Source organism: Collinsella aerofaciens, assembly GCF_009876115.1.
Lineage (GTDB): Bacteria > Actinomycetota > Coriobacteriia > Coriobacteriales > Coriobacteriaceae > Collinsella > Collinsella aerofaciens_N.
This window is the reverse complement of record NZ_WWSY01000005.1, coordinates 1-57671: the sequence shown is the minus strand read 5'-3', so window position 1 is coordinate 57671 and position 57671 is coordinate 1. Positions and strand designations below refer to the sequence as shown.

Annotated in this window: 46 protein-coding genes and 1 pseudogene (1 of these 47 running past the window's edge); 13 read left to right on the top strand and 34 right to left on the bottom strand. The window is 60.3% G+C overall.

The window, feature by feature from the left end; all coding sequences use genetic code 11:
* From GT571_RS04260 to GT571_RS04230, 7 genes are all read right to left on the bottom strand, one after another.
* Window positions 1-388, bottom strand: partial view of an HAD family hydrolase gene (locus GT571_RS04260; protein ID WP_161155693.1) — the start only. It extends 434 nt beyond the left edge of the window; only the first 388 of its 822 coding nucleotides appear in the window; it begins with the start codon at window positions 386-388; its stop codon lies off the left edge, out of view.
* Between the two features lie 210 nt (window positions 389-598).
* The gene (locus tag GT571_RS04255) at window positions 599-1879 is read right to left on the bottom strand and encodes an MFS transporter (protein ID WP_161155691.1); all 1281 of its coding nucleotides are present in this window, start codon (window positions 1877-1879) and stop codon (window positions 599-601) included.
* 265 nt (window positions 1880-2144) lie between these two features.
* Entirely contained in the window at window positions 2145-3449 is a 1305-nt protein-coding gene (gene mobB, locus GT571_RS10260; RefSeq protein WP_161155689.1) for a molybdopterin-guanine dinucleotide biosynthesis protein B, read from the bottom strand.
* Between the two features lie 4 nt (window positions 3450-3453).
* Complete coding sequence (moaA, locus tag GT571_RS04245; RefSeq protein ID WP_338400641.1) at window positions 3454-4509, bottom strand: GTP 3',8-cyclase MoaA; 1056 nt, start codon at window positions 4507-4509, stop codon at window positions 3454-3456.
* Window positions 4510-4743: 234 nt separating this feature from the next.
* Entirely contained in the window at window positions 4744-5781 is a 1038-nt protein-coding gene (locus tag GT571_RS04240; RefSeq protein ID WP_161155687.1) for a hypothetical protein, read from the bottom strand.
* 215 nt (window positions 5782-5996) lie between these two features.
* A complete protein-coding gene (locus GT571_RS04235) occupies window positions 5997-7895 on the bottom strand; it encodes an ABC transporter ATP-binding protein (RefSeq protein ID WP_161155685.1) in 1899 nt (632 codons plus the stop codon).
* A complete protein-coding gene (locus tag GT571_RS04230; RefSeq protein WP_422110310.1) occupies window positions 7888-9708 on the bottom strand; it encodes an ABC transporter ATP-binding protein in 1821 nt (606 codons plus the stop codon). Before GT571_RS04230 ends, GT571_RS04235 begins: the two co-directional genes overlap by 8 nt.
* 260 nt (window positions 9709-9968) lie before the next feature.
* Between GT571_RS04230 and GT571_RS04225 the strand changes: the two genes are divergently transcribed.
* From GT571_RS04225 to GT571_RS04215, 3 genes are all read left to right on the top strand, one after another.
* Window positions 9969-11315, top strand: coding sequence for an MATE family efflux transporter (locus GT571_RS04225; protein ID WP_161155683.1), 1347 nt, complete (start codon window positions 9969-9971; stop codon window positions 11313-11315).
* Window positions 11316-11369: 54 nt separating this feature from the next.
* On the top strand, window positions 11370-12209 hold the full coding sequence (locus tag GT571_RS04220) for a MerR family transcriptional regulator (protein WP_161155681.1): 840 nt from the start codon (window positions 11370-11372) through the stop codon (window positions 12207-12209).
* A 108-nt stretch (window positions 12210-12317) separates the two neighbouring features.
* Window positions 12318-13490, top strand: coding sequence for a hypothetical protein (locus GT571_RS04215; RefSeq protein ID WP_161155679.1), 1173 nt, complete (start codon window positions 12318-12320; stop codon window positions 13488-13490).
* A 427-nt stretch (window positions 13491-13917) separates the two neighbouring features.
* Here the strand turns inward: GT571_RS04215 and ligA are convergent, their stop codons facing one another.
* From ligA to GT571_RS04175, 8 genes are all read right to left on the bottom strand, one after another.
* The gene (gene ligA, locus GT571_RS04210; RefSeq protein WP_161155677.1) at window positions 13918-16146 is read right to left on the bottom strand and encodes an NAD-dependent DNA ligase LigA; all 2229 of its coding nucleotides are present in this window, start codon (window positions 16144-16146) and stop codon (window positions 13918-13920) included.
* A 248-nt stretch (window positions 16147-16394) separates the two neighbouring features.
* The gene (locus GT571_RS04205) at window positions 16395-17855 is read right to left on the bottom strand and encodes a S1C family serine protease (RefSeq protein ID WP_161155676.1); all 1461 of its coding nucleotides are present in this window, start codon (window positions 17853-17855) and stop codon (window positions 16395-16397) included.
* A gap of 172 nt (window positions 17856-18027) precedes the next feature.
* Window positions 18028-18651: a hypothetical protein gene (locus tag GT571_RS04200; RefSeq protein ID WP_089573198.1), complete on the bottom strand. Its 624-nt coding sequence runs from the start codon at window positions 18649-18651 to the stop codon at window positions 18028-18030.
* A gap of 20 nt (window positions 18652-18671) precedes the next feature.
* Entirely contained in the window at window positions 18672-19025 is a 354-nt protein-coding gene (locus GT571_RS04195) for a hypothetical protein (RefSeq protein ID WP_117855322.1), read from the bottom strand.
* Window positions 19015-20142 carry a hypothetical protein gene (locus GT571_RS04190; RefSeq protein WP_161155674.1) on the bottom strand — a complete coding sequence of 376 codons (1128 nt, stop codon included), beginning with the start codon at window positions 20140-20142 and terminating at the stop codon, window positions 19015-19017. The genes GT571_RS04195 and GT571_RS04190 overlap by 11 nt, the downstream gene beginning before the upstream one ends.
* 184 nt (window positions 20143-20326) lie before the next feature.
* Window positions 20327-20989, bottom strand: coding sequence for a response regulator transcription factor (locus GT571_RS04185; RefSeq protein WP_006234733.1), 663 nt, complete (start codon window positions 20987-20989; stop codon window positions 20327-20329).
* A gap of 50 nt (window positions 20990-21039) precedes the next feature.
* Window positions 21040-22377, bottom strand: a complete 1338-nt coding sequence (locus GT571_RS04180; protein WP_161155672.1) for a glutamine synthetase family protein — start codon at window positions 22375-22377, stop codon at window positions 21040-21042.
* Window positions 22378-22511: 134 nt separating this feature from the next.
* Entirely contained in the window at window positions 22512-23534 is a 1023-nt protein-coding gene (locus GT571_RS04175) for a LacI family DNA-binding transcriptional regulator (RefSeq protein ID WP_158569849.1), read from the bottom strand.
* A 235-nt stretch (window positions 23535-23769) separates the two neighbouring features.
* On the opposite strand from GT571_RS04175, the gene GT571_RS04170 reads away from it, so the two are divergent.
* Together GT571_RS04170 and eda are read left to right on the top strand one after the other, a co-directional pair.
* Window positions 23770-24804, top strand: a complete 1035-nt coding sequence (locus tag GT571_RS04170) for a sugar kinase (protein WP_161155670.1) — start codon at window positions 23770-23772, stop codon at window positions 24802-24804.
* Window positions 24805-25058: 254 nt separating this feature from the next.
* The gene (eda, locus tag GT571_RS04165; RefSeq protein WP_089573205.1) at window positions 25059-25700 is read left to right on the top strand and encodes a bifunctional 4-hydroxy-2-oxoglutarate aldolase/2-dehydro-3-deoxy-phosphogluconate aldolase; all 642 of its coding nucleotides are present in this window, start codon (window positions 25059-25061) and stop codon (window positions 25698-25700) included.
* A 393-nt stretch (window positions 25701-26093) separates the two neighbouring features.
* On the opposite strand, the gene GT571_RS04160 is transcribed toward eda, so the two are convergent.
* Entirely contained in the window at window positions 26094-26786 is a 693-nt protein-coding gene (locus GT571_RS04160; RefSeq protein WP_204987196.1) for a GntR family transcriptional regulator, read from the bottom strand.
* A 469-nt stretch (window positions 26787-27255) separates the two neighbouring features.
* Here GT571_RS04160 and GT571_RS04150 point away from each other — a divergent pair, with 469 nt between their 5' ends.
* Both GT571_RS04150 and GT571_RS04145 read left to right on the top strand, forming a co-directional pair.
* Window positions 27256-28065, top strand: coding sequence for a gluconate 5-dehydrogenase (locus tag GT571_RS04150; RefSeq protein ID WP_055252267.1), 810 nt, complete (start codon window positions 27256-27258; stop codon window positions 28063-28065).
* A 206-nt stretch (window positions 28066-28271) separates the two neighbouring features.
* Window positions 28272-28913 (top strand): RpiB/LacA/LacB family sugar-phosphate isomerase, encoded by a 642-nt coding sequence (locus GT571_RS04145; protein WP_161155664.1) that lies wholly within the window; start codon window positions 28272-28274, stop codon window positions 28911-28913.
* Window positions 28914-29051: 138 nt separating this feature from the next.
* On the opposite strand, the gene GT571_RS04140 is transcribed toward GT571_RS04145, so the two are convergent.
* The 18 genes from GT571_RS04140 to aspS all read right to left on the bottom strand — a co-directional run bounded on the left by GT571_RS04140 (window position 29052) and on the right by aspS (window position 53446).
* A complete protein-coding gene (locus tag GT571_RS04140) occupies window positions 29052-31001 on the bottom strand; it encodes an NAD(P)/FAD-dependent oxidoreductase (protein ID WP_161155662.1) in 1950 nt (649 codons plus the stop codon).
* A 198-nt stretch (window positions 31002-31199) separates the two neighbouring features.
* Window positions 31200-32417: an FAD-dependent oxidoreductase gene (locus GT571_RS04135; protein WP_161155660.1), complete on the bottom strand. Its 1218-nt coding sequence runs from the start codon at window positions 32415-32417 to the stop codon at window positions 31200-31202.
* A 51-nt stretch (window positions 32418-32468) separates the two neighbouring features.
* Window positions 32469-33386 (bottom strand): sugar phosphate isomerase/epimerase family protein, encoded by a 918-nt coding sequence (locus GT571_RS04130; RefSeq protein WP_161155658.1) that lies wholly within the window; start codon window positions 33384-33386, stop codon window positions 32469-32471.
* Between the two features lie 2 nt (window positions 33387-33388).
* Complete coding sequence (locus GT571_RS04125; protein WP_055252262.1) at window positions 33389-34624, bottom strand: glycoside hydrolase family 88/105 protein; 1236 nt, start codon at window positions 34622-34624, stop codon at window positions 33389-33391.
* Window positions 34625-34731: 107 nt separating this feature from the next.
* On the bottom strand, window positions 34732-35400 hold the full coding sequence (locus GT571_RS04120; RefSeq protein WP_240136112.1) for an SGNH/GDSL hydrolase family protein: 669 nt from the start codon (window positions 35398-35400) through the stop codon (window positions 34732-34734).
* Between the two features lie 68 nt (window positions 35401-35468).
* Entirely contained in the window at window positions 35469-37634 is a 2166-nt protein-coding gene (locus GT571_RS04115; protein ID WP_161155654.1) for a pectinesterase family protein, read from the bottom strand.
* A gap of 131 nt (window positions 37635-37765) precedes the next feature.
* Window positions 37766-39361, bottom strand: coding sequence for a glycoside hydrolase family 28 protein (locus tag GT571_RS04110; protein ID WP_161155652.1), 1596 nt, complete (start codon window positions 39359-39361; stop codon window positions 37766-37768).
* Between the two features lie 114 nt (window positions 39362-39475).
* Window positions 39476-41035 (bottom strand): MFS transporter, encoded by a 1560-nt coding sequence (locus GT571_RS04105; RefSeq protein ID WP_157758022.1) that lies wholly within the window; start codon window positions 41033-41035, stop codon window positions 39476-39478.
* A gap of 379 nt (window positions 41036-41414) precedes the next feature.
* On the bottom strand, window positions 41415-42899 hold the full coding sequence (locus GT571_RS04100) for a UxaA family hydrolase (protein WP_161155650.1): 1485 nt from the start codon (window positions 42897-42899) through the stop codon (window positions 41415-41417).
* Window positions 42900-42977: 78 nt separating this feature from the next.
* On the bottom strand, window positions 42978-44492 hold the full coding sequence (locus GT571_RS04095) for a tagaturonate reductase (protein WP_161155648.1): 1515 nt from the start codon (window positions 44490-44492) through the stop codon (window positions 42978-42980).
* Between the two features lie 96 nt (window positions 44493-44588).
* Window positions 44589-46016: a glucuronate isomerase gene (gene uxaC, locus GT571_RS04090; RefSeq protein WP_161155646.1), complete on the bottom strand. Its 1428-nt coding sequence runs from the start codon at window positions 46014-46016 to the stop codon at window positions 44589-44591.
* 459 nt (window positions 46017-46475) lie between these two features.
* Window positions 46476-47555: a substrate-binding domain-containing protein gene (locus GT571_RS04085; protein ID WP_161155644.1), complete on the bottom strand. Its 1080-nt coding sequence runs from the start codon at window positions 47553-47555 to the stop codon at window positions 46476-46478.
* Between the two features lie 144 nt (window positions 47556-47699).
* A complete protein-coding gene (locus tag GT571_RS04080; protein ID WP_161155642.1) occupies window positions 47700-47900 on the bottom strand; it encodes a hypothetical protein in 201 nt (66 codons plus the stop codon).
* Window positions 47901-48075: 175 nt separating this feature from the next.
* Complete coding sequence (gene feoB, locus GT571_RS04075; RefSeq protein ID WP_161155640.1) at window positions 48076-50403, bottom strand: ferrous iron transporter B; 2328 nt, start codon at window positions 50401-50403, stop codon at window positions 48076-48078.
* A gap of 123 nt (window positions 50404-50526) precedes the next feature.
* On the bottom strand, window positions 50527-50748 hold the full coding sequence (locus GT571_RS04070; RefSeq protein ID WP_006234774.1) for a FeoA family protein: 222 nt from the start codon (window positions 50746-50748) through the stop codon (window positions 50527-50529).
* Between the two features lie 40 nt (window positions 50749-50788).
* Window positions 50789-51031: a FeoA family protein gene (locus tag GT571_RS04065; RefSeq protein WP_022094360.1), complete on the bottom strand. Its 243-nt coding sequence runs from the start codon at window positions 51029-51031 to the stop codon at window positions 50789-50791.
* Between the two features lie 235 nt (window positions 51032-51266).
* Complete coding sequence (locus GT571_RS04060) at window positions 51267-51515, bottom strand: HPr family phosphocarrier protein (RefSeq protein WP_158564421.1); 249 nt, start codon at window positions 51513-51515, stop codon at window positions 51267-51269.
* A 143-nt stretch (window positions 51516-51658) separates the two neighbouring features.
* On the bottom strand, window positions 51659-53446 hold the full coding sequence (gene aspS / locus GT571_RS04055) for an aspartate--tRNA ligase (protein WP_117583379.1): 1788 nt from the start codon (window positions 53444-53446) through the stop codon (window positions 51659-51661).
* 256 nt (window positions 53447-53702) lie between these two features.
* Here aspS and serB point away from each other — a divergent pair, with 256 nt between their 5' ends.
* The 6 genes and pseudogenes from serB to GT571_RS09990 form a co-directional block, all read left to right on the top strand.
* Entirely contained in the window at window positions 53703-54338 is a 636-nt protein-coding gene (gene serB, locus GT571_RS04050) for a phosphoserine phosphatase SerB (RefSeq protein ID WP_117563673.1), read from the top strand.
* Window positions 54339-54452: 114 nt separating this feature from the next.
* Complete coding sequence (larB, locus tag GT571_RS04045) at window positions 54453-55235, top strand: nickel pincer cofactor biosynthesis protein LarB (protein ID WP_117790217.1); 783 nt, start codon at window positions 54453-54455, stop codon at window positions 55233-55235.
* A gap of 10 nt (window positions 55236-55245) precedes the next feature.
* The gene (larC, locus tag GT571_RS04040; protein WP_161155638.1) at window positions 55246-56163 is read left to right on the top strand and encodes a nickel pincer cofactor biosynthesis protein LarC; all 918 of its coding nucleotides are present in this window, start codon (window positions 55246-55248) and stop codon (window positions 56161-56163) included.
* 2 nt (window positions 56164-56165) lie between these two features.
* Window positions 56166-56705 (top strand): TetR/AcrR family transcriptional regulator, encoded by a 540-nt coding sequence (locus GT571_RS04035; protein WP_118335452.1) that lies wholly within the window; start codon window positions 56166-56168, stop codon window positions 56703-56705.
* A gap of 267 nt (window positions 56706-56972) precedes the next feature.
* Window positions 56973-57464 (top strand): helix-turn-helix domain-containing protein, encoded by a 492-nt coding sequence (locus GT571_RS04030; RefSeq protein WP_161155636.1) that lies wholly within the window; start codon window positions 56973-56975, stop codon window positions 57462-57464.
* A gap of 20 nt (window positions 57465-57484) precedes the next feature.
* Window positions 57485-57671 (top strand): annotated as a pseudogene (locus GT571_RS09990) (hypothetical protein); the annotation flags it as partial.

Genomic DNA, 57671 nt, shown 5'->3' with positions numbered 1-57671 from the left:
CGACGCACGCGTTGCTCTCGGGCACGTAGAACACGCCGTCTCGGGGGCAGACGGGCGTTGCCGGAAGGTCCGCCATGTGCTTGCAGATGCGCGCGATGGTCTCGCCCGACAGCGGATAGCTCAGCTCGTTGATGTCGTGCGCGCGGTCGATGACCTCGGCACCACCGCAGCCCACGAGCACGTCCACCAAGCCTTCGATGCCCCAGAGCTCGTACATGGCCTCGGTCGCGTGGGCGTCGCGCCCGGTGCACAGGCCAAAGAGCACGCCGCGCTCGCGCAGGGCGCGGATCGCCGCCACAGTGCGCGGGGACACCGTGTGCCGGCTCGTGAGCAGCGTACCGTCGATATCGCAGAACACGGCTTTGATGTGGCTGAAGGTGGTGTCCATGGGGGCCTTTCTGGGTTGTGCGGCGGTGTGGGGTGTATTCGCAAACGGCGTACATGGTATACCAAGGCACAGGCGCGGCCCGTAGACGCCGCAACCACCACAAAGGTGCCTGGCCCCTTTGTGGTGGAAGTGACGTTTGCGGGCCAAACCATCACAACATTCGATGTTTTTCGGCAAAATCGCGATTTTCATCGAATGTTGTGATGGTTTTTACTGCCTTGCGGCACGATCCAAGTGCCAGCGGCCAAGCAGCAGCAACGCCGCAGGAACCGCCGTCACGACCATGCCCGCCCCCACGAGTGTCCGTTGTACGCCAAACGTCGCCGCCAGCCACGGGGCAATCGCCAGCGGGGCCACGCCGGCGAACATATTGCCAAAGCCCATGACCGAGTTGACGCGACCGAGCTGCTCGAGCGGTGCCGTCGTCTGCACAATGGTGTTGTGGAGCGGGTTGACGACACCCCAAGCTATGCCCAAGGCGATCTGGCCAACGAGGGCCACGCCCACGTACGGCGTCCCCACATAGAGCAGGCTTCCCAGGCCCACGGACATGAGCGCCACGAGAAGCGTTTTAAGGTTGACCAGGTGCGGCGGCAAGCGGAGCGCGAGCACGGCACCCAGCACCGCGCCCACGCCCGAGACCGACGAGAGCCAGCCCATCCACTCAACGCCGACGCGTAGGACATCGCGATAGAAAAACGACTCCAGCGGATCGAAGGCTCCGTAGCCAAAGTTCGAAAGAAAAATGATGCAGAAAAGTAGCGCGAGGACGCTGTTGGTGAAGACCGTCTTGATGCTAGCCGCGAAGGTGACACGGGAAGATGTGCTGGGGCTGGAGCTTTGTCCCGCACGCTCCCCTTCCTCTGCCGAATCGGCATCCGCATCCCCGGCGACATGGCTGGTCTGCGGCCTAAAGCCCCAGCCGACGACGAACGCCAGCACGGTAAAGAGCATCATGAGCACGAACACCGCGCGCGACGATGCAGCAGCTGCGACAAAGCCGCCCAACGTGGGCCCGACGATGATACTCACGTTTGAAAACATGGCGATGGCGGAGTTGATGTCTTTGAGCTCGACAGGATCGTCGGTGAGGTAGGCCGGATAGGACGTGGCGATAGGCTGGGCGAATCCCATCGTAAAGCCTAGGAACACCGCGCCGAGCAGGACAATACCGGTCGCACTACCAAAGGCGATGATTGCCGTGCCAGTTGCGAGAGCGCCGATGATGCTCAGCAAGAAATGGCGGCGCGGACCCCAGGCGTCGAGTACCGCGCCACCCGCAAAGGATCCCAGGATCACGAAAACGTTCATGAACAGGACGGCCAGCGACGTCGCGACGACCGAAGCACCGTCCGCATAGGTGAGTGTTCCGATAACGCCGATAAAGTAGCTGGTCTGAAAACCGGTGTAGATGAGAAAGCGCATCGCCACCAGGCGCTTGGCCTGCACGGAAAGCGATGATTGAGGCTTTGAGAAAAGAGAGACGAGCATGGAGACTCCTTGTTTCATACGAATGCGGACGGCGGGCATTCGCCACCGTCTATCGAATCAATCAATCCGCATGAAACATTAAGGACGCATCGAGCCCCTTCTCTCCGTTTTCCGTCCGTCATGAACTACTTGGTAGATTGTAAGGCATGTCCCAATAATCTACCAAAGCAAAAACCACCACAAAGGTGCCTGGCCCCTTTGTGGTGGAAATGACGTTTGCCCAGATAAAACCTGCTAAAACAAACCTGTCCCTTTTTGGCAGGTTTTAGGCCAGATGGTCTTGGATAAGATCACAGATGGCTCGGGCGTCGTTGATGTTGATGGCTCGGGTCGCAAAGCCGGCGTCGAAGGCCTGACGCGCCAAGGCCTCATTACAGGCAAGGGCCAACGTGCGGCCGTCGACCAGGTCGAGCGAGCTCTTGCCGCGAAGACGGTCGACACCGGAGCGCGCGACCACGATGTTGTCGAAGCCCTCGGTCTTGTAACCCTCGATGATCACCACGTCGACATCGTTGTAGCGCGACAGCAGCTCACGCGCGGGCATCTCGTCCTCCTCGCGTGTGTCGGCGTACTCCGCCCAGCGCGTGGCGCAGATGAGGCCCACGTGCTTGGATCCGGCCTGGTGATGGCGCCATGTATCCTTAGCGGGCACATCGATATCAAAGCCATGATGCCCATGATGCTTGAGCGAACCCACGCGCAGGTCGCGGCGGGTGAGCTCGGCAATGACCTTCTCGACGAGCGTGGTCTTGCCCGAGTTTTGGTAGCCGATAAACGCAATCGCGGGGACGGCCGGTGTCGGAGCTGCGGGCGCGACGGCAACGGGTGCGCTCGCGGGTGTGGCACCGTCTGCGGCAGCAGCCTCAACAGCAGCAGCCTGACGCTCGACACGATCCCACACGCCCGAGCGGCCGCCTTCCTTGTGCAGAAGACGCACGTCGACGATCTCCATGCCGCGATCGACGGCCTTGCACATGTCATAGATCGTAAGACATGCAGCGCTCGCGCCGGTCAGAGCCTCCATCTCGATACCCGTCTTGCCCGTCACGCCCGCCGTAACCAGCACGTGAAAGCCAACCTGCCCGTCCGCGCGCGCCGGCGCCCAGCCCTCGGGCACGTCCTCGGCAGGCATCCCCGCCGGAGCGATGGGCGCAATGTCGCACTTACTCTTGGTAATGAGCAACGGATGGCACATGGGGATGATGTCACTCGTGCGCTTGATGGCCATAATGCCCGCCACGCGCGCGCAGGCAAGCACGTCGCCCTTTTTGGCGCGGTCCTGCAGCACCATGGCTTGCGTCTCGGGGTGCATGAGGATGGTGCCCTCGGCGATGGCGATGCGATGGGTCTCGGCCTTGTCGGACACGTCGACCATGCGAACCTCGCCCTTGGCGTCCACGTGCGTCAGCTCGTCGCGACGGGCGTCGCGGGCGGGCTCGGTGGCAGCACTGGCAGACGGCTGCGCGGACGCGTCGGCGTTACCAGCATTAGCCGCGACTGAGGCTTTGTGGGCAGACATCGCGGCCCTGCGAGCGGCCTTGGTGGCATCGGCGTACCTGCTCTTGGCCATATGATCATCCTCCGATTTGGGACATAAATCGTTGCGTGCCCTCAATTATCGCGTGTTCCTGCGGTTTGTGGGCCACGGCATCGCGCCAAATCGAAAGTACCTGCATATCATCACCACGGCGCAACGCCTCACGCACCGAATACTCGGCATCGCTGAACAGGCACGGACGCACGTTGCCATCGGCCGTCAGGCGCAAACGGTTGCAATTCGCACAAAAATGGTTGGACATGGCGCTGATGAAGCCGACCGTTCCCGCCGCACCCGGAAAGTGCCAGTAGCGCGCAGGGCCCGCGCCGGCAGGAGCGTCGTTGATGTCGAGCGGCTCGAGCTCGCCCAGTCCCGTCGCGGCGGCCCCGGCATTGATGCGCGCCCGCAGCTCGTCGCTCGGAACGGTGTCGCTCGCATCCCACAGCGCCGGATTGAGCGCGGGCGCATGCGGGTCCACAGCGCAATGCGAGCTCGTGTGTTCATCGCCGATGGGCATGTATTCGATAAAGCGCAGGTGGATGGGGCGGTCGAGCGTGAGCCGCGCGAGGGCCGCCACATCTTGGTTGAGCCGGCGCACAACAACGCAGTTCACCTTAACGGGCTCAAAGCCCCAAGCCAGCGCCGCGTCGATGCCAGCCATGGTCTGCTCGAGTCGACCCAGGCGCGTGATCTTTCCAAAGAGCGTAGGGTCAAGCGTGTCGAGCGAGACGTTGACGCGGTTAAGGCCGGCGTCCTTGAGCTGCGGTGCCAGCTTGGGCAGCAGGGCGCCGTTGGTGGTAAGTGAGATGTCCTCGATCTGCGGGATCTCGCGGATATCGCGAATGAGCGGGATGATACGCCGGCTGACCAGCGGCTCGCCACCCGTCAGGCGTACGCGACGAATGCCCTCCCCCGCCACCAAGCGCACAAAGCGGGCGATTTCCTCGGCGCTGAGCAGCTCGTCGTGCGCGCGGGGCGCCACGCCATCGGCTGGCATGCAGTAAATGCAGCGGAAATTGCACTTGTCGGTAACGGCAATGCGCAGGTAGTTGATATCGCGGCCAAAGCCGTCATGTTGCACGTGCCCGTCCACGCAGCCTCCCCTCACGCGGCGTTTTATTCTTCGGAAAACATAATACCGCACGGGAGAATCATGCCGACACCCGTACGACAGGACAGGTCGTTTCGAGCAAAACGGACTTTCCAAGCCCATCCTCAGCACGCAAACCATCACAACATTCGATGCTTTTCCCGTTTTTGGCAAAAAACGTCGAATGTTGTGATGGTCTGCCTGCCCGCAGCGCCCCGTAGAAGGACCAAAACGTCCCTAAAGGACGCCGTCCCAGTGCCGAATCACGAATTCTCGCAGGTCGTTCTGCCGCTTTTGGAACGCTTCGCTTCGGTCGCACTTAAGACCCATAGCGAGCGCGATGGCGTTCATCGCCCGGTGCAATTGCAGCTGGTGGGCAAACTGAGTCCCGGTGAGGACGATCATCCTAAAGCCCAGCGCGCTCAGCACGGTCATACGCTCCGCATCCGACGCGCTGCGCTGTTTATCAAGATGGTCCGAACCGTTGTATTCAATCCCCGTACCGCTCGCAGGCGCATATACGTCGATCTCGAAATACCCGGCCTTTGCGAGATACTTGAACTCGTTGGGAACATCAACCCTATGGTTGAGCTCAACCTTGGCGTATCCCAGCCCGCCCTGGGAACGTTTTGCTACGACCATGATTGCGGTGGCCGTCTCCATGGGCGACCGCGCGCCATCGTGCACGCGCTTGAGCACGGCGGCCGCGCGTATAGCCCCCTGACGAGATCGGTTCTCATTGCAATAGGCAATCAAGTCGGCAACGGTATACCTCTGCCCCATCTCGACATAATCGTCCGTCGACAGATGATTCAAATGGTATCGGGCACAGATTTCGTAGCCATATTCCAGCTGTTCGGGCTCGCTCATCCACGAACCCGCCTGGACAAAGCACATGGCCTCATCAACCACCAGAAGGCCCTCTGCCACCTCGATAAGATGGCCTGGAGGTACCGGTGCCCCAAACACGTGGCACCTAAATCCAGCCGGCGTCGAGCGCTCAAAATCGAAGTTGACGAGCGTGTCGATATGATCGAGCTCTTCTCGTGGAATACCAAGCGAAACCAGATGGTCGGTAACAATCCCGGCTGCCGTTGAAGCCCTCAGCCCCTTGGCATCGAGTCCCAATTTGGGCAGACTCGCGGTCGGCTCCGCCTCGTTAGCAGGCGAATCCTCATCGTATAGGCTGCTTGCTCGCGAGAGCGGCTCGGACGGGCGCGCCACGTTGTGGTACAGCCAAGCGGTCTTATGGGACAGGACGATTGGCAGGTCCATGAGCCCTCCAATGGAGTCGGATAACCAACCTTATTCCCCTGCCCACGGGTCCGCACACCTTCGTGCGCAAGAAAGCGATTCCACCCGATCGAGTGGTAGAAAAACCATCACAACATTCGATGCTTTTCCCGATTTTGGCAAAAAACGCCGAATGTTGTGATGGTTTAAGGCGAGGTGAGGAGCACGGAGGGGTCAAAGCATCGTGCTCGAACGGGTTAATCCAACTCTTTTAAGCCATGCGCCAGCTGCCAGTACTCGCCGTGCTGAGCGAGCAGCTCTTCGTGCGTGCCGCGCTCGATGATGCGGCCGTGTTCGAGGACCATGATGGCATCGGCGTCGCGGACGGTGGACAGGCGGTGCGCGATCATAAACGTGGTGCGGCCACGCATGATGCGGTCCATGCCGCGCTCGATGAGCTTTTCGGTGCGCGTGTCGATAGAGCTCGTGGCCTCGTCCAGGATGAGCACCGGCGGGTCGGCGACGGCCACACGCGCGATGGCGAGCAGCTGGCGCTGGCCCTGCGACAGGTTGGCGCCGTCGGCCGTGACCGGCGTGTCGTACCCTCTAGGCAGGCGGCGGATAAACGAGTCGGCGCAGGCTGCCTCGGCAGCGGCGCGCACCTCTTCGTCAGTCGCGTCGAGCTTGCCAAAGCGGATGTTCTGCGCAATGGTGCCGCTAAACAGGTGCGTGTCTTGCAGCACAATGCCGAGCGACCCGCGCAGACTGGACTTGGCAATGTGCTTGACGTCGATGCCGTCGTACGTGATCTCGCCGTCATCGACCTCGTAGAAGCGGTTGATGAGGTTGGTGATGGTGGTCTTTCCGGCGCCCGTGGAGCCCACAAAGGCGATCTTTTGCCCCGGCTTGGCAAACAGGTTGAGATCCGTAAGCACACGGGTGCCCGGCACGTAGGAAAAGTCCACGGCATGGAAGCGCACGTCGCCGGCAAGTGGGACCAAGCCGCACGTGAGCTCGGTGCCGTCGGCAGCCACCGCACGGCCCGACTCATCAACGGCAGCCACATCATGCAGGTGCCCGTACGCGCCCACGCCCTGGCCCTCGGGAATCTTCCATGCCCACGCGGCGTCGCCCGTCTGCACCAGCTCCACGCAGCCCTCGTCCACCTCGGGCTCAAGATCCATGGCGGCAAACAGGCGCTCGGCACCGGCCAGCGCGTTGAGCAAAAAGTTGCCCAGCTGCGTAAACTGGTTGATGGGCATGGCGGCCTGGCGTACAAAGACCAGGTAACTTGCAAGCGCGCCCACGTCGGCGAGCCCCTTGATGCAGAGCATGCCGCCCGCCACGGCGACGATGGCGTAGTTGGCATAGCCGATCACCACGGTCATGGGCACCATCGAGTTGGCGTAGGCCTGCGCGGCACCACCGGTGCGGCGCAGCTCTTGGTTGCGCGCGTCAAAACCAGCCACGTTGGCTTGCTCGTGATTAAAGACCTTGATGACCTTTTGACCCGAGACCATCTCTTCGATATATCCGTCCAGGTCGCCAAGCGATGCCTGCTGGGCGGCAAAGAAACGCTTAGAGCGCGTGCCCGAGTAGCGCGCATACAGCACAATGGCCGCATCGCACACGAGCGTGATAATCGTGAGCTGCCAGTTGAGGATGATGAGCATGGCCGTGGTGCCGACCACCTGGATGATCGCCTGAATCACGTTGGCAAAGCTGTTGTTGAGCGCCTCGGAGACGGTGTCGACGTCGTTGGTAAAGAAGCTCATGATGTCACCCGAGCGCGTGCTGTCGAAGTAGCTCAGCGGCAGCGTCTGAATGTGGGCAAACAGGTCGCGGCGGATATCGGACACCACGCGCTGGGCCGCGCGCACCATAATCTGCGAGTAGCCCAGAGCCGAGAGCACGCCCGCGGCGTAGATGGCAGCGGTAAAGATAACCTGCTTAGCGAGCAGTTCCTCGCCGCCCGTTGCCAAACCGTTGACGATGGGGCGCACCATGTAGGTACCGGCAAGGCTTGCGATGGCCGCAACAGAGGCAAGCACACCCACTGCGAGCAGCGAGAACTTGGCGTGACCCATGTAGGAGAGCAGGCGGCGGAGCGTCTGCGTCAGATTGGCGGGACGGGCCTGAGCGGATGTCTTAGGCATGGCGCTCACCCCCTTCCGTGGCTTGAATTGATTCGTTGGGGCCGGCGGAAGACGGATCATTTACGCCATCCACGACGCCAGCATCCCCTGCAAATTCCATCTGCGAGGCGTAAATCTCCTGGTAGATGTTGTCGCCCGCCAGCAGTTCCTCGTGCGTGCCCACGCCGTGGACACGACCGTCGTCCAACACAATAATGCGGTCGGCATCCATGACGCTCGCAATGCGCTGTGCGATGACAATCACCGTCGTGTTGGGAATCCGAGCTATATGCTCGCGGATCTTGGCGTCGGTCGCCATATCGACCGCGCTGGTCGAATCGTCAAAGATGAGCACACGCGGATGTTTGAGCAACGTACGCGCGATGCACAGACGCTGTTTTTGTCCGCCCGAGACGCCGGCACCGCCCTGGCCCAGGTAGCCGTCGAGTCCGCCGATGCGATCCAGGAACTCGTCCACGCATGCCGCCCGGCAGGCACGCAGCAGCTCCTCGTCGGTGGCATCGGGCGCGCCCCACTGCAGGTTCTCGCGCACGGTACCCGTAAACAGCACGTTCTTTTGCAGCACGATACCCACGGCGTCGCGCAGGGCAACCAGGTCGTAATTGCGCACATCGCGCCCGCCCACGAGCACGGCGCCTTCAGTGGCATCGTACAGGCGCGCGATCAGCTGCACAAGCGAACTCTTGCCCGAGCCCGTACCGCCGAGCACGCCCACCGTGGAGCCTGCCTCAATGCAAAGGTCGATATGCTCGAGCACATCCTCGGCAGCATCCGCGCGGTACTTAAACGACACGTCGCGAAACTCGATGCTTCCGTCGGCCACCCCGTGCACGGCAGCGGCAGCGTCGGGCGCCTGGATAAGCGAACGCTCGTCGAGCACCCGCGAGATGCGTTCCACGCTGGCAAGTGCGCGGGTGAGCAGCAAAAACACGTTGGAAATCATCATGAGCGAGTTCATGATCAGCAGCACATAGCTCATAAAGCCCGTGAGCGAGCCCACGCCCAAGCGACCTTCGATGATCATGCGGCCGCCAATCCACAAGATCGAGAGCGCAGCCACGTACATCGAAAGCTGGAACACCGGCAGGTTGAGCACGGCGTTGCCAAAGGTCTTCGTCGCGGTGCGCGCAAGCTCGGTATTGACGGCATCGAACTTGGCCTCCTCGTGCTCGGCACGCACGTACGCCTTGACGGCGCGCACGGCGGTGAGGTCCTCCTGCACCACACCGTTGAGATGGTCCATCGAGGTCTGCAGCTGGCGGTAAAGCGGACTGACGCGATAGGTGATAACGCCCAGTACGATCGCCAACACCGGCAGGATGATCGCGAATACCGTAGCAAGCGGACGCGACAGCACCAGCGCATAGACCAAGCCGACGATGAGCGTCACGGGGCCGCGCACCATGGGGCGAAAGCCGTTGCCGATGGCGTTTTGGATGACGGTGATATCGGTGGTCATGCGCGTGACGAGCGAGCTGGCATCGTAGTTGTCCAGATTGCCAAAGGCGAGCGTCTGAATCTTGCGATACTCCGCCTCGCGCAGGTTAGCGCCCAGCCCCGAGGCAACGCGGGCAGACGTGCGCGCATAGCCCAAGCCAAGTACCAGCGAAAATGCAGCGCATATCAACATATACGTGCCCTGCAACAGCATATAGTTGATGTCGCCCGCGGGCACGCCCACGTCGATGATATTTGCCATGATGACCGGGATAAACAGCTCGAGCGCCGTCTCGGCTGTCACAAAGAGCACGCCGAGCATGGCATCGCGGCGGTATGCCCCCAGATAGGAAAACAAAATCTTGAGATTGCGCACGCAGGTTCATCCCCCATCAAACGTTGTTCGCAAACCCACGTATTATGGCGCGCCGTGCGGCGGTGTCAAGTGATGCGAAATCGATTTCTGCAAGGCTAGTGCAGACGCCATGCTCACAGGACGCGCCCCTGTATTCAATTGGAAATGAACGCGAGCGCGACTTTTTTCGCCCCGCTGCCAACATAAACCTTGACTCTACAATCGTTGTAGGGTTTTCACTACACTGGTAGCAAAACGAACCCAGCCAGAAAGCCCCGCCCATGGAACACGACCTCACACGCGGCAATGTCCTCAAGACCATCGCGGTCTTTGCCCTGCCCTATATGCTCTCGTACTTTTTGCAGATGCTCTACGGTATGGCCGACCTGTACATGATGGGGCAGTTTAGCGGCGCCGCCGGCATCACCGCCGTGGGCAACGGCGCGCAGACGCTCTATATCATTACCGTGACGCTCGTGGGCCTGGCCATGGGAACGACGGTCATCGTCGGCCACGCCGTGGGCTCGCGTCGGTTTGACCGCGCCGAGACCGCCATCGGCAACACCATCACGCTCTTTATGGGCGTCTCGGTGGTGCTGGCCGCTGTCTTGCTCGCACTGTGCCCGCAGATCGTGGCACTCATTGGCACGCCAGCCGAAGCGGTCGAAGGCACTGCCGCCTACCTGCGCATCTGCTTTGTCGGCATTCCGTTTATCGCCGCATACAACATCCTCTCGGCCATCTTTCGCGGGCTGGGCGATTCGCGCTCGCCCATGTACGTGATTGGCGTGGCGTGCATCATAAACATCGCGCTCGACTTTCTGTTTATCGGCCACATGGGGCTCGGCCCCGTGGGCGCGGCGCTCGGCACGGTGACCGCCCAGACGGCAAGCGTTGCCCTCGCGCTCGTGTGGCTCAAGAGCCGCCGCACGCATATTCACCTCAAGCGCAGCGACCTGCGCCCCCAGCCCGAGGTGCTCGGCAGCATCCTTAAGATCGGCGTGCCCGTGGCCGTACAGGACGGCTGCATCCAGGTGGCGTTTATGTTTATCACCGTCATCGCCAACCACCGCGGCCTGGTCGACGCCGCCGCCGTGGGCCTGGTCGAGAAGATGATCAGCTTTTTGTTCATTGTGCCGAGCTCCATGGGCGCCACCGTCAGCGCGCTCACGGCGCAAAACGCCGGCGCAGGCAAGGGCGACCGCGCGCGTCAGGTGCTCAAGGATGCCATGACCATCTCGGTGGTGTACGGCTGCCTGATCACGGTGCTGATGTGGCTGGTGGCACCGGCGTTTATCGGCTTTTTTGCCAAGGACCCCGCGGTGGTCGCCGCCGGTACCGGCTATATGCACAGTTATATTTTCGATGCAATCTTTGCCGGCATCCACATTTGCTTTAGCGGCTTTTTCGCTGCATACGGCAAGAGCTACATCGGCTTTGCGCACAACGTGCTGGCCGTGGCGCTCATTCGCGTGCCCGGTGCATGGCTGCTGTCGAACGCCTATTCCGATACGTTGTTTCCCATGGGAATCGCCTCGCCGTGCGGATCGATTTTGTCGGCGGTCATCTGCGTGATTGCATTTACCGTGCTCAACCGCCGCGGAACTTTTGACAAGTTGGCAGCGTAGCGGGGCAACGCGAGCCTGGCGCCCCTCCCCGACCCCATTGAAAGGAGCGTTCCTATGGCCGACTCACCAACTGAACATACCGAGGGCCCGCTCCGCATTGGCGAGGTGGCGCGCCTGTTTAACCTGAGCGTTGGGACGCTACGTCATTACGAGCAGATGGGCTTGCTGGACCCGGCGCACATCGATCCGGCGAGTGGATACCGCTACTACGGATCGCGACAGCTCTCCACCCTCAATACCATCAGCCACCTGCGCGTTCTCAACCTGCCGCTCGCGCAGATCCGTGAGTTTGTGACCACGCGCGATGTGGACCTCATGCAGCGGCAGCTGGCTCAGCAGCAGGAGCTCATCGAGCGCAAGCGCCGCGAGCTGGAGCGCGTGTCGTGCAAGATCGATAACCGGCTTGCCCTGCTGCACGATGCCTTGAACACCGAGCTCGATAGCATTTGCACAATCGATGCCCCCGAGCTTCGCTGCGCCGTGTTGCGCGAACGCGTCAACCCTACCGACGCCTATGCGCTGGAGTGGCAGATTCGTCAACTGCAGAAGGGCCAGCACGAGACCTTTGTCTTCCTGGGCAACTTGGGCGTTGGGATCAGCGCCGAGCGCCTGGCCGCCGGCGACTTTGATGGTTACGACGAGGTCTTTCTACTGCTCGATGACACCGATGACTACGTGGGCGACGTCGAGACGCGGCCTGCCGCGCGCTGCCTGACCATAAGCTTCCGCGGCACACACGGGCAAGCGGGCCCGCGCTATAAGCAGCTGCTCGGCTATATGCGCGAACACGGGCTGTCCCCCGCTGGCCCCTCACGCGAGATCGCCCTCATCGACGACATCATCAGCGACGACCCGGGAGCGTATGTGACGAGGATCGCGATACCGGTCCGCTAATCACTACCATTTATCGAGCAATTCCATCCATTTACCTTAATCTGAATTAGATTGTATTTTGTAGCAAATAAAATGACAGCATATTGCCCCCCATAGGCAGGAGACATTATGCCCAGAGTTCAATCACGTCGCTCGTTTCTTCTCGGCCTAGCCTCGATCATCGGCTTATCCGCGTCGCGCCCAACAAGAGTATTCGCTGCCGACTCAAACTCATCCGTCGCTTTTACATCAGACCTAGCACAAGACTACGCGCTTTCCCTGTTGCCCATCGTCGACGGATCCGCGAACTTAGAGATCGAGCAAATCGTTCCCGTATGCCAACAAATCGGCCTTATCTGTGGCTATGAAATCAGTGTCACAAGGGAAGGAAGCCCTTACGGTTATTTAATACTTGACGCATCATATCCTGGGCTTCTGAAGGAGATAACCCTCGGCGATACCATTCTTCCGATTTCAGCTTCTCTATCAAACGCCATTTCAACTTATTCCGGCCAACAGGCCACAAACCCAACCGTACTAATTTCGTACAACGATATTGAATATGGAACTTTGGTGCCAGGAACTAGAGACTGTGTAACCAACTATAACAATATACGGTCTGTCCCGATTGTCACCGAAAAGGGTATAGCACCTCAAAGCAATAACCCAACTTCATGGGATGCAGTCATTATCAATGAAGATGACTTGATGTTGCATTTCCAAATAGACGATTTAAACGGAATACCGTTCCGAGGAGTCTCGGAATCATTAGTTGAAGCCCGCACTAATAAGTATGCATGCGTCGTTTCTGCCTTGTACGCTGTATCAATGCATTACGGTCTCACCAGTTCAAACGCTAATCAATTTAATCCCGATTATTATAAAGAAATATGGAACGTCACTGGCACAACAACGTATAAGACCAATGATCAGGGCGTCGAGTACGGAAGCACGATCATCCCAGATGGAATTGTTCCGTTTAAAAGTCTTGCCGCTCAAAAGGGTAGAGCACTTAATACTCAATTTTTCGGTTATCAGCCTCAATTCGCTCAGTACAGAGCAACTATCGATCAAGGGAATATCGGCTTGTATCATATGTGGATCAACAGCCGAAACAGTGAAGGATCCATCAAGCTATCAGGTCATACAGTCACGGTAACTGGCTATTTTACTGGGCATAATGGAAGCTCTGGCATCGAACTGCAGTGGCTCGAAGTATTCGACGGATGGAACACTTATCCCCGAGCGATTAACTATGCAACGCCCAATATGGTCAAATTGAACGGAACAGTCTTTTGGTAGACCGGATGGCACCATCAAAATGCTATGGCACCACGGCCTTTGCCCTGGTTACGATATTGGTGATTTTCGCTATGTTTGCATCCGTTTCTTCATGCACAGATAGAGCCCGCTATAGCGGAGGAGATGATTACCTTGTCTTTGGAGCCGGCAGCGTTCATTCTATTGAGGGAACGGAACTCGTAATCCAAACAGACAACAGTCCCCGCTACACCGACGCTGGAAAGCAAACCCGGATTACATTCCCCTCATCTGGCCGAATCAAAGACAAGCTTTCCCAAATCAAAGTTGGGACAAGAGTTTCCTACTCACGCTTTGAGTCGGTAGACGCATCTGGATCATACGAGGGAAACGATATCGAAATTGAACAGGCAAACACTATAAGGAGATGTTGAGGAACTGAGCCTCTGCGCAGTTCCTCAACAAATCATTATGCCTCCGGGACCCTACCCGTCGCCAAAATCTGTTCAAGTGCCGCCTCGTCCAGCACAGGTACGCCCAGCTGCTCGGCCTTGGTGAGCTTGGAACCCGCCTTGGGGCCAGCGACCAGATAGCTCGTCTTCTTCGACACACTGCCCGAGACCTTGGCGCCGAGCACCTTGAGCGCCGCGCCCGCCTCGTCGCGGGTGCGGTTGACGAGCGTGCCGGTGAGCACGAAGGTCAGACCCGCGAGCGGCTGTGCGTCGGCGAGCTCACTTGCCACGCCAGCGTCGGCTGCGGCTTGCGCGTGCGCGGCGCCCAGGTCGACCTCGAGCGACAGGCCCGCCTGGCGCAGGCGTTCCAGCACGGCAAGGTTCTCGGGCACGGCCAGGAACTGCTTAACGCTCGCCGCAATCTTGGGACCGATGCCCTCGCACTCGGCGATGTCCTCTTCGCTCGCCAAGATGAGCTTGTCGATCGACAGGAATCGCTCGGCGATGACCTCGCCCACGCTCTTGCCCACATGGCGGATGCCCAGGGCAAACAGCACGCGACCGAGCGGCTGGCTCTTGGACTTGTTGAGCTCGGCGATGATTTTCTCGGCCGTCTTGAGGCCTACCGGAATGGGGTCGCCCTTCTTGACGCCCTTTTTGCTGTTAGAGCTGGCGTACACGCGCCCCGTGTCCAGTCCGGCGATGTCGTCGACCGTGAGCTGGTAGAAGTCCGCGACATCGTGGATAAGACCAGCGGCGATCATCTTGTCGACGATTTCGTCGCCCAGGCCATCGACATCCATGCAGCCGCGGCTCACCCAGTGGAGCAGGCGCTCCTTGAGCTGCGCTGGGCAATCGATGGACACACAGCGATAGGCAACCTCGCCGTCCTCGTGAACCACGGGGCTGCCGCACACGGGGCAGACCTCGGGCATGTGCCAGTCGACCGAATCGGCCGGGCGCTTGTCGAGCACCGGGCCCACGACCTCGGGGATTACGTCGCCTGCCTTGTGCACGATGATGGTATCGCCCTCGCGCACGTTTTTACGACGGATCTCGTCGATGTTGTGCAGCGTGGCGCGCGCGATGGTGGAGCCGGCAACCGTCACCGGGTCGAACTCGGCGACCGGCGTGAGCACACCGGTGCGGCCCACCTGGATGCGAATTTCGCGAAGGACGGTCTGCTTTTCCTCGGGCGGGAACTTAAAGGCGATGGCCCAGCGCGGTGCGCGAGCGGTAAAGCCCAGGTCGAGCTGCTGGGCAAAGCTGTCGACCTTTACGACCACGCCGTCGATGTCGTAGTCCAGGTCACCGCGATGCTCGAGGGCCTGGGCGCAGAACTCGTGGACCTCGGCCGGCGTGGCGCAACGAGCCACGTTAGGGTTGACGCTGAAGCCGGCATTGCGCAGCCAGTCGAGAAATTCGCGCTGGCTGTGGACGTGCAGCGGGTCGGTATCGGCGATGGCGTAGATAAAGGTGGCAAGGTCGCGGCGCGCCGTGACCTTGGGGTCCTTTTGGCGCAGGCTGCCGGCGGCGGCGTTGCGCGGGTTGGCGAAGGGGTCGCGGCCCTCGGCATCGGCCTCTTCATTCAGACGAACAAAGCTGCCTTTGGGCATATAGACCTCGCCGCGTACTTCGACGGTACGCTCGCGGTCGGCGCCCATGTGGGCGAGCGCTGCCTCGGACAGATGCATAGGCACATCCTTGATGGTGCGCACGTTGAGCGATACGTCCTCACCCGTGGTGCCGTCGCCGCGTGTGGCCGCGCGCACAAAGGTGCCGTTTTGGTAGGTAAGAGCCACGCCCAGACCATCGATCTTAAGCTCGCAGGTATAGGTGACGCTGCCGGCACCGAGCGCATCCTCGGTGCGCTGGAGCCATGCGTCGAGCTCGTCCAGATCCATGGCATCGTCCATGGAATACATGCGCGCCATGTGCGTGACCGGCGTAAACTGCTCGCTCACGTAGCCGCCCACGCGCTGGGTATAGCTGTCGGGCGTCACCAGGTCGGGGTAGGTCGCCTCGATTTCCTGCAGCTCAACGAGCATTTTGTCGAAGGCGGCGTCCGTGATCTCGGGTGCGTCGAGCATGTAGTAGCGGTACGCGTGGTAATCGAGCTCGTGGCGCAGCTCGGCCGCACGCGCTGCCGCCTGGGCACGAGCATCGGCCGATGCAGCGGTATCCGTGCTCGCGGACGTTTCGGTATCGATGTCCACGCCGTCACCAAACAGGCTCGATTGCTCCATAGCGGCACTCCTTCGCTCGATTTCAAACGGATACTAGAGTACCACCGGTCACGATGGGGCCGAATAACCCTTTCGAACCGCACCGAATCGGCAGCCGACGGACCGGGGTGGATCGCGCGATCAAACCATACCCTTGCCATTTCTAAATGATCCGTTTCCCCGTCCCCAAGGGATCATCGCGAAAAGAAGGGGCTGTCCCGCGCTGGCGGGACAGCCCCCTCTGGCTTCGATATGTGTGGAGTGGCTCGTTAGTAACCCTGGCCGTAACCCTGGCCCTGGCCTTGCTGGCCGAGCAGCTCCTCCAGGTACTGGCGCAGCTGCTCGTCGGTAATACCGCCGTTGCCGGTGTCAGTCGAACTGTCGTCCTGCTGCTGGTTCTGCAGCTCCTCGTCGGAGCCCAGCTCGACAGTGACCTTCTTCTCCTCCTTGCCGCGCATGAGCGTGATTTCGACCTTCTCGCCCACCTCGTGGCTGCGCAGCGCGATGATCAGGCCATCGGCGCTCGTAATCTCGTCGTCGCCCAGCTTGGTAATGACATCTCCCTCTTGGATGCCAGCCTTGGCGGCAGGACCGTCCTCGACGACACTTGCCACATACGCGCCGCTATCGGTGCTCAGCTTGTTAGTGCGGGCGTTGAGCGCGTTGACGCTCGAAAGCGTGGCGCCCAGATACGGATGAACCGGCGTCTTACCGTCAATGATCTGGTCGGCAATGTTCTTGGCGTAGTTAACGGGAATAGCAAAGCCCACGCCTGAGCTGGAACCCGAGTAGCTCTCGATGAGCGAGTTGATACCCACAAGCTCGCCGTTATCGTTAACGAGCGCGCCGCCGGAGTTGCCCGGGTTGATGGCGGCATCGGTCTGGATCATGTTGGCATAGATGGCGTTACCGTTGGTAGAGCTCATGGCCGTGGAGCGATACAGCGCCGACACGATACCCGTGGAGACAGACTGCTCGTTGCCGAACGGCGAGCCGATCGCCATGACCCACTCGCCCACGTTGAGCTTGGAAGAGTCGCCGATCTCGATCGGGGTGAGCTTGGAAGCATCGGCGTCCTTGAGCTTAATGACGGCGAGGTCGCTCGAGGCATCGTTGCCCACGAACTCGGCCTCGTAGGTGGTGCCGTCGTCCATAGTCACCACGTACTGGTCATAGCCATCGACCACGTGGTTGTTGGTGAGGATGTGGCCCTCGGTATCGAGTACTACGCCCGAACCGACGCTGCCCGAGCTGTCCGACTCGTCAGCAGACTGCGAAAGCGAGCCATTCTGGCTGCCGCTCGAAGTGGCGGTGATGGAAACAACGGAGGGCAGGGCCTTGGCAGAGACGGCCTCGGCCAATGTGGTGTCCTCGGAGTCGATCGTGATCTTTTGCGTCGATGAACCCGAAGCACCCGCCGTCACGGCATTCTTGCCGCCACCAATGTTGAGCGTGCCACTCATAATGAGCGCGATGACCAACAGAGCACCGCATGCGCAGCCGGCAAGCGCTGTAATAAAGATCGGCAGCTTTTTGGTCTTGGTCTTGACCACCGTGTGCTTGTTTACAACCTGCTGACCGCCCAGCGGCTGGCCGGTCTGTGTGTCGTAAGCCTGCACGTAGGGAATGTTGCTGCCGGCAGGCGTCGACTCCACCTGCACACGCGGCTGCTGCTGGGTCTCGCCAGCGTTGCCCACATCCTGGGGACGCTGGGAATCATTCTCGCTCATGGCTGCGATCCTTTCGTCAAATAACCAAAGGCCCGCCGAACTGCCGGCGGGCCATCGTTGTTCACGTTGAGTTGTACCCCAAGCTGGGCAGTCCCGAGCACTAGATGCCAAGATTTCAGCTTTGTTTAAGTAATACCTTGCTTATAGGCCAATTCGTTTTATGCCGTCATGTCTATTCGATATAGCAGTCGATAGCAAAACTATATGTTGAATCGTTAATAAAGTCTGTAATCGTCGCGCCCATACCCGATCCGCACGTCCACTTATCCTTCTCCGCATCGTATGGCGTTGGCCCCCACCCCGTTTCATATGATGCTTCGCTTTCTGTGAAGTAGTTCATCACATATTTATCTTTCTGCATGAGCGCATACCAAGCGTTTGCATACATCACAAGCGGATCGGTTTGAATTATCGAATATTTTCCTGACCGAATTGCAATGCTTTGCCCATCTTCAGAATATTCAACAACAATCTCAATCTTTGCCAACACCGGCAGTGAATCATCTGACTCCCTATGAACCGTCACCAAATTCTTAGTTGCCGCTCTTGTCAGGGACGCTGCACCGTCATTATTCCTGTTTATGCTGCCAACAGCCATTTTTCTATTTCCGGCACCCAAGACATCTTTACTTCGCGCCGAGGACACAATAACCCCAGCCTCATTCCGAACTATCATGTCGGTCACAAGCGTCAATCGTTTTTGCGCATTCGTAAGCTGCGCAGCGTTGGCCCCTCTCGCCCCAGCAAACATAACAGCTCCTGATGCCAAGACGAATAGCTGTCTTCTGTTGATCATTCCTCTCGCTCCTCACCGATTTAGTTAACTTTTTCCATATAGTAGGGATGCAAAGTTTCCTCTTCTAAATTGGCATCACTTGCGAAGAATAGAATCCATTTCTCTCCCGCCTTCAGCCCTGAAGCAGTTCCGGTATTAAAGTAACTACGGATATCAATCTCTTTCCGCCCTCCGCTTGACACGAGAGCCTCAAATTGTCCGTTATGAATATCCGACAGCGTCTGTACTTCAACTGAAATATGTTCGTCATCTTTTCCACCGACGACCGAGGGGCTCGGTTGATAGGCCGCGACAACCAATATCCCAAGAAATGCGCAAAGAAGCCCCAGCGTTTTACGTATGCGCTTTCTATCATCTTCGCCGTCACTCTCCACAATACGTCCCTTCATGCGATATATAAATCGTTGTGTCATATGGAAGAAAACGCAGCTGATTGAACCAACCATCCCAGACAACAAGCATATATTTCTTATCATTTGAATATGTATTATGCATAGCCACATATCCCGCAACAGCCATCGCATGAGCGTCATGGCTTGACCTGAGAGTCCCAGAAAAAATACTGAGATTTCCAGAATCTGCAGTTGCCCTGAAAGAATCCCAAGATGGATACCAAGCAAATGATGTCTCAAGCCTTTTCCCGCGCCTAGCACAGAACTCCTTAATAGCCGGGGCAGCATTTGGAGATGGAGTCCTTCCTTGGGTAAAGTAAAGGCCCGTAGCTTGATCGAATGACTTATTTGGATCGCCGGATGTTCCCGATAACTGCCAAAGCTCATGATATAAGTCTGGCAATTTGAGCCGGTTTAGCGTTACATAATGGCTGCTTACCGCAAACATCGCAGACACATCGCAAGCATAGGTCCCCGTTTCTTTAATAACCTCTGATTGTGTAGGCGTTATCATCCCTGAAATAGTTTTACTTGCGTCAATGACATATCCTTGTTTATACAGGTCTTTGGGCAATACGAAAACATCCTCGAACCTGCCTGGAGATCCGCTGCGGCTATTTCCCACAGAAAACACCGCTGTTGACCGGCATCCCTTTTCATCTAAAACAACGTTATTATCCAGATCTGCAATACCAAAAGACAGCTCGTCAAATTTCAAAGCAACGATGTCATCTTGGGATGCGAGAAGGGCTATTTCATCGCTTGTATTCTCAATGGGCATAGGGGCGTTCGGAGCCAAACAGTATTCGCTGATCCACCAAGATCGCTCTGAATCAAATACGACGTAGCCATAGTTAACGTCATCCCGCTTCGCGCGAACGATATACCCGATTGATTCCCCATCGGAATTCACCATTTTTACTGGGTCACAAGCGGTCACCGGCTCATCCGATACGTCATCAAAGAAAGCTTGCGCTTGCTCCACAGCTATTTGCGGTGTGACACGAACCAAGTCGTCGTCTCCAAAAACCAACCTTGGAGACATCAGGACGGCAAGCAATACTATGAATCCGACAATCACCTTTCTCGAATAACGCATTTCTTCCTCCATCCGTGCAGTAGGGAGATACGGTAACTAAATGATATTCGTGAGATAGTGCTATACGTTTGATATTGTTTTTACTGACACACTTTTAATCGGTAAAAGGTCTTCTTATCGCCCTAAACGAGAAAAGGGTACTGGAGAAATCTCCGGTACCCTCACATTGCCCTCTATTTACTTGCTAGTCCTTAAACAGATAGCCCACGCCGCGGACGGTGGTGATGTGTGCCGCGATCTGCGGGCCCACCTTGGAGCGGATGCGTCGGATGTGCACGTCGACGGTGCGCGTGCCGCCGCAGTACTCAAAGCCCCACACGCGGTGCAGCAGCACCTCGCGGCTGTAGGCACGGTTGGGATGCGTCGCCAAAAAGCTCAGCAGCGAGTACTCCATCAGCGTCAGGTCGATGGGCTCGTTATCGAGCGTCACCTGGTAGGTAGCCAGGTTGATCTCGAGGTTATCGATGTTGAGCACATCGTCGGCGGTAACGGTCTCCTCCTCGCCCATCAGGCGCTGCGCGCGAGCCTTGAGCTCGTTGGGCGTCGCCGTGGGGCATACAAAGTCGGCATGCGCGTGATTGGGCAGGCGCAGGGTACCGAGCGCCTCGTCGTCGACGATTACCAGCATGGGGACGCCGCCGCGGTCGTCGAGCCACTTGGCAATCTGATCGATGCGGTCGCTGCGGATGCCATCGGAATCGAGGATCAGCAGGTCAAAGTCGTGCGCCGCAGTTGGCGAATCAGGGGTTGCCAGGCTCACCTCGACACCCAGGGTAGTCGTCAAGCTGCGGGCAAACTCGTGGAAGCGCGTCGTGCGCGCCATGAACAGGGCACTCTTTTCGGACATATCGGCCTCCAAAGAAATGAGCTCAATCGTACTGGAACAAGCCAGCGTGATTAGGAGTTCGCCAGGTAGTGCTTGATCTCCCACTCGGTGATCGTAGACTCAAACTTATGCCACTCGGCGCGCTTCTTTTTGAGGAAGAAGCTGTGGATGTGCTCGCCGAGGGCATCCTTCATAAACTGCGAGTCCTCAAACACGTCGAGTGCCTCTTTGAGCGAGCGCGGCAGCGGCATGTAGCCGGCCTCGACCATCTGACGGTCGGTAAGCTTGAGCGTCTCGGCAGTTGCCTCGGGCGGGAGTTCCAGCTTGCGCTCGATGCCGTCCAGACCGGCCGCTAGCGTGACGGCGTTGACCAAGTACGGGTTGGCCATGGGGTCGGGGCTGCGAAGCTCGATGCGCGTGGACAGCTGCTTGCCGGGCTTGTAGACCGGGATGCGGACCATACTCGCGCGGTTGCGCAGGCCCCACGTGGCGTACTGCGGCACGGAGTCGCCACCCGTGGTGATGCGCTTATACGAGTTGACCGTGGGGTTAGTGATAGCGCTGATCTCGCGCGCGTGCGCCAGGATGCCGGCCATGTAGTGCTTGGCGATTTCGGAGAGGTGGTACTTCTCGTCGTCCTCGCCCCAAAAGACGTTGTTGCCGTCATGGTCGAACAGCGACTGGCACAGGAACATAGCACTGCCATCCTCACCCGCCAACGGCTTGGGCATAAAGGAGGCGTGGCAACCGCTCTCGTAGGCTTGCTGCTTAATGATGAGCTTGGCCGTGGTGATGGCGTCGGACATGCTTAAGGCCTCGGCGTGACGCAGGCTCATGCCGTGCTGCGAGCGGCCAGCGGCGTGGAAGGTGTACTCCACGGGCACGGACATCTTCTCGAGCGTGAGGACCGTGTTGCGGCGCAGGTCGCGGGCGGCGTCGCTCACCGAAAGATCGAAGTAGCCCACGTTGTCGAGCGGCTCGGGGGTGTGCTCGTCGGGGAAGTAGTAATACTCCAGCTCGGCGCCCACGTTGAGCAGATAGCCAGCTTTCTCGGCCTTGCGAAACATGCGGCGCAGGGCATCGCGCGGGTCGCCGGCAAACGGCTTGCGATCGGGAGTGCACACGTCACAGAACACGCGGGCGACGCCGTTGTGGCTCGGGCGCCACGGCAGGATCTGGAAGGTCGAAGCATCGGGGAACGCCAGCATGTCGGCTTCCTCGGGCGTGGCAAAGCCCTCGATGGCGGAGCCGTCAAAGCCGATACCCTCCTCAAAAGCGACCTCGAGGTCCTCGGGACTAATGGCAAAGTTCTTGAGGCGGCCGAGAATGTCGACAAACCACAGACGCACAAAGCGGATGTCACGCTGCTCTACAGAGCGGAGTACGTAATCGATGTTCTGCTGGTTCATGTCGCTCCCCTTTCTTTCGGGCGGGTTTCGACTGGTCTATATCGCAGATACTATCGCAGAAAAATGTTTCCGCAGGGTTAAAGCGTATCAAGCGCTCAAAAAACGTGTGCGAACAGGCAGTTGCGAACGAGTAGTTAGCGCGAGGTCGAAGCGCGGTGTTCGATGTGGCCGGGGACCTCGATGCGCTTGGGGGCGAGCTTTGCGGCGTCGCCCACCGTAGTGGTAACGACGTCGATGCGCTCGGACAGGCGCTCGACCACGCGCTCGGCAATGGTGAGGGTGTCCTGCGCGGCCGTGGTCACACCGCCAAAGAGCACGTGGTTCCAGGGATAGTCGTCAAACGTTGCGATCTTGAGACCCGCCGGCAACGAAGGTCCCAACTGTGCCAGCGCCTCGGTCAGGCGCAGGAAGACCAGACCGTTGACGGCAATGAGGCCGAGCTTTTTACCCGCATAGCCGCGGATGGTCTCGTCCAGGCGACTGACACCCTCGACGCCACCGTCGGCCAGGGTGACGACCTCGCCCGCAAGACCGCGGCGCGAAAGCTCGTCGGCAAACGCCTCGGCGCGTTCGCGACGCACGGGGCTGTCGTCGCTTGCCTCGGTGAGCAGGCACAGGCGCTCGCTGCCCGCAGAGGCCAAGGCGTCTACCAGGCCGGCGACCAGCTCACGGTTGTTGGAGGTCACCAGATCGACACCGCCGTCGGCAACATCGCGGTCGAGCAGCACGACGGGCAGGCGTCCCGCAGCCTCGGCGATCGCCTTGTCGTTGCCTCCGCAGGTATTGACGACCAGGCCGTCCACGCCGGCATCGATAAGTCTGGTGAGCGACTCTGCCTCCTTGGCGGGGTCGTTGCCGCTAATGGCCGTCATGAGCGAGCAGCCGCGCGCGGCGGCGCTGGCGGAAAGCCCTTCGAGCATGGCGCTGGAGAACGGGTTAGCAATGTCGGCCAAGATCACGCCGATGAGGTTGGTACGCGAGCTGCGCAGATTGCGCGCGGCGGCACGTGGACGATAGCCGGTGCGCTCGATAACTGCCGCGATGCGAGCACGGGTTTCCTCGGTCATCTGCCCGGGGCGGTTGTTGAGATAGCGCGAGACCGTGGCCGGGCTCACGCCCGCCTCGGCGGCAATGTCCTTGATTCTCATCTGCGCCATAGCGCACCCCGTTTCCCAATTGTCGGCAGTCTGAGCCATTTTAGGCATTTTTTTAAAAATCTCGCTTGCAAAACGCTGTAGGTGAGTATACTACAACTCGAAACGAAACCGATTTCGTAAACCGATTTCGGCAAGCGTTGGCACGGAGGTGCAAAGATGTACCCTACCGTCTTGGCACCTCCGTCCCAACGCCATATCAAAGGTGTACGCACGAGTAAGAAGGAGCTGCGCGACCATGGGTAAAACGGTTCTTACCTTCGGCGAGATCATGATGAGGCTCTCGCCCAAAGACCATCTGCGCATTGAGCAGGCGACCGAGTTTGATGTCCGCTACGGCGGCGCCGAAGCCAACACCGCGCTTTCCCTGGCCTACCAGGGTGACAAGGCAGCTTACGTCTCCGTTGTCCCGGCCAACCGTCTGGGCGAGTGCGCCCTGCGTTCGCTGAAGGTCTACGACGTCGATACCTCGCGCGTCGTGCGCCAGGGCGACCGTCTTGGCTCCTATGTGTTTGAGGTCGGCGCCTCGCAGCGCGGCAACGGCTGCGTCTACGACCGCAAGTACTCTGCCATCAACATGGCCAAGCGCGACGTCTTTGACTGGGACGAGATCCTCAAGGGTGTCGATGTCTTCTACTTCTCCGGCGTGACGCCCGCCGTCTCCGACGAGATGGCCGCCGCCTGCAAGGATGCCCTCACCGCCTGCCGCGCCAAAGGCATCGCCACCGTGTGCGACGTGAACTATCGCGGCAAGATGTGGTCGCCCGAGAAGTCGCAGGCCACCATGAAGGAACTCCTGCCGCTCGTTGACATCTGCATTGCCAACGACGAGGACGCTCCTGCCGGCCTCGGTATGACCTGCGTCTCCGGCTCCCTTGCCCACGGCATCGAGGAACGCGACACCTACGTCGAGATGGCCCGTCAGATCTGCGCCGAGTACGGTTGCAAGAAGGTCGCCTCGGTCGTCCGCAACATCTCCTGCGTCGAGCGCTCCATCTGGATGGGCATGCTCTATGACGCCGAGAGCGGCGAGCACTGGTTCTCCCCCGCCCACGACGTGCACGTGCTCGAGGGCGTTGCCGCCGGCGACGCTTTCAACGCCGGCCTCGTCCATGCCCTCATCAACGACTTTGCCCCGCAGGACGCCGTCAACTACGCGATTGCGGCCTCGATCCTCAAGCTCACCATCAAGGGCGATTCCAACCTGGTGACCGCAGACGAGATCGCAGCCGTGGCATCCGCCGCCGACGGTGGCACCCGCGTCGCGCGCTAAGCCGTCCCCATTCCGCGGGCCGCAGCTTTCCATACCCATACCTCTGCGACCCGCTCCCCGATTTCTCCGGTCGGACAAAACCACCAGTCCCATTCCGGTTTTGTCTGGCATTCCCTACACGACTGGTCGCGCAGCCGGTTTTGGAATTGCTTGTGACCCCAAGCAGTGCCTCCGATAACCAATCCAAAACCGGCTCATGACCAGCATATTTGGCAATCACGCGCCCGTGCGCGCCTCACATCGAAAGGAACACTATGTTCGATCAGTTCTACACCACGCTTGAGTCCCTGGGCATCGTGCCGGTCGTCGTGCTCGATAAGGTCGAGGACGCCGCACCGCTCGCCCACGCCCTTATGGCAGCTGGCATGAAGTCCGCCGAGGTCACCTTCCGCACCGCCTGCGCCGCCGAGTGCATCGCCGCCATGGCTGAGGCCGAGCCCGAGATGTGCGTCGGCGCCGGCACCGTCCTGACTGTCGAGCAGGTTGAGCAGGCCCGCGCCGCCGGTGCCAAGTTCATCGTCTCCCCGGGTTACAACGAGGACGTCGTGAAGCACTGCATCGACATCGACTTGCCCGTCCTTCCCGGCACCGTGACCCCCTCCGAGGTTACCGCCGCCGAGAACCTGGGGCTCAAGGTCACCAAGTTCTTCCCCGCGGCTCAGTATGGTGGCCTGAACACCATCAAGGCCCTCGCCGCTCCGTTTGTCGGCCATCGCTTTATGCCCACCGGCGGCGTGAGCACTGCCAACGTCGAGGAGTACCTGAGCTCCTCCGCCATCATCGCCTGCGGTGGCACCTGGATGGTCAAGCCCGCCCTGTTCGCCGACGGCGACTTCTCCAAGGTCGAACAGATCGCCCGCGAGGCCATGGACGTCGTCAAGAAGGTCCGCGGCTAGGTTTAGCTCTCTATCGTGAAAGGGGGCGTGCCCTAGACCTCGCCCCCTTTCTTTTAAAGCGGCTCGGAAGCGCGCCGTTTCCGTCACGAACAAGAACCGAAACCGTCTTGTATGCTGATAGAACGTGACGGAAGCGACACGCGCCCGAGCCGCTTTGCCTACTCGGCTGGCAGTCGCGCCCAGCTGAGCCACTTCGACAAAAGCCAAGCCACCAAAACAGCTGCGGCACCGTCTGGAGGAATGGACCCTTGCTTCCGGTCTTTTCCTCCAAGCGGCGCCGCAGCCTTTTCATGCCCCGATTGCACCCCCGCACTTGCGGTGAAATACGGACTGCTTACGCCGCCAAAGCCGCAAAACAGTCCCTATTTCACCGCAACTAATTAGGGGAACGGATTAGATGGCCGAGTCTTTGGACAGCTCAAAGTAGTCGGGATGCAAGGCGATAACCGGACCCTGCTCCTCGGGCATTAGATGCAAATGCGTCTCTGCCAGATAGCTCGCCGTGTCGGTATCGCCCTTCTTAATGGCCTCGAGAATCCGGCGATGCTGCCGACGAATCGGCTCCCAATCCAGATCCTGCGACACCATACGCAACCAGTTGTATCGCTCGAAATGCGTGTTGACGCTCTTCATCCAATCCCACAACATGTGGCGGCCGGCAATCTCAAAACACGTCTCATGGAACAGGTTGTCCAGATCGAAAAAGCGACGCGTTTCACGATGATCGAGTGACTCGGACTCGGCAAGAATCTGCTCGAGCCGATGCTTTTGCTCGGGCGTGGCGGCAGAGCAGCATTTAATGAGCACACTTCTCTCGAGTTTCTCGCGCAAGAAACAGGCGTTCTCGGCGCGCTCCATGCTGATTTTTGAGACATAGGTGCCGCTTTTGGGACGCGTTTCCACCAGCTCTTGCTCGCGCAGGCGCACAAAGGACTCGCGAATGGGCGTGCGCCCGATTCCCGTCTCCTTTTCCAGACCAATCGCCGAAAGGCGCGTGCCGGGCTTGAGCTCGGCATAGATGATCTTAGAGCGCAATGCGTTGTATGCCTGATCTTGCAGGCTCTGATAATGCTGGTGCTGTTCCATAAAGCCCTCGAATGAAGCCCACGGTTTGTCGAATCTCATCACGTAATACTATCGCATCCCCCATACCCTCAGTTGCGGTGAAATAAGGGCCGCTGGCACCCATGCACAACTTAGGCGGCTTTGACGTGACCAGACGTGACCACCGCTATCTCGGCGCTGATCTTAGGCAACGTCGCCGGCATCGCCAGTAAGTTGTTCACCCGGCACTTTGCGCGCGCCGCGTTTGAAAAGTAGCACTACGCGCGGGGCCAACGGGCAGCCCGTGCCCACTTGTCTCTCGAGCTTGCCCTCCTCGATCAGGACAATCGAGCCGTCCGCACAGCAGGGCGAATTCACCGTTTACCTTTTAAAAGTGAACGTTCACCTATTTTTCGGAGAATGGGAGGGTTTATTACCCTACTTCACATATACTGAGCTTGTACGAAAAGCAAGACTTATATAGATGAACGTTTCTTTTGGAAGGATTGCTATGTCTGATCTTATGGACAGCTTCCGCCTGGACGGCAAGGTCGCGCTCGTGACCGGCGCCACCTATGGCATCGGCATGGCCATTGCCGAGGCGCTCGGAGAGGCAGGCGCCAAGATTGCCTTTAACGCCCGTCACGCCGACAAGGTTGCCGAAGCCGAGAAGCACTACCGCGAGCTGGGCTTTGATGCTCACGGCTATGTTGCCGACGTCACCGATGAGGCCGCCGTCGCCGAGCTCATCGCCAAGATCGAGGCCGATTTTGGCACCACGCCCGACATCCTGGTCAACAACGCCGGCGTCATCCAGCGCACCCCGATGCTCGACATGAGCGCCGAGGACTTCCGTCGCGTCGTCGACATCGACCTCAATGCCCCGTTTATCGTGTCCAAGGCCTGCCTGCCGGGCATGATCGCCAAGGGTCACGGCAAGATCATCAACATCTGCTCCATGATGAGCGAGCTCGGCCGCGAGACCATCGCCGGCTATGCCGCCGCCAAGGGCGGACTCAAGATGCTCACCAAGAACATCTGCTCCGAGTTTGGCGAGGCCAACATCCAGTGCAACGGCATTGGGCCGGGCTACATCGCTACCCCGCAGACCGCACCGCTGCGCGAGACGCAACCCGATGGCAGCCGTCATCCGTTTGACCAGTTCATCATTGCCAAGACGCCGGCCGCCCGTTGGGGCACGCCCGAGGACCTGAAGGGCCCCGCCGTGTTCTTGGCTTCCGATGCATCGAACTTCGTCAACGGGCACATTCTGTACGTGGACGGCGGCATCCTCGCCTACATCGGCAAACAGCCGCAATAGGGCATTCGGGCGAGGCGGTGGACGATAAGGTCTGCTGCTCAAACAGTCCTGCTCGCACGGAAAGCACATTAAGTGCTTTCCGGCTCGTGCGGAACTCGCGACAGACCTTATCGTCCACCGCCCGCAAAACCAACTTCGGGTTGGATTAGCCGCCGCCCGCGAGCAGAAACAAAAAAAGAAAACAATTGGTAGAAAGGTTGACTCAAATGAAGATCGCTCTGATTAATGAGAATTCTCAGAACTCCAAGAACCCTATGATCGAGGCTGCCCTTAAGAAGGTTGTCGAGCCCATGGGCCACACTGTCTTTAACTATGGCATGTATGCCGACGCCGACTCCAAGCCCCTCACCTACGTGCAGAACGGCATTCTTGCCGCCGTGCTGCTCAACTCCGGCGCTGCCGACTACGTCGTGACCGGATGCGGCACCGGCGAGGGCGCCATGCTCGCCTGCAACTCCTTCCCCGGCGTGCTGTGCGGCCACGTTGCCGACCCGCTGGATGCCTACACCTTTGCCCAGGTCAACGATGGCAATGCCGTCGCCATGCCCTTCGCCCTCAAGAACGGCTGGGGCCAGGAGCTCAACCTCGAGTACACCTTCGAGAAGCTCTTTGGCTTTGGTTCGGGTAACGGCTACCCCGCCGAGCGCGTTGAGCCCGAGCAGCGCAACAAGAAGATCCTCGATGGCGTGCGCGCTGTGACCATGCGTCCGCTCGTCGACGTCCTGGGCGAGATCGATCAGGATCTGGTGAAGGGCGCCCTCGCTGGTGAGCACTTCCAGGAGTACTTCTTTGCCAACGCCACCGACGAGGCCATCATCGCCAAGGTCAAGGAGATCTTGAGCCTGTAATAAGGCCCACGGGGCGCACCGACCCCCAACAAACCGCCAGACAAAAGGCGCCGCGACGATCCATGTGTCGCGGCGCCTTTTTTGATTGGCTATCGCTTGAGTCACCGCAAGGCGGCCGCTCCCCTATTTGCCAAGAGCCTACAGCTCGCAGGCGACCTTGTAGCCGTCGCCGATGGCATCACGGATGTTGCCGCACTTCTGGGCATCGCCCAGCACGTGGGTGGCAACGCCGGCAGCGGCAAGGTCATCGGCCAGCTTGGTATTGGGGCGGTAGCCCATGGCAAGCACCAGCGTATCGGCATCGGCGATGGTGTGGACCTCGCCGTCCTTCTCGTAGCTGATAGCGTCCTCGGTAATCTCGGTCACCTTGGCCTCGGTCAGCACGTGAACACCCTTGGAGAGCATGCGCGTGATGAGCACCGCGCGGCCGGCGCCGCCCTCGTTGGCGGCGAGCGTCTTGGTCATCTCGATGACGGTGACATCGCGGTTGGCCGGCGACAGGTCGTTGACCAACGGGGCCAGGTAATCGGCCGTCTCGCAACCAACGGTGCCGCCGCCCACAATGACGATCTTCTTGCCCGGGAAAGCCTTGCCACCCAGCAGGTCGTCAGCCGTCATGACCTGCTTAAAGCCCTGCATAAAGGCCGGGGCGATGGGTTCGGCGCCATAAGCCAGGACAACCTCGTAGCCCGCGTAGTCGCGCTGGATGTCCTCGGCCGAAAGCTCGGTACCAAAGACGCACGTGACGCCGGCCTCGGCCAGGCGACGGTACTGATACTTGATCACGCGCGTGAGCTCCTGCTTTGCCGGCGGAACGGCCGCAATGCGCATCTCGCCGCCCGGCTCGTCCTGCTTATCCACGAGCACCACGTTATGGCCGCGCTTGGCGGCAATGTAGGCTGCCTCCATGCCTGCGGGACCGGCACCCACAACGAGCACGTTCTTTGCCTCGGCGGCAGGCTCATAGCCGGCCTCGTCGCGCTCCACGTCCGGGTTGACGGTGCAGGAGATGCGCTTGCCGAACATGATGCCGTTCAGGCAGCGCAGGCAACCGATGCAGGGGCGGATGTCGTCGGCGTTGCCGGCAGCAGCCTTGTTGCAGAACTCGGCATCGCACAGATTGGCGCGGCCCATCATGCAAATGTCGGCAGCGCCGTCCTCGATCAGCTCCTCGGCGATCCATGCCTCGTTAATGCGGCCGACCGTGGCAACGGGAATGTTGACGTGCTTCTTGATCTCGCGCGAGCAGGCGGCGTGCGAGGCCTGCTGCGTGCCGGCGGCGGGAATGGCGGAGCCGCGCTTGATGGTAGTGCCGCCCGACACGTGGATCATGTCGACGCCGGCCTTCTCCAAGCGACGCGAGACATAGATCATGTCGTTGAGGGTCAGGCCGCCATCGGTGTACTCGTCGCCCGAGATACGGACGTCGATGATAAAGTCCTTGCCGCAGCGCTCGCGAATCTCGGCGATGACCTCGAGCAGGAAGCGCATGCGGGCGTCGAGCGAGCCGCCGTACTCGTCGGTGCGCTTGTTATAGAGCGGGGTCAAAAAGCCGCCGAGCATGCCGTGGGCGTGTGCCGCATGGACCTCGACGCCGTCGACACCGGCCTTCTGCATGCGCACGGCAGCGTCGCCAAACTGATGCGTGAGCTCGTGGATCTCATCGACCGTGATGGGGCGCGGCGCCTCGCGGGCATAGGACGGGCCCACAAAGGACGGAGCGATCAGGCGCGGCGTGCCCGGAATGTTAAAGGCCATGTAGGCGGGATGGAAGAGCTGCGGCATGATCTTGCAGCCATACTCGTGGACGGCCGCGGCGAGCTTTTCCCAGCCAGGGATAAACGTGTCGTCGTAGCAGCACATGTCACCCGGTAGATAGGTATAGGTGGGCTCGACCGTCACGACCTCGGTGATGATCAGGCCAACGCCGCCCTTGGCACGGGCACGGTAATGATCGACCAAGTCGTCGGTCACATAGCCATGATCGGCCAGGTTCGTGGACACCGGCGGCATAAAGACGCGGTTCTTGACCTCGGTCGTACCGACCTTGATCGGGCTAAAGAGCATCGGGTAGGCGGAAGACTCCATACAGGGTTCCTTTCGTTTGAGCCGCTCGGCGGCAGTTGCTAACGTACTTATCGTATCAGCAACTGCGCTGTACCCGACCGTACACGCTCCCCCGGCTTTTACTCAGCCCACAAAAAGTTGCGGTGGAATACGGAGTAGATAAGGCCTTTGACAGCCAAAACAGTCCGTATTCCACCGCAACTGATGGGCGGGGTGGAGTTAGAGGCCCAGATAGCTGGTCATGCCTTCGACGGCGAGCTTGGCGCCGGCTACGGCATGGACCACGGTGAGCGGGCCGTTGACCACGTCACCGGCGGCAAAGACGCCCGGCACGGTGGTCATGCCGCACTCATCGACCGAAAGAAGACCGCGATGGTCGGTCTCCAGACCGCCCGTCGTAAGCACCAGCTTGTCCTTAGGCACTTGCGAGGCCGCAATCACAACCGTGTCGGCGGGCACATGGTCAAGTTCTTCCTCGTAGCCCACCACGTTGTCGTCCTCGTCAAAGATAGCCGTCTCGAAAACCGGACCGTTATCGTCGATGGCGCAGATCGCCTTGCCGCGCACGATCTCGGCACCGTCAAGCTCGGTCAGCTCCACCTCGTCATCGATGGCCGAGATATGGCGCGATCGGGCATACACGGTAACCTTGCGAGCGCCCGAGCGCAGAGCCGTGCGGGCAACATCCATGGCCACGTTGCCGGCGCCGATAACCGCCACGTTCTGACCGATCGCCACGCTCGTGGGATCGACCAGGTAATCGATACCAAACAGTACGTTACCGCGCGACTCGCCGGGAATACCCAGCTTGCGGGCGCGCCAGGTACCGGTACCGACAAAGACCGCATCGTAGCCGTCGCGCAACAGGTCGTCGATATGCAGCGCGCCGCCAATGGTGGTCGAGGGACGGACGCGTACGCCAAGCGAGCACATCACGTGACGGTACTTTTGCACGAGAGCACGGGGCAGGCGAAACTCGGGGATGCCGTACTCCAGCACGCCGCCGATCTCGGGGCGTTGCTCAAACACCGTGACGGCACAGCCCAGCTGGGCCATCTTAATGGCCACGGTAATGCCGGCAGGACCGGAACCGACCACGGCAACCTGCTTGCCGCACGACGGCGCGGGCTTCCACTCCTTACGGTCCAAATATGCCGTCGAGATATAGTTCTCGATACTCGAAAAATGCACCGGTGCGCCCTTGCGGCCCTGAATGCACGCGCCCTCGCACTGGCCCGAATGGTTGCAGATCATGGAGCAGACCGCGCTCATGGGGTTGTTCTGGAACAGCAGCTCACCTGCCTCTTCCAGACGACGCTGCTTAAACAGGTCGATGATCTGCGGGATAGGCGTCTGAACCGGACAGCCTTTAAGCTGACAGAACGCCTTTTTGCACCCAAGGCAACGGTTCGCTTCCTCAACAATATGAATAGCCATCGGTACCCCTCTTTGACCTCTACGGCAATCTCTTTCGCCCAGCCTGTTTCGTTACAGAATCACGTGCTTGCACATCACGCTGTGCCCCATGCGCAGCAGCTCGTCGCGCGAACGCTCGACCGTGGACGGTGTGCTGTTCTCGATAACGGTCATAATGCCCGGTCGCGCGGCCGCGGCCCAAGCGGCAATAGCCTCAAAATCAAAGTTTCCGCACGTACAGGCGCCGTGGCATACCAAACGAGAGCCCGAGCCATCACACCAGCCATCCTGGTCCTCGTTGTCTACGATCTCGTAGTCCTTGGCATGCAGCACGCGAATCTTGCTGCCGCACAGGTGCAACATGCGCGACACCTGCTCGGAAGCCTCACCGACGATCGTGGGATGCAGTAGCGACACCGGATCGTAGATCACGCCGAGTGCGGTGCTCGAAACGCGCTCCAGAACCTCGCGGCAGCGCTCGGGCGTATTGACGATCTCGTTCCAACCGGGCTCGATCAGAAGCTCGCCGCCCTCCTTTTCGGCCATCGAGCACACGCGTGCGAGTCCTTTGCAAAACGTATCGAGCGCAGCGGCCGAAAAACGGTCATCGGCCATCTTGTTCTGCGCGTTGGGGCGCCCCGTCTCGGTCCCCACCGGACAGCCCCCAAGCCAGCGCGCGAACCTCAGGCACGCCTCGTACTCGGCATAGGTATCCACCAGCTGATTCTGATCGGGCGTTGCCAGGTTTTTATAGCAGCCGAGCACCGCCACCTGCACGCCGTTGGTGTCGAGCACCTCGCGCAGATGGTCGGCGAGTTCGTGCGTAAGGCCGGAACGGTTAATGCCAAAGGACTTGTAGAGTACTTTGCTCGGCAGCTGGATGCACGAGAAACCCAGTTTGCCTGCCATGCGAATGCGCTCCTCGACCGTACCCTCGGGCAGGTCGTGCAGGCGCACACCGACGCTCAGCGCGCCTTTCGACTGCGCCATGCCTAGGCCTCCTTGCACGCATTGATGCCCGGCGTGTAGCCGCCAAACGGGTCGTCGATGGAGCAGACGCCCGAGGGGGCGAGCGGATCGCGCTTACCGGCCAACTTGTCATGATGCATGGTCTCGATATAGGCGAGCACCAGCGGCGCCACGCCCTTCGCGTCGTTTTTGACGACGGGCTCGCTCATGTAGTAGCCAAACGTGCCCTCGCGGTGCGCGGTGTTGCCAAGACCCGCCACCAGGCAGATGTTGTCGAGCGCCAACTGCCCGTCGCGCTCGGACAGGCACGTATCGCAGATGCCATCAAAAGCGCGACGGCCGTACTGGTAGTAGCGCTCGCCCAGCACGCCCAGGCGCACGCCCTTCATGATGGCGTTGGCAAAGATGGCGCTGCCCGACTCCTCCAGATAGTTGGGGGCGATGTTGGGCAGGTTGATGACCTGGTGCCACATGCCGGTCTTCTCGTCCTGATACGGCAGCATGGCGTCGATCAGGTCGTGGAACATCTTGCGGATCTCGTCCTTCTCGGCCGACATCGAGGGCGGCATGAGCTCCCAGGTATCGATGAGCGCCATGGCAAACCAGCCCTCGGCGCGCAGCCAGAAGTTGGCCGAAAGACCGGTGACCGGGTCGCACCAGAACTGCTTGCGGCTCGCGTCGTAAGCGTGATAGTACAGACCGTTGAGGGGGTTGCGCATCAGGTCATGCACGACCTGGAACATATGGAAGCTGTCCGAACAGGCGCGACGGTTGTGGAAGCTCAGCTCGTATTGCATGTAGAACGGCTGGGCCATATACATGCCGTCGAGCCAGATCTGGTTGGGATAGACGGCCTTGTGCCAAAACACACCCTCTTTGGTACGCGGCTGGGTTTCGAGCTGACGATAGATGGTATCCATGGCGGCACGGTACTTGGGCTTGCCCACCAGGTCATAGAGTTTGTAGAGGGTTTTGCCCGCGTTGACGTTGTCGAGGTTGTACTCCTGGGGATCGTAATGCTTGATGGTGCCGTCATCCTGGACAAAGAAGTCGATATAGTCGTCGGCGAAGGTCAGGTAACGCTGCTCGCCGGTGATCTCGTACAGCTCGATGAGTGCCTTGATCATGCAGCCGTCAATGTAATTCCAGGTGTTCTCCTTGCCGGCGCGAAGCTTTTCGATATTCCAGGCCGGCGCCTGAGGCGTAGAGGTCTCGATCAACTGCTCGATATAACGGTCCAGAATCTGATTGCAACCCATTGCTGTCCCCTCTGACGTTATTGATGGGTGAACGTTTCCCCTAGTGTAACGCGAACGGGGATTATAGGGTGAACGTTAACCCTATAATCCCCGTGAACGGCAAACTTTTAACGGCAAACGGCGGTGAGGCCCGCAGCGATGCGATGCGCCAGGCGCTCATAGCCGGCAGGGCTGTAATGCAGACCGTCCGGCATGTAGAGCTTGCGGTGCTCCGGCAAAAACGGGCTGATGCCGCTTTGCGCATACAGGTCGATCACCGGCACCGAGTAGCGATCGCAGACCTCCAGCATCGCGCGCACATAGGCGTCTTGCGTCAGGCCCAGATGGTTGGCCTCGTTGCTTGCCGGAATATCCTTCTCGTGTTTGCCGCTCGTCTTGCACGGCGTCATAAACACCAGCTTTGCCTGAGGCGAGCGCGCCGTGATGGTGCGGATCAGGTAGTCGAGCGCACCGTAGAACTCGTGCACGTCCGTGCTGCCCAGCTCTCCCAGCGGCACGTTACGGCTAAAGTCGTTAACGCCGCCAAAGACGATGCAGATATCTGCCGTGTGATCGATGCCGTCCAAGCGCTCGACAAACGAATCGCTACGGTCGGCCTTGACGGCAATACGCGAACCCTTAATACCAAAGTTCTCGATCGTAGCGCCGCCCAGCAGCGCACCCAGGTGCGAAGTCCAGGAGATATCGTTGCCTCCCCCGCCGCATCCGTTATCGCCCCAGGTGGTCGAATCGCCAAAGCAGCAGATGGTCGATTCGCTCAAGTTTTTCGTTTCCATATTCTTCTCCTCACCCGCACACCGGCGGTCATACAGGTACATACCGTTCATTCGCAACATCCGAGGGGCTATGCGTGGGCGCATTCCGCAACTTGCGAATCGAGCCATTCGATATCCTCGGCAAGATGCGCCACGCCCAGGTGGTGTCCACCCGGGCAGACCTCGTGCAGAAGGTTTTCGTCCTTGCCCAGCAGCGCGTAGGCGTCGCGAACGATATCGAGCTGCTCGTCTACGTTCGCAAGCCCGCGGGCGCCGTTGAGATGGTCTTTCTCGCAGCTCTGAACCAAGAGCGGCCGTGGCGCGACAAGCGATGCAATGTCGCCCATGTCGAGCAGACGCCAGAGTCCAGGCGTGTAATTGCAGCTGCAATTGCCGTTGAGGTGCAGTAGCGAATCATCAACGCCGTACAGATAGCCCGAGACAAACGCCTTGCGCACGCGCGGGTCGAGCGCGGACAGGTACAACGTCATGTAACCGCCGCCCGAAAAACCAAAGCAGCCCAGGTCGTCCATGGCAATGTCACCGCGTGTCTCCAAGTAATCAATCAAGCGCATGTTGTCCCAGGCGTTGAGGCCCGCGACCGTAAGACCCAGCGGCTCGACCATACGTGCTTGATTCAGACACGTACCGCGCAGGTAGCTGTTCTCGTCGTCGCCCTGACCCTTCCAGTCACGACGGTATCCCCAACCACGCGCATCGGGGCAGACGGTCACATAACCCATGCGCGCCAAACGCAGACCGTAGTCGTAATTGAACTTACGCACGGCATCGTCGACCGCCGGCACGCCCGCAACGCCGGCTATGCTTGCAGCACCCGCCCCCTGGTGACCATGCGGGCAGATATAGCAGCGCTTGAGTCCCCGCTCGTCAAGCTTGGGGCGGGACGGCTCCAACAGGTAAAACGGCATCCACACATCGTGCTCAACCTGCAACACCGCATGAGTACGCACGATGCTGCCGGCAACCCGCACGCGATTGAGCTCACGAATCTCAATCGGGGCGCGGTCCATAAGCGAAAGACCCAAAATATCGTACAGACGAGTCCTGGTCGCAGCCTTCCATGCCTCAAAGTCTGTGGGGGTCTTGCCCGTAAATGCGGCCGAGCGCCCCTCGCGCTTCAGTCGGGCGCGCAGCGCAGGTTCGTCCTCGTAGTACGTCTCGATGTGCACGGTGCGGCCATTGGCGGATAGCCCGGCCGTCTCTACCGCATCACCGTCGCCGCCCTCGGGATCCCAACCATCCGTGCCGGCAAGCACTCGGTCACGCGCATAGCGTTCGGAATCCTGGCCGGTCAGGCAATGCGCCCACGGCACCCAGGCGGCAGTATCACCCGCCGGGCCAAACAGGGTACCGCCGGCATACAGGGTGCCGTCATGTGCCGCTAGCTTATTCCAATCCCACCAACCCTCGAGTGAAATATGGGGGCCCAGCCAGCATTCGAGCAAAACGGTCTGGGCCCACTCGCGCCATGGACGACCCAGATAGACCGATCCGGGGGCAATGCCCTCATCGGCTGTAAACGAACAGCCATGAAACACAAATCCGTACGGCTCGCCCTGAGGCGTGGAGGCTGCCGTTACATACCCGTTGACATCCATATCGCGGTTGAGCGAGCGAATCTCACACCCCTCAAAGTAGGCACGCGCGCCGCCAAAGATAAAGTCGACATCGCCCTCGATCCGGCAACGTCGAAAATACTGCCGCCCCACGCGGCGCGGGGCGAACTGCTTGGGGCCTATAAAGCCGCCCGGCTTGGCCTCGCGCGGCGGCAGCGGCCCCAAAAAGAGCGTGTCCTGGTGTCCCTTAATGCAGCAGGCATCGACAACCAGGCGGTCACCATCGGCATACAGGGCAATCGCCTGGCCGACCTCGCGCCCATCACCGGCGTTGTTTTCGATTGTTAGACCCGCAAGCGTCACGTCGTCGGCATCGACCAGCACCGTGTACGTACGGAAGGTGCCGAGTCTTCCATCCTGGCCGCTACCATCTTCCGAAGGCATCTTGGCACCCAGGCCTCCCACGATACGCACGCTGTCGGCCGTCTCGCCCTCGAGCGTCACATGCGGACGACGAATTTCAACCTGCTCGCGATACTCGCCCGGCGCCACCAGCACACGCACCGGCACGGTCGTATCGGACACGCACCGCTCCGCCGCCTCGAGCGCCGCCGAAATGCTGCGATACGCGCCTTCGCGTTCGAGCGATACCTCAAAGAGCTGCTCTTTACCACTCATCTGTCATTACGCTTTCTGTCACAGAACACCCGCCGTGCAATGCCGGCACCTATAGATTGCGTGCGACAGCCGGGCAGACCCGACCGTCGCACGCCTCAACATGCCGTATTCACTTGTGCAGGAGCACTACCCTACGCGCGGATAACCTTGTCGACGTTTTGCAGCTGCAGCTCGTCGCCATCCTGACCCTCGATGCGCACGTTCTGCAGGTCGAGGACTTTCACGTTCTGCGCGATGATGCCCTGGCGCACCATGGGCTCCACGCCGCAGGCCATGGCCGGCACAAAGGGCTCGGCATCGGCGGCAAAGGTCACATGGACATCCTGGAACGTCAGGCGCGTCACCTTGCTCTCGGGAAGGCCCGTGATATAGGCCGCGGCCGCATGGCAGTTGGTGGCCTCGATATCGCAAAACGTCGTGGCGCCAAAGCCGGGCGTACGGTCGTCGACGGGCAGTGCCTCGCGAGACTGCACGTAGTCGGTCTTGCCGTCCTTGTCGCAGAAGTAGAACGAGTTGACCACGAAGGGCGTGAGCACCTTATCCATGCGAATGTGCTCGAAGGTGATGCCCTCGTTGACGGCGTCCTTGCCGCGACCACGACGGGTCTTGACGCGCAGGCCGCGGTCGGTGCGCTCAAAGAGGCACTTGCTCACGGTGAGGTCCTTGATGCCGCCGGCGGCCTCGGATCCCAGCACCACGGCGCCGTGGCCGTCGTGCATGTAGCAGTGCGAGATCAGCACGTCGTGCGTGGCGGGACGAAGCTCGGGCTCAATGCCCAATTTGCCGCTCTTGATGGCGATGCAGTCGTCGCCCACCGAGAACTGGCAGCCAAGGATGCGGACAAAACCGCAGCTCTCGGGATCGAAGCCGTCGGTGTTGTGGGAGTTCTTGGGACCCTCGATGGACAGGCACAGGGCATCGACGTGCTCGCACAGAATGGGATGGATATTCCACGCCGGGCTGTTGCGCACGGTAAAGCCGGCAAGGCTCACGTTTTCGCACTCGGACAGGAAGATCATGCGCGGGCGGGCGATCTCGCGGCCCTCCTCGGGACGGAAGATGTTCTTAAAGTCCTTATTCCACCAGTTGTCCTCGGCAAAATCGGTCTGGCCGTCGATGGCGCCGCGGCCATAGATGCACACGTCGTGCACGCTCAGGCCCGTAAAGGTCGAACAGTAGGTCGAAAAGCTCTCGCCTTCCCAACGGCCCAGGGGCAGCATATCGGTGCCGGCGTACCCAGCCCCCTCGTCACCCGTGACCGCGCCCGGAATGTAGGCAAGCGCCGCGCGGTCGTGACGGGCCAGCAGCACCGCGCCCTCGGCAAGCTCGATGTTGATATTGCTCTTAAGGAAGAGGGACTTGATGCGGTAGTTGCCGGCGGGGATCAGCACGCGCCCGCCCTTGGGGCAGGCCATGATGGCAGCCTGAATGTTGGTGGTGTCATCGTGCTCGGCATCGCCCTTGGCTCCGCAGTCGCGAACGTTGATGGTAAAGGGCTCCGCCGGCGTGGTGACGCCTACGCTCAACTCGCGCTCGCCGCAGACAAAGCGGATCAGGTTGCGCTTGCCGGGGGTCAGGCCATCGACATAGGTCTCGACCGTATTCGTGGTACCGGTGGGCTCATCGTTGACAAAGATCTCCCACGTATCGGCACAGGTAAAGTAGCCGCCATCGTCGAGCTCGATAACGGCCGCGCGGGCATTGCGCCAGATAACGTTCGTCTCCATGGGTCTCTCCCTCAAATGTAATCAGAAGTTCATACTACTCGTTTTTAAAAAAGGGCCGTACCCGCCGGTGGATCTCCGGTGGCACGGCCCTGTGGTTTGGACGATGCGCCTGCCCTACTCGGCGGGAATTACGCTGCCGTCCTGGAAGCCAACATTGTTGTGGGCGAAGCAGTCCTCGTACTTAAAGCCGGAGAGCTCCTCGCAAAGCGCCTTGACCTCGGGCTTGACGTCGGCCATCTTGCCACCCTCCTTGACACGGTGGATCTCGTCGCAAAGGATGTCGCACTGCTCCTTGTCGATCTTGATGCCGCGGGCAAGGACAGCCGCGAGCAGGAAGAAGCCGGCGCAGCCGATGAGCATGTAGCCGCAGATGTACAGAGGCACGGTGGCGGGCTGGGTCACGGCGTCGCTGTTGCCGGCGGTCTGAATGAAGCCGGAGGCAGCAAGGACGATAGCCCATACGTTGACGGCAACAGCCTGGGCAATCTGCTGGCAGAGCTGCTGTGCGGAGCTGTAGATGCCCTCGCGACGACGCAGGGTGATGAGCTCATCGACATCGGGGATGTAGTTGAGCAGAACATCGGGCAGATACTGGAAGCCAACGTAGAAGAACTTCCAGATGGCGAAGATGATGGGGTAGGCGATCATGGCGATGGCGACCGTGGAGGTGCCGTTGATCTGACCAAAGGCGAAGTAGTTGTAGGCGATGATGCACGCGGCGCAACCGACGTTTGCCAGGTACCAAGACTTGTGGAAGCCCTTCTTGGCCATGAGGGCGACCCAGATGGCGGTGCAGACGATAGCGACGACCTTGCCGGGCATCTCCATCACGGACTCGTAGGACTTAGGAATCTGCAGACAGTAGACGATGAAGAAGGACAGGCACGCAGACCAGCAGGCAGCGGCGAGCTTCGTGGAGACCTGCGCATACAGGACCTTGCGGAAGGACTTGTTGCGGAAGGTAGAGATAACGTCGATGAAAAACTTCTTGATACCCTCGCCGACGCTCTCGATCTTCTCCTGAGCGACCTCCTCGGGGGTGTGCTCCCACGTGGACAGGTACACGCACAGCAGCGAGATTGCCATGACCGAAGCGTTAATCGTAGCGATGATGAAGTAGCTGAACGGGTTGGTCTCGCCGAAGGTGCCAAAGCCAAAGCCGACGAGTGCTGCCATCAGGAAGCCGGCGGCGTTACCAAAGAGGTGCTTGTAGCCGGTGAGGTACGTACGCTCCTTGAAGTCATCGGTCATCTCGATGGTAAGCGGCGACAGGTTGGCGGTGCAGAACGTGTACGCGACGTTGTAGATCAGGTACAACACAAAGTAGTACGGGAAACCAAACGGCGTAGCCACAAAGATGAGCGGCTCGGCGACCATCATCGGGATAGCCAGCAAGATCCAGAAACGGCGGCGGCCAAAGATGCGGCCGATCTTGGTAGCGTAGAAGTTATCGGCCACAAAGCCCATGAGCGGGCACAGAATGGCGTTGAGATAGATGGCGAACGAGCTGATCAGCGCAGCCTCGCCTGCGGACAGACCGCACTCCGTGGACAGGAACAGCACCATGTAGCTGTGCGTAAAGCTCAGGGCACCGGAGTTGAGCATGCCGCCCATACCAAAGCCCAAGCGCGTCCAGAATGTGATCTTGCGCTTTTTACCGATCTTGTTAGTCATCGAGCTCCCTCTCTTTTCTCGATTGTCTTGTAACAAGACATTGGAGTCCATACCGATGTCTGTCTGCATATCGCCCACTCGTAGGGTGAACGTTTAGCTAGATTATGCTCGATTGCATATGATAGGTGAACGTTCACTTGTATATTATCCTTGAACGGTCGTTTTTTGCCGTTAAACGGACATCTGACTTGAAAAAAATCACGATTACATGGGTATTGAGTGGGTTTAAATTTGAGGTCGATTAGGTGAACGTTTATTGTTTTCGCCGCTCCCGTACCCTCAGGAAGACACGCCCGAACAGACAGAACAAACATGGCCCCGCCGGAAACACTCCCGACGGGGCCATGGTCAATAGCGCCCTATGCGAACCCATTTACCGCTACAGGCAGACGCCATCCTTCCAAATGCTGATCTCGTGGCAGCCGCGACGCTCGGCACTCGTAAGCTTGCCGCTCGCCGTTTCTAGCACCAGCTGGTACAGGTCGTGGGCAGCCTCGTCGAGCGTACGCTCGCCCGTGGCGACCACGCCGGCGTTAAAGTCCATCCAGTTGGCCTTGTGGTCGCACAGACGCTGGTTGGTGAACACCTTGAGTGTAGGCGCCGGTGCGCCAAACGGCGTGCCGCGGCCGGTCGAGAACAGGATTACGTGGCAGCCGGCAGCCGTCAGGGCCGTGGTGGATACCATGTCGTTGCCCGGACCGCACAGCATGTTCAGGCCATGCTTGGTAGCCTGACCGGCATACGGCAGCACGTCGACGATGGGGGCAGATCCGCCCTTTTGCACGCAGCCGCAGCTCTTGTCCTCGAGCGTGGTAATGCCGCCGTCCTTGTTGCCGGGGCTCGGGTTCTCATAGACGACCTCGCCGTGGCTGATAAAGTAGTCCTTAAAGCCGTTGAGCATGTCGGAGGCGGCATTGAAGACGTCCTGGCTCTCGCAACGATCGAGCAGAATGCTCTCCGCGCCAAACATCTCGGGCACCTCGGTGAGCACCGACGTGCCGCCGCGGGCGACGACCATATCGCTCACGCGACCGATCGTGGGGTTGGCGGTAATGCCCGAAAGACCGTCAGAGCCGCCGCACTTAAGGCCAATGACCAGCTCGGAGGCAGGAATGGGCTCACGCTTGGCCTGCTTGGCCAGGTCGGCAAGCTCGGACAGGATCTTGTGACCCTCGACCTGCTCGTCGGCTACATCCTGGCAGGCGAGGAATCGAACGCGCTCGCGATCGAAGTCACCGAGCTCGTCGAGTACCTGCTGGTGCGTGCAGTTTTCGCAACCGAGGGACAGGAACAGCACACCCGCAGCGTTTGCGTGACGCGAGAGCGCCACCAGCAGACGGCGCGTCTGGGCATGGTCGGCACCGGTCTGCGAGCAGCCAAAGGGATGCGGGAAGTAGTAAACGCCCTCCAGCGAGCCCTCGACCAGATCCTGAGCCTGCTCGCACATGGCACGTGCGACCTCGTTGACGCAGCCGACCGTGGGGATGATCCACAGCTCGTTGCGCGTGGCGGCGCGGCCGTCAGCGCGGCGGAAACCCATAAAGGTCTCGGGCTCAACCGGCTCAACGACCGGATGCGTCGGGTTGTAAGCGTACTCGACCTCGCCCGAAAGGTTGGTCTCGACGTTATGCGTATGAAGCCACTGACCGGGCTGGATGTCGCCCGTCACGTGGCCGATAGGAAGACCGTACTTGACGACGTCCTCCCCCGCCGCAATGGCACGCACGGCCATCTTGTGGCCCTGCGGAATATCCTCCGCGGCAACGACCTCGCCCACCCCGGGAACCGCGACAGCGGTGCCCTTGGCAAGCGGCGACAGCGCGACGATCACGTTATCGGCCGGATTGATCTGGATAGTGTTCATTACAAATGGTCCTAACCCTACAGGTTGAGCAGAAGTCAGCGGGCGCCCGCCAGTTGCCCGGCGGGCGCACAGAAGGATTTAGGCCTGGGCGTTGGCGAAGGCCTGTTTGGCGCCCTCGACGCGCACGACGGCAAGCGCGTTGACGACGAACTCCTCAAGGCCGGCAATCTGCGTAAGGGCCTCGCCCCACATCTGCTCGTTACTGAGCACGTCGTGCACCAGCTCGGCATCGTCTGCACCGGCGTGGGCAGCGTAGAAATCGAGCACGAAGGCGTCGTCCTGAGCGGTGTACTCGGTGCCGTCGGCACGGCGCAGGTGCAGGCCATCGCCCTCGCGGGACACAAGCTCCTGCGTATAGAAGGCAATGAGCGTAGCGAGGCTCGTCGCCAGGCACTTGGGCAGGTTGCCGGTCTCGGCAACATAGTCCTTGAGCGTGGGCAGGTCGCGAGCACGCCATTTGGCGGTTGAGTTGAGGCAAATGGAGAGCAGCGCGTGGTCGATAAACGGGTTGTCGAAGCGGTTCTCGACGGCGGCGGCAAAGGCCTTGCAGTCCTCGACATCCAGATCGGCGGCAAGCGTCGGGATGACCTCGTCGTAGAGCATGGTGTTCATGAAGCCGCGAACGGTCTCGTCGTGCATGCAATCGCGCACGATGTCAAAGCCGGCAACCCAGGAGCCCGGAACAAAGGCAGTGTGGGCGCCGTTGAGGATGCGGACCTTGCGCTTCTTGTACGGGGTGACATCGGGGGTCACAAAGACGCCCGGCAGGCCGGCCTTCACGAAGGGCAGCTTCTCGGCAAGTGACTCGTCGCCCTGGATACCCCACATCTGGAAGGGCTCGCGCACGGCCAGGAAGGGATCCTCGTAGCCCAGGCGCTCGGCCACGGCAGCGGCCTCCTTGGGGTCGCGGATACGGCCGGGGACGATAGTGTCGACGAGCGTGGTGCAGACGGTGCAGTCGTTGGCCATCCACTGCGCAAACTCGTCCTCCCAGCCCCAGTCGCTCACGTACTGGTTCATGATGCGCAGCAGCTCCTCGCCGTTGTGATCGATGAGCTCACAGGCGAGCACGATGACGCCCGGCTTGCCGGCGGCCCAGCGGGTGTGGAGCACCTGGGCAAGCTTGGCGGGGAAGCTCGCGGGCGGCATGTCGTCGGCCTTGCAGGACGGATCGTAGGCGATACCGGCCTCGGTGGTGTTGGAGACGATAATCTCCAAATCGTCGGAGACGGCGACCTCCATCATGGCGCGGTAGTCGTCCTCGCGATACGGATTGAGGCAGCGGCTGCAGGCGCTGATCACACGGGACTCGTCGACCGTGTTGCCGTTCTCCTTGCCGCGCACCAGCACGGTGTACAGGTCATCCTGAGCGTTAATGCCGTCGGCAAAGCCAAAGGCGCCGCTGATGGGCTGCACCATGACAACCTTGCCGTTCCAGCCGGTTGCCTCGTTGCCCATGTCAAAGAAGCGGTCGACAAAGGCGCGCAGGAAATTGCCCTCGCCAAACTGCAGAACCTTCTCGGGCGCGTCCTTGGGCAGCAGGTAGCCCTTGTAGCCGATCTTCTCGAGCGTCTCGTAGCTGATATTCTCCATCGATGTCTCTCCTTAGATTGCTGTTAGCGTGCAGGCAAAACGGGGGCGCCGCGTGTGGCAACGGCGCTCCCGAGTTCGGTGTGATTCGATGCGGGTTTAGGCCTCGACGGTATCCAGGTCAAAGCCAAAGTAGCGGACCGCGTTGTTGTAGCTAATGTCGCGCACGATGGCTCCCAGCAGCTCCATGTCGGCCGGATACTTGCCCTGCTCGACCCACTCGCCGATCACGCCGCACAGCACGCGACGGAAGTACTCATGACGCGGGTAGGACAGGAAGGAGCGGGAATCGGTAAGCATGCCCACAAAGTTGCCCAGCACGCCCTCGTTAGCCAGAGCCGTGAGCTGCTCGCGCATACCGACCTCGTTGTCGTTGAACCACCAGGCGCTGCCGTTCTGGATCTTGCCGGCGGTCGGAGCCTCCTGGAAGCAGCCCATCACGGTATCGATCATGGTGTTGTCGATGGGGTTCAGGCTGTACAGAATGGTCTTGGGCAGACCCGTGGCCTCCTGGATGGAGTTGAGGAAATCGGCCAACTGGTCGGACGGCGTGTAGTTGGAGATGCAGTCGTAGCCGGTGTCGGGACCGAGCTTGGCGAACATAGCGCGGTTGTTGTCACGCTTGCAGCCAAAGTGCAGCTGCATGGCCCAGCCAAGGCGGACATACTCGCCGGCGACGAACTGCATAAAGGCCGTCTTGTACTTGAGGACCTCGTCCTCGGTAAGCGGCTCGGCGGCAAGGCCCTTGGCAAAGATGGCCTCGATCTCGTCGGCGGTAGCCGGAGCGTACATAACGTAGTCGAGCGCGTGGTCGGAAGCGCGGCAGCCCAGCTCGTGGGCGACCTCGTAGCGCTTGGAGATGGCGGCCTTCATGCCCTCGAAGTCGCTGATCTCAACGCCAGCAACCTCGGAGAGATGCTTGCAGTAGTCGGCGAACTCCTGGCCACGCTCGATGCGCAGGGCGGCATCGGGGCGCATGGCGGGAACGACCTGAACGTCAAAACTGTCGTCGGCGGCAATCTTCTTGTGCCACTCAAAGCTGTCGGCGGGGTCGTCGGTAGTGCAGATCATGCGGACGTTGGACTGCTTGATGAGGTTGCGGCAGGTAAAGCTGGCCTCAGCGAGCTTGGCGTTGGCAAGGTCCCAGACCTCCTGAGCGGTTTTGCCGTTCAGGACGCCCTCGTAGCCAAAGTAACGCTTAAGCTCCAGGTGGCTCCACTCAAAGACGGGGTTGCCCACGCAACGGCCCAGGGTCTCGGCCCACTTCTGGAACTTCTCGCGAGCAGGGGCATCGCCGGTAATGAAGCGCTCGTCGACGCCGTTGGCACGCATCAGGCGCCACTTGTAGTGGTCACCGCCCAGCCAAACCTCGGTGATGTTCTCAAAACGCTTGTCGTCCCAGATCTCCTTGGGAGAAATGTGGCAGTGGTAGTCAACGATGGGCATGCCCTCGGCAAAGTTGTGGAACAGCTCCTCACCGGTTTTGGTGCTCAGCAGGAAATCCTGATCGTCCATGAAGTTTTTCATCAAACAACCCCTTTGTTGGCGGAGCGGGCGCACGATGCGCTCGTTATCCTCTAGGTGAACGTTCACTATACTAATTCATTGCGACTTAAAAGGTGAACGTTCACCTAACCACCATGGGGTGAACGGTCGATTTTACCCGTTCAACGGTTACTGGAGCCGTGACTTGTATGTATTGCGAATTGGCAGGCGTCCCCGAATACCGAGCTTGAGCGCTTTGGCCAGGTGGGTCATGTTCCGCCGTGCATTTTTGGGAGTATTCAGCATCGGAGCGCACCGCGCACCGTCTTCGAAGCCCTATCTGATGCTCATATTGCGCCCAATCGGCATAAATAAGTGCCCCCGATGGCGAATTACGCCATCGGGGGCACTTAAAACAGTCGTCCTAGCCTCTTTCGGGACACGCCATTGCTGAATACTCCAAAAAATGCACGTCGCAAGAGGGGGTACCTGACCAAACGGCTAAATTCCCGCAAGCTCGCAGTAGCGGTCGACGTTGCTGGCAAACACCATCTCCACAGCACCCTTCTGCACGGGCTCCGCCGGAGTTTTACCCCACAGCAGATACTCGCCCAAGGTCTTGGCACCACGGTAGGCCAGGCTCACCGGGTCCTTATAGACAATATTGGTAAAGATGCCACGGCGCAAGGCCAAGGCGCTCTCGGGGAACAGGTCGTTGCCGATTACCATGACCTTGCCGGCCTTGCCGCTTGAAACAAGCGCGTCGGCGACCACCTCGGAACCAACGGCAAAAACGCTACAGATGAGCTCGGGAGCATCCGGCGCACTCAAGCGCTGCTCAAGCTCGCGCTCGAGCTGTTTGACTTGCGCATGGGCGCCGGCAAGGTCCTCAACCTGCCATGGAATATCGTGTTCGCGCAGGTAATTATGAAAGGCGCGGGCGGTCAGGTAGTGGGAATCGGTATAGGGGTCGCCCGCCAACAAGAGCACGCGGGCGTCAGCCCCAGAAGCGTGGACCAGATTTGCCGCCTGCTCTGCCATAAGACTGCCCGCCGCGGAATAGTCCGCCAGACTGGCACCCAGGCGATCGAGGTGCGGGCGGTCGCCGTCTACGAGCTCGATTGTCACGCCCGCCTCGGCAATCTGCCTCAAGAGCTCGGTCGCGCGGTCATCACCCGGAACATAGGCAAGCAGACCATCGATCTTCTCGCCTACCTGCAGACGCTCATCGATCTGCTCGAGCGCATCGGCGTAGCCACCCACGCCAAATTCAACGCGCTCAACCGTAATGCCCCGGTCGATGACCTCCTGCTCAAAGCGGTTGCAGCCTTCCCAAAGGTAACGGAAAAAGTACGCCCCCTCGCGCGATGCGCGGGGCAGGCAAAACACCAGGTTGATATCCTTGCGGCGCAGGCTCGAGGCACTTGTGTTGCGATGGTAGCCCATGGCCTCGGCCTTGGCATTCACCTTGGAGCGCACGGATTCGCTCACGCCAGCCTTACCCGTCAGGGCCTTGTGCACGGTATTGATGGAAACGCCAAGCTCGGCGGCAATGTCCTTCATGGTTACGCGAGCGCTCATGGGGTTACTCCGTTATAGATAAGTTGCCAATTAACAGTACAGGTAACGATACCCCAAAATCACTCTTCAACTCGCCGCGCTCGCCGCCAAATGTGCAAAGCGCCCCGCGAACGGATGCTCGCGGGGCGCCTGGATGCCTGGACCTTATTTGATACCGCGGCTCAGGTCTTCGGCAATTTTGTCCACGCCCTTAAGCGCGGCGCAGGTTTTTTTATTGGAACAATGTCCCGTGCAAACGCCACCTTGAGCGCAGTCGGCGCAGGTGCCCTTGCGATAAATGCGCACGCACACGGCGACAAACGCGATGCCGATAACAGCCAGTACAACAATATCGATAGGTGCCATAGCAAGCCTCCTCTAGTTAACCACCACTTACTTTACCCCATTCTCCACCTGCCAAAAAGGGACAGGTATATTTTGGTCGGTTTTATCTGCGGAAACGCCACATCTCCCTCACCAAAAAGCCCAAGTGTCGCTGGGACACCCGGGCTCGTGGAAAGGGGCTGATCCTTAATCGGACTTAAGCGGAAACTGCAGCGGAAGCGGTGTTGGTCTCGTCCTCGTCGGTCCAAGCGTGCTTGGGCATGGGACGGAAGATCTGGAAGAGCATCGCAACCAGCAGAACGATGGCTACAACCGTCCAAATACCAAACTGGCCAAGGACAAACAGGTTGTAGAACTGGTTGATGAACAGGCCGATCACCCAAGCAAAGGCGCACTCGTAACCGATGGCAATCGCGGTCCACTTGCCGGAGTCCATCTGATTGCGGATAGTGCCCATGGCGGCAAAGCACGGAGCGCACAGCAGGTTAAAGGCACCAAAGGCAACGCAAGCGCCCATAGTCGGGAACATGCCGGCAAACGCGGTCCACAGGCTCGGGTCGGTCTCGGCGGCGTCGGCAACGGACAGCAGCGAGCCGGCAGTGGCGACGACGTTCTCCTTGGCGACGAGGCCAGAGACAGTCAGCGCGGTGGCCTGCCAGGTGCTAAAGCCGAGCGGGGCGAAGATCCAGGCGACCAGGTTGCCCAGCATGGCGAGCACGGAGTAGTCCATAAACTCCTCGGGGATGCCGTCCATCGCGGGCAGGAAGCCAAAGGAACCGTTGTAGCTACCAAAGTTGGAGAGGAACCAAACGACGACGGTGGACGCGAAGATGACCGTGCCGGCCTTCTTGATAAAGGCCCAGCAGCGCTCCCACACGTGCAGCGCCCAAGAGCGGATCGCCGGGAAGTGGTAGGCGGGAAGCTCCATAACGAACGGCGTCGGGCGACCGGCAAAGAGCTTGGTCTTCTTGAGCATGAGGCCCGAGGCGATGACGGCAAAGACGCCCAAGAAGTAGAACAGCGGGCTGATCCATGCGGCGGTGGTGGAAGAATCGCCGATGATGGAACCCATGAGCAGAGCGATGATCGGCAGCTTGGCGCCACAGGGAATAAACGTGGTGGTCATGACCGTCATGCGGCGGTCCTTCTCGTTCTCGATGGTCTTGGTGGCCATGACGCCGGGGACGCCGCAGCCCGAGGACACGAGCATGGGGATAAAGGACTTGCCGGACAGGCCAAAGCGGCGGAACACGCGGTCCATGATGAAGGCGACGCGGGCCATGTAGCCGCAGTCCTCCAAGAAAGACAGCATCACGAACAGCAGGAACATCTGCGGCACGAAGCCGAAGATGGCGCCCAGACCGCCGACGATACCGTCACAGACCAGCGAATCGACCAGGCCACCGTCCTCGGTGCCGCCCGCCACAAGGGCATCGTGCACCACGGTGGTAATACCCGGAACATAGGGGCCGTACTGTGCCGGGTCGACCGAGTCGGCGGCGTCACCCGCAGCCTCGACAGCTGCGTCGTAGGCGTCGCGGCCCTGGCCGAGCACATACCAACCGTCGGTGCCAAAGAGCTGGTCGTTGGTGAAGTCGGTCACCGTGCCGCCCAAGGTAGAGACGGCAATGTAGTACACGCAGAACATGATGACCACAAAGATCGGCAGGCCCAAGATACGGTTGGTAACCACACGGTCGATCTTCTCGGAGGTGCTCATCTTGGCCGGAGCCTTGGTGAGGCACTCGTCGATGATGTGGGCGATCACGCCGTAGCGCTCGCCGGTGATGATGGACTCGGCGTCGTCGTCGCAATCCTGCTCGCACTGGGCGACCAGCTGCTCAACGCGAGCGGCCTTCTCCTTAGTGAGGTTGATGAGCTTGCAGGCGTCCGCGTCGCGCTCGAACAGCTTGACGGCGTAGTAGCGACGCTTGTTGGCGGGAACGCTCGCCGGCAGATTGTTCTCGATGTGGTCCAGAACGTCCTCGATGGAGGAATCGAACTTGTGCTCCGGCACCTGGCCCTTGGAAGCAGCGGACTTCTTGACCTGCTCGAACAGCTCGTTGATGCCCTTGTTCTTAAGGGCCGAGATCATCATGACCGGGCAGCCGAGCTTCTTGGAGAGCTTGTCCGTGTCGATCTTGTCGCCGTTCTTCTCGACCAAGTCAGCCATGTTGAGGGCGACGACCACGGGCAGGCCGGTCTCGATAACCTGAAGCGCCAGGTACAGGTTGCGCTCCAAGTTGGTGGCGTCGACCACCTGGACGACGACATCGGGCTCGCCGCTCATGAGGTAATCGCGCGAGCACTGCTCCTCGGGGCTATAGGGGGAAAGCGAGTAGATGCCGGGGAGGTCCGTGATGGTAACGTTCTTGTCGCTCAGGAGCTTGGCTTCCTTTTTCTCAACCGTGACACCGGGCCAGTTGCCAACGTAGCCGTTGGCGCCGGTGATCAGGTTGAAAAGCGTGGTCTTGCCGCAGTTGGGGTTACCCGCCAGCGCGACATGGATCTGAGAATCCGCCATTCAATCCTTCTTCCTTGTGTGCCTGCGCTGCTTTCTCCGCGCGGGCTGGATAATGTGCTTCAAAGATGCTGCATTAAGTTAGAAAAACCTAACTTTATCTGCAGAAATATACGTCGCGAGTCCTTACTGAACCTCGACGACGGCGGCCTCCTCCTTGCGGATGGAAAGCTCGTAGCCGCGCACGTTGATCTCGACCGGATCACCGAGCGGTGCAACTTTCACGACCTTGAACGAAGTGCCCTTGATGAGCCCCAGGTCCATAAGGTGGCGGCGAAGCGCACCCTCACCGTGAAGCTTGACGATGGTGGAGCTCTCGCCCACCTTAACGTCACCCAACGTCTTCATTTACTTGTCCCCCTTTCAGTGCGTACAGAAATACCGTCGACTAACCGACGGTCATGATGTGCATGGCAACCTTGGAATCGATGCCAAAGCGTGCGCCCAGCACGGTGACGATGATATTGGCGCCACTCGAGCTCACCACGTGGATTTCGTTGCCCTCGACAAAGCCGAGGTCCTTGAGGTGGTGCTTCATATCCTCATTGCCCTTTACACGAGACACGCGCACGGTTTCGCCCGCTTTTACCATCGAAAGCGGCATTGCCGGCATCTGCGGTCCGCAAGACATGAGTGGCTCCTAACGTCAGTTCGTCCTCAACATCGACGCGGTAAAAGTTAACCACACCTATGTTCGCTTTAGTAAACTAACACGTGGTTAACTTTTTGGAAAGGGTCCCCATTCAGATTTCGAAAAAGTTTCCTATATGAAACAAAGAAGGCACCGCAAAGACTGTCTCTTTGCGGTGCCTTGTCATACCAATTTATGCAACAGAGGGGGCTGCCCCTTTGCCACATTATTGCGGTTAAAGCGAGAGGTTTCTGATCGACGTGACGCAGGAGGCCTCATCCACGCCCGAAACGCGGAACACGATGTCTTCGCCACATTCGCCGTAGAGAGCCATGAGCCCCATCACATCGCGGCCGTCGGTATGGCGATCGCCGATGCTGACCGATACGTTGCTACGATGCTTGGCAATAATGTCATAGAGCAGCGCAACCGGGCGGGCATGCAATCCCAACGGATCTTTAATCGTCTTTGTAAACTCGACCATGTCCCCTCCCGCGGCATCGCACATTCGGCCGGCAAACCCAGCCACGTGGTAGTTATTGTACGTTACCGGCGCACCCCCGTCCCACAAAAAACGAGGGAAGGCACACGTCCTTCCCTCGTTACAGGCAATAGGTAGCCGCTTGCCTACATCAAGCGCAGGCTGACGTCCTTGAGCTGGGCGCCGGAAACGGCACTCGGAGCGCCCGACATGAGGTCGGAGCCGCTGGCCGTCTTGGGGAACGCCATGACGTCGCGGATAGAGTCGGAGCCGGTGAGCAGCATGCACACGCGGTCCAGGCCCAAGGCGAAGCCGCCCATCGGGGGCGCACCAAACTTGAGGGCCTCCATGAGGAAGCCAAACTGAGACTCGGCGCGCTCCTCGGTAAAGCCCAGGAGCTTGAGCATGGACATCTGCATCTCGGCGTTGTGGATACGCATACCGCCGCCGCCGGCCTCAAAGCCGTCCATGACAAAGTCGTAGGTGCACGAACCGGCTGCCAGCGGGTCGGCCTCGATCTTGGCGATGTCGGTCTCGGTCGGCAGGGTGAAGGGCTGGTGCTCGGCAGCGTAGGCCTTGCGGTCCTCATCCCAGTGGAACAGCGGGAAGTTGACGACCCACAGGAAGTCGTGGCCCTCGCGCTTGATCTCGAGCGCGTTAGCCATGTGGGAACGCATGCCGCCCAGGATCTCGTCGGAGAGCAGGCGCGGGCCGGCGGCGAACATCACAAGGTCGCCGGGCTCGACGTCCATGCGCTCGCGCAGAGCGGCCATCTCCTCGTCCGAGAAGAACTTGACGATGGGGCTGTTGATGGAGCCGTCCTCGCGGAAGGCGATCCAGGCCAGGCCCTTGGCGCCAAACGTGGAGGCCACGCCGGCGAGCTTATCGATCTTGGCACGTGCCCAGGCACCGGCGCCCTTGGCGTTGATAGCCTTGACGACAGAGCCCTCCTCGTTTGCGGCAGTCGCAAAGACCTTGAACTTGGAGTTGGCGAAGATGTCGGTCAGGTCGACCAAGTGCATGCCATAGCGGGTATCGGGCTTGTCGGAGCCATAGGTGTCCATGGCCTCCCAGTAGTTCATGCGACGCAGCGGCGTGGGCATCTCGACACCCATGCGGCCGAAGGCATCGGCCAGGACCTCTTCGAGCGCGCTCATGACGTCATTCTGGTCCACGAAGGACATCTCGATATCGACCTGGGTGAACTCGGGCTGACGGTCGGCACGCAAGTCCTCGTCGCGGAAGCACTTGGCAACCTGGTAGTAGCGCTCGACGCCACCGACCATAAGCAGCTGCTTCAGGAGCTGCGGGGACTGCGGCAGGGCGTAGAAGTTGCCCGGCTGGATGCGGCTGGGGACGATGAAGTCGCGGGCGCCCTCGGGCGTAGACTTGAACAGGGAGGGCGTCTCGACCTCCATGAACTCACGGTTGTGCAGCGCCTCGCGAATGGCAAAGGTAAAGTCGGAGCGCAGCTTGAGGTTGGCCATCATCTCGGGACGACGAAGGTCCAGATAGCGATAGCGCAGGCGGGTGTCCTCGCTGGTCTCGATGCCGTCCTCAATCTGGAACGGCGGGGTGACGGACGTGTTGAGCACCTCGGCGTGGTCGGTCAGGACCTCGATCTCGCCGGTCGCGAGCTTGGTGTTGGTGGTCTCCTCGCCACGGGCGCGCACGACGCCGTGAATCTTGATGGGCCACTCGGGACGCATGGTCTCGGCGATCTTAAAGGCATCGCCGTCGGAGTGCTCGGGGTCGAAGGTGAGCTGCGTGATGCCCTCGCGGTCGCGAAGGTCGCAGAAGATAAGGCCGCCGTGGTCGCGGCGACGGCTCACCCAACCGGTGAGGGTGACCTCTTCGCCCACGTTCTCGAAGCGAAGCTCGCCGCAGGTACGGGTGTGCATGGAATGCTCATCGATGGGACGGGTCTGGCTCATACCAGTGATCCTCCTTTATGGATCTGTGCCGCCCCGTGTCGTTCCGGGCGGCGTCGTACAGATTTGCCCAGCCTGCGTAAACCGCGCAGCCAGACATGACGTTCTATCTTATCGCACTCGCGTCGATGTGCCGCGAAAAAGTGGCTCCTGCCCAAAGACTTGACGGAGACGAAACAATTGACGCGCCGCGGCACCCGCCCGCGCTCGTCACGTGCGACAATATGCCCCAATAAAACAGCACTCGGAAAGGCCCGCCATGACTGCACGCCTCATCGTTATGGATATCGACTCCACGCTCATCAACCAGGAGGTCATCGACCTGTTGGGCGAAGAGGCCGGCGTGGGCGAGCAGGTGGCACAGATCACCGAACGCGCCATGCGCGGCGAGCTCGACTTTAAGCAGGCGCTCGAGGAGCGCGTGGGGCTGCTCGCCGGCCTGGACGAGAGCGTGTTCGAGCGCACCTTTGAGCGCGTGACATTTACCCCCGGCGCGTTGGAGCTTGTGCGCTCGGCGCACAGCAAGGGCTGGAAGGTCGGCGTGGTGAGCGGCGGTTTCCACGAGGTCGCTGACAAGATCGTGGCTGCCGCGGGTATCGACTTCTGCCTGGCCAATCGTCTGGAGGTCGTGGACGGCAAGCTCACCGGTAAGTTGGCTGCCGACATTGTGACCAAGGAGTCCAAGCTCATCCAGCTGCTGGACTGGGCAGTTGAGTGCGGCGTCGATATGGCCCACACCGTCGCGATCGGCGACGGTGCCAACGACATCCCCATGATTCAGGCCGCGGGCACGGGCATCGCGTTTTGTGCCAAGCCCAAGACGCGCGAGGCCGCCCCGTTTGCCATCGACGAGCGCAATCTGATGCTCGCCATGGACATCATCCTGCGCGACTAGCCAATCCGTCTAACAATTGATTCAGTCTGTCCTATAGTTTCCGAACAATTTTGTCCTAGTGTTCGGAAACATACCCTTTGAGTGCTAGACTTTGCGCCGTCGAAGGGAACATATATGGATAAGCGAGATCTTGAGCAATTGCTGAGCGATGTTGCCGGCGGAGCAGTCACCCCTGCCGACGCCCTCACGCGCATCCAGACGGCTCCGACCGCCGATTTGGGCTTTGCGCAGCTCGACCTTTCGCGCGGGGTGCGCCAGGGAGCCGGCGAAGTTGTCTACGGTGCCGGTAAAACCGCCGAGCAAATTGCCGCCATTATCAAAGCATTACTCGATGCCGGCCAGGAGCGCATCCTGGTCACGCGCCTGGACGACGAAAAGGCAGCCTGCACCTCGGAGCTCCTCGGCAACGGCATCGACCTGGGATATGTCCCGGACGCCCAGCTCGCCCTGGTGGGTGGCAAGCCCTCCCCCAACGGCAACGGACGCATCGTCGTCGCCTGCGCCGGCACGAGCGACCTGCCCGTTGCCGAGGAAGCCGCGTTGACGGCCGAGTTCTACGGCAACGAGGTCGATCGCCTCTACGACGTGGGTGTCGCCGGCCTGCACCGCCTGCTCGCTCATGCTGAGGAACTTGCCCAGGCGCAGGTGGTCATCGCCATCGCCGGCATGGAAGGCGCCCTGGCGAGCGTCATCGGAGGCCTTGTGAGCTGTCCGGTCATCGCCGTCCCCACCAGCGTGGGCTATGGCGCGAACTTTGGCGGCGTAGCCGCGCTGCTCGCCATGCTCAACTCCTGCGCCAGCGGCGTTTCGGTCGTCAATATCGATAACGGCTTTGGTGCCGCCTACCAGGCAAGTCTTATCAATCATCTGAGCGCCGGCACGTCCTGCGCCCGCTAAGGAGCATTTCATGTCCAACCATCACCACACGCTTATCATCGACGGCACCTCGGGCATCAGCGGCGATATGACCGTCGCGGCCCTGCTCGACCTGGGCGCCAGCGAGAAGCATCTGCGCGAGCAGCTCGCCACGCTGCCGGTCGACGGCTTTGAGATTGCCGTTACACGCGCAAACAAGCATGGCATCGACGCCTGCGACTTTGACGTTCAGCTGGCAGAGGAGCTCGAGAACCACGACCACGACATGGCCTGGCTCTACGGCAACGAAGCGCCTGCCGAGCACACTCACGAGCATGAGCACCACCATCATGATCATGGCGAGCATGAACACGAGCACTGCCACGAGCATGACCATGAGGCCCACGGTCATGGCCACGAGGGTCACCATCACGCCCACCACCATCACCACCGTTCTTTGGCGGACGTCACCGCCATCATCGATGGCTCGCAGCTAAGCGATGGCGCCAAGCGTCGCGCGCTCGCCATCTTTACCGCGCTCGCCGCCGCCGAGGCCAAGGCCCACGGCAAAACGCCCGAGACCGTCATGTTCCACGAGGTGGGCGCCGTCGACTCCATCGTCGACGTCTGCTCTGTCGCCATCTGCCTCGATGACCTGGGTATTGAGGACATCGTGGTCGAGTCGCTCTCTGAGGGTCACGGTACCATCCGCTGTGCCCACGGTCTCATGCCCATTCCCGTCCCCGCCGTCGTCAACCTGTGCCAGGCAGGCAATATCGCTCTCACGCCGGCACCGGTCGCCGGCGAGCTCGTGACGCCCACGGGTGCCGCCATCGTCGCCGCGCTACGCACGTCCGAGCACCTTCCGGTCCGTTACCGCATCGAGGCCGTCGGCTACGGCGCCGGCAAGCGCCCTTACGAGGGCTGCTCCGGCACGCTCCGCTGCCTGCTCGTTCACGTGGATGCATAGCCATGGATGCCCGCAAGGCAAAAAGCCGCGCCGCTATTGTCACGGCGTTTTCCGAGCTCCTGCGCGAGGAGGACTACGGCAAGATCACCGTCGGCGACATCATCGCGCGCGCTCACGTAGGCCGCGCGACATTCTACGGCCTCTTCAAGAGCAAAGATGACCTACTGTCCGAACTCGTGAGCGACATCTGCACCCACGCCCTCGATGATGACGGTACGCCCCTCGATGACCCACTCGTACAGGTCGAACATATCCTCAACAACCTCTGGGAGCGCCGTCAGGGTGTACGCGCCCTCGTAGCCGGCGCCGGCTCACGCGTCTTCGCCGACTGCTTACGCAAGACCATCATGTCACGAGCAGCCGAAACCGTCCCCACCGACCCAAACGGCCCCGCCGCCACCATGAACCGAAGCTTCCTACTACACCACATAGCCTCAAGCTTCGTAGGAATGGTCCAATGGTGGGCCTGGCACAACTTCCAAGCCCCAAAAGAGGACGTAGCCAAAGACTACCTATCAGCCATAAAACCCCTCTTCAACTAAGTTAGAAGCTCATCCCAAAGCACCGCCCCACCCCAAGGCGCCACGCATCCCAAAGTGTCACTCGCGCCTCAACGCCGCCAACAGCAACAAGCCCCTCCCATCCAAATTCAGATTTATATGTTGGGTTGCTTGCTCGAGCGCAGCAAAGATCCCGCAGCTGGCCGCATGGGGTAACTTCCCAGCGCATTCCGCAGGACGAAAGAGCCCCCGCCGCACGAAGTGTGAACTGCCTCCCATTTCTTGGACACGAGAAATGGGAGGCTTTTTATGCGTGTCGACTTGAGGGTGAAGCACGACATCGAGGCCAGGAGGGCGGCGATCGGGCTCTTCGAGCGAGGCCACGGCTCCGAGTCGGCGGCGAAGGCGCTGTCGGTCCCGCGCGACACCGTGAGACAATGGCTCTGCGTATACCGGTCGTTCGGAAGCGAGGTGCTGCTATCCATGGACGGCAAGCAGGCCAGGTACACATACGAGCAGAAGGTCGCCGCCGCCTCGGCCGTGGTCGACGGCGGCATGAGCAAGCGGGACGCCATGGAGGCGTTCGGGGTCATGTCCCTGGCGCCGCTCAAGAGATGGTGCGCGCTCTACCGCGAGGGCGGCGCCGAGGCGCTCAGGCCCAAGCCCAAGGGCCGGCCGAGCGGTTCCAAGGCGAGGCCGTGCACGCGCGAGCAGGAGCTCGAGGAGCGCTGCCGAAGGCTCGAGACCGAGGTGGCCTACCTAAAAAAATTGCGTGCCCTGGTCGAGAGGGACGGACTCTGACCAGGGCGAAGGTCGAGGCCGTGAGCGCCCTGCGCGAAGAGGGGTACGGGCTGGGGCGCCTGCTGGAGTGCGCCGGCCTGGCGAGGTCGAGCTACTACTACGCGCTGTCGCACCCGAAGGCCCCCACCAAGCCCGAGCTCTGGGAGGCCGCCGCCGAGATATTCTCGCGCACCGCCAACGGGTGCGGCCACAGGCAGATCGCCATGT

Bases quoted from the DNA above. Each gene is read 5' to 3' on its own strand.
- GT571_RS04255 (WP_161155691.1), bottom strand. From the start codon at position 1,879: ATGCTCGTCTCTCTTTTCTCAAAGCCTCAATCATCGCTTTCCGTGCAG.
- mobB (WP_161155689.1), bottom strand. From the start codon at position 3,449: ATGGCCAAGAGCAGGTACGCCGATGCCACCAAGGCCGCTCGCAGGGCC.
- GT571_RS04240 (WP_161155687.1), bottom strand. From the start codon at position 5,781: ATGGACCTGCCAATCGTCCTGTCCCATAAGACCGCTTGGCTGTACCAC.
- GT571_RS04235 (WP_161155685.1), bottom strand. From the start codon at position 7,895: ATGCCTAAGACATCCGCTCAGGCCCGTCCCGCCAATCTGACGCAGACG.
- GT571_RS04225 (WP_161155683.1), top strand. From the start codon at position 9,969: ATGGAACACGACCTCACACGCGGCAATGTCCTCAAGACCATCGCGGTC.
- GT571_RS04220 (WP_161155681.1), top strand. From the start codon at position 11,370: ATGGCCGACTCACCAACTGAACATACCGAGGGCCCGCTCCGCATTGGC.
- GT571_RS04215 (WP_161155679.1), top strand. From the start codon at position 12,318: ATGCCCAGAGTTCAATCACGTCGCTCGTTTCTTCTCGGCCTAGCCTCG.
- ligA (WP_161155677.1), bottom strand. From the start codon at position 16,146: ATGGAGCAATCGAGCCTGTTTGGTGACGGCGTGGACATCGATACCGAA.
- GT571_RS04205 (WP_161155676.1), bottom strand. From the start codon at position 17,855: ATGAGCGAGAATGATTCCCAGCGTCCCCAGGATGTGGGCAACGCTGGC.
- GT571_RS04200 (WP_089573198.1), bottom strand. From the start codon at position 18,651: ATGATCAACAGAAGACAGCTATTCGTCTTGGCATCAGGAGCTGTTATG.
- GT571_RS04190 (WP_161155674.1), bottom strand. From the start codon at position 20,142: ATGCGTTATTCGAGAAAGGTGATTGTCGGATTCATAGTATTGCTTGCC.
- GT571_RS04185 (WP_006234733.1), bottom strand. From the start codon at position 20,989: ATGTCCGAAAAGAGTGCCCTGTTCATGGCGCGCACGACGCGCTTCCAC.
- GT571_RS04180 (WP_161155672.1), bottom strand. From the start codon at position 22,377: ATGAACCAGCAGAACATCGATTACGTACTCCGCTCTGTAGAGCAGCGT.
- GT571_RS04175 (WP_158569849.1), bottom strand. From the start codon at position 23,534: ATGGCGCAGATGAGAATCAAGGACATTGCCGCCGAGGCGGGCGTGAGC.
- GT571_RS04170 (WP_161155670.1), top strand. From the start codon at position 23,770: ATGGGTAAAACGGTTCTTACCTTCGGCGAGATCATGATGAGGCTCTCG.
- eda (WP_089573205.1), top strand. From the start codon at position 25,059: ATGTTCGATCAGTTCTACACCACGCTTGAGTCCCTGGGCATCGTGCCG.
- GT571_RS04160 (WP_204987196.1), bottom strand. From the start codon at position 26,786: ATGGAACAGCACCAGCATTATCAGAGCCTGCAAGATCAGGCATACAAC.
- GT571_RS04150 (WP_055252267.1), top strand. From the start codon at position 27,256: ATGTCTGATCTTATGGACAGCTTCCGCCTGGACGGCAAGGTCGCGCTC.
- GT571_RS04145 (WP_161155664.1), top strand. From the start codon at position 28,272: ATGAAGATCGCTCTGATTAATGAGAATTCTCAGAACTCCAAGAACCCT.
- GT571_RS04140 (WP_161155662.1), bottom strand. From the start codon at position 31,001: ATGGAGTCTTCCGCCTACCCGATGCTCTTTAGCCCGATCAAGGTCGGT.
- GT571_RS04135 (WP_161155660.1), bottom strand. From the start codon at position 32,417: ATGGCTATTCATATTGTTGAGGAAGCGAACCGTTGCCTTGGGTGCAAA.
- GT571_RS04130 (WP_161155658.1), bottom strand. From the start codon at position 33,386: ATGGCGCAGTCGAAAGGCGCGCTGAGCGTCGGTGTGCGCCTGCACGAC.
- GT571_RS04125 (WP_055252262.1), bottom strand. From the start codon at position 34,624: ATGGGTTGCAATCAGATTCTGGACCGTTATATCGAGCAGTTGATCGAG.
- GT571_RS04120 (WP_240136112.1), bottom strand. From the start codon at position 35,400: ATGGAAACGAAAAACTTGAGCGAATCGACCATCTGCTGCTTTGGCGAT.
- GT571_RS04115 (WP_161155654.1), bottom strand. From the start codon at position 37,634: ATGAGTGGTAAAGAGCAGCTCTTTGAGGTATCGCTCGAACGCGAAGGC.
- GT571_RS04110 (WP_161155652.1), bottom strand. From the start codon at position 39,361: ATGGAGACGAACGTTATCTGGCGCAATGCCCGCGCGGCCGTTATCGAG.
- GT571_RS04105 (WP_157758022.1), bottom strand. From the start codon at position 41,035: ATGACTAACAAGATCGGTAAAAAGCGCAAGATCACATTCTGGACGCGC.
- GT571_RS04100 (WP_161155650.1), bottom strand. From the start codon at position 42,899: ATGAACACTATCCAGATCAATCCGGCCGATAACGTGATCGTCGCGCTG.
- GT571_RS04095 (WP_161155648.1), bottom strand. From the start codon at position 44,492: ATGGAGAATATCAGCTACGAGACGCTCGAGAAGATCGGCTACAAGGGC.
- uxaC (WP_161155646.1), bottom strand. From the start codon at position 46,016: ATGAAAAACTTCATGGACGATCAGGATTTCCTGCTGAGCACCAAAACC.
- GT571_RS04085 (WP_161155644.1), bottom strand. From the start codon at position 47,555: ATGAGCGCTCGCGTAACCATGAAGGACATTGCCGCCGAGCTTGGCGTT.
- GT571_RS04080 (WP_161155642.1), bottom strand. From the start codon at position 47,900: ATGGCACCTATCGATATTGTTGTACTGGCTGTTATCGGCATCGCGTTT.
- feoB (WP_161155640.1), bottom strand. From the start codon at position 50,403: ATGGCGGATTCTCAGATCCATGTCGCGCTGGCGGGTAACCCCAACTGC.
- GT571_RS04070 (WP_006234774.1), bottom strand. From the start codon at position 50,748: ATGAAGACGTTGGGTGACGTTAAGGTGGGCGAGAGCTCCACCATCGTC.
- GT571_RS04065 (WP_022094360.1), bottom strand. From the start codon at position 51,031: ATGTCTTGCGGACCGCAGATGCCGGCAATGCCGCTTTCGATGGTAAAA.
- GT571_RS04060 (WP_158564421.1), bottom strand. From the start codon at position 51,515: ATGGTCGAGTTTACAAAGACGATTAAAGATCCGTTGGGATTGCATGCC.
- aspS (WP_117583379.1), bottom strand. From the start codon at position 53,446: ATGAGCCAGACCCGTCCCATCGATGAGCATTCCATGCACACCCGTACC.
- serB (WP_117563673.1), top strand. From the start codon at position 53,703: ATGACTGCACGCCTCATCGTTATGGATATCGACTCCACGCTCATCAAC.
- larB (WP_117790217.1), top strand. From the start codon at position 54,453: ATGGATAAGCGAGATCTTGAGCAATTGCTGAGCGATGTTGCCGGCGGA.
- larC (WP_161155638.1), top strand. From the start codon at position 55,246: ATGTCCAACCATCACCACACGCTTATCATCGACGGCACCTCGGGCATC.
- GT571_RS04035 (WP_118335452.1), top strand. From the start codon at position 56,166: ATGGATGCCCGCAAGGCAAAAAGCCGCGCCGCTATTGTCACGGCGTTT.
- GT571_RS04030 (WP_161155636.1), top strand. From the start codon at position 56,973: ATGCGTGTCGACTTGAGGGTGAAGCACGACATCGAGGCCAGGAGGGCG.